This window comes from Runella sp. MFBS21 (assembly GCF_029433105.1).
GTDB lineage: Bacteria > Bacteroidota > Bacteroidia > Cytophagales > Spirosomataceae > Runella.
The window spans coordinates 57,672-115,342 of the sequence record NZ_JARNTW010000003.1; the positions used below are offsets into that span (position 1 = coordinate 57,672).

The window sequence follows — 57,671 nt, forward strand, 5'->3', positions numbered from 1 at the left end:
TCTTTGACGGCACTTTCTCAAGAAATTAAAGTAAGCCACCCACTTGCAGCAAAATTCAAAGCGATTCCAGCAAAGAAAGATTTCAAACAACTTGACCAAACTGCCACCCAAGTGCTTTTTGCAGATTATGACATGGTACAAGCCGAAATCTCTTGGATTCGCAATACCGCTCAGTATAATCCAGTACTTGCCCCTACTGTCGAGCTGTTCAACAACTATTTTGGCGGTGGCATGGCTTCCATTGTATTTCAAACCCTTCGCGAATCCAAAGCTTTGGCTTATTCGACTTATGGGTATTATGGTACTCCTCAGAAAAAAGGCCAAAAATATACTCTCACAGGCTATATTGGCAGCCAAGCCGATAAGCTCAATGAGGCGATCGCGGGCATGAACGAATTGCTCAATCAACTGCCAGAATCAGAGAAATCGCTCGAAACGGCTAAAATAAACATGAAAAAAACCTTGCAAACCGACCGTATTTTGCAAGACGGCATTATCTACAATTATCTCAGTGCGCAAGAAAAAGGGATAAGTAGCGATGAACGAAAACTCATCTATGACCAAATAGATAAGCTCACTTTCAAAGACTTAAAACAATTTGCTGATACAAATTTGGCTAACAAGCCTTATACTTATTGTATAGTAGCCTCTGAAAAAAGAGTCAAAGAAAGCGACTTAGCCAAGTATGGTACCGTCAAAAAACTTTCTTTAGAAGAAATTTTTGGGTATTAAAATCCGACGAAGATAACGCAGGTAGGGTTTTGTTTTTGGGTAACGCAGGCAGGGTTTGAACCCTGCCTGCGTTGTTGCTTGCGTTTATTCATACTCTGTTATCAAATGCTTTATTGCATTTTCATCTACTTGGCTTTGATGAAATAACAGATAAGCTTCTTTTCCGCCAAACCATTCTAATACATACTCTCTCTCCAACTTTGTAGGCGCATTACTCAATACACTTCGATAAGAAGAATGAGGATAAATACTAAAATCGTTCACTAATCTGTGTTTTCTGGGATTGTGATGAATATACCATATCAATCTTGTAAAATACGCTTCTGAATCTACCACAATCCTCCGAAAAGGCTCTTCAAAAAGCCCTCCTCTACGATTATTTATTTTATTTAGGGCTTGTGCATAGCCATTAAAAAGTTTTGAAAACTGATTGCTGATACAAAAAGAAGCGCCTCTGTCATTCATACGTCCAGAAGATTTTGTGCCCAACCTTGATAAGATTTCATCTTCAGAGCGAGTTTTTATCAAAAAATGGAAATGATTTTTCAATAAACAATAGGCATAGGTTTCGCCAATGGGTGCGATATAATACGCGTATTTTTGAAGAAAATAGCTGTAATTATATTCTTGCTTAAAAATAGTTTCTCCATTAATACCTCGATTGTAAATATGATAATAAGTCTCAGTCTCTAACTTTGGTATATTAGCTTTCATGCTTTTTGACGTTAGGACGTAATCTATTTTTTACAAGTCACAATGCAGGGTTCAAACCCTCAAACCCTGCCTGCGTTAATTGCGTTAATTCAAAACCCGTAAACCTACTTCACGATAGGGTGTCAAAATTGTATCTTTGGTTTCGTCGGTCACTAATACTTGAATCAAAGAGATAGAAGCAAATTGTAAATATTTAGTCGTTTCTAACTTTGAAGCGTCACAAAGTAGGTAAGTTGTTTTTGACTGTCGAGACATACCCAAAGTCATTTCTGCCTCTTTTTCACTTACTGCACTCAGACCATTAGCAACACTAATCCCTCCTACCCCCACAAAAGCTTTGTCGGCATGATAACGGTGTAGATGCTCTAATGCCACAGCTCCATGCACCGCTTGCCGTTGTTTATCAACTTCCCCACCTACCAAATTGACTTCTATCTCCGTATTCATTAATTCATAAACTACCGGAAGAGAATTAGTAATGACTTTTATTCTTTTGTGCTTGATAAAATCACAAAGCTTAAAAACTGTACTACCACAATCCATAAAAATGACATCCCCTTCTTGAATTTCGGCTGCCGCCAATCGACATATCTGCTCCTTTTGAGAAGCATTCATGTTTGATTTTTGGACAAAGCTCACGGGCTGATTTACCAAACTCAACTTCATAGCCCCTCCATGCGTGCGAAAAAGAAGCCCATCAGCTGCCATTGTTCCCAAATCGCGTCTTACCGTAATCTCCGAAGTATCAAGCTGTTGAGCCAATTCTTTTACTTCGGCTTCTCCTTTTTCTTCCAGTATTTTTAAAATGATTTGTTTTCTACTTTGATAACTCATCTCATTTGCTTTATTTTGTTCAAAAATAATCAAAAACAATCAAATTCGTTCAAAAATAATAATCATGAATAATTCTTCTGTCAAAATCATTGAAGAAAAGCTACTTTCCGACAACTGGTATATCCTCAAAAAAATCACTTTTGACTATCAAAATCCATCAGGTAAATGGTCGCGCCAATCACGAGAGGCCTACGACCGTGGCAATGGTTCTACTATTTTACTTTACAACAAAGCCCAAAAAACAGTCATCTTAACTCGCCAATTTAGAATGCCGACTTACGTAAATGGCAATCCTACCGGAATGCTTATCGAAACTTGTGCTGGTCTTCTGGACAAAGATAATGCGGAAGATTGTATCAGACGGGAAACGGAAGAAGAAACGGGCTATCGAGTAACTGACGTTCAGAAAGTTTTTGAAGCTTATATGTCGCCTGGTTCGGTGACCGAAATCCTTTATTTTTTTGTAGCCGAATACCACAAAACCATGAAAGTGAACGAAGGCGGTGGCGCCGAACATGAAAACGAGAACATTGAAGTTTTAGAAATTCCTTTTCAAGAAGCTCTTTCGATGATACAAACGGGTGAAATCAAAGATGGTAAAACCATCATGCTACTCCAATATGCCCAGCTTCATCAGTTATTTAATCTTCAACAGGGCGATGATAAAGCGCAAGTCCCGCAATTGGGGTTTCCATAACATGTCCTATCGTTATGCCTTTTTCGGCAGCAGCCCTGCGCAAAATGTCGTTGTAATAAAACGCCACCGAACCCACAAAATGCACTTTATATTGCTGGTGATTAGGGAGCTTACAAACGTACTTGGTTAAAAATTCGAGGAAGGCATCATAAGCCAATTGATAAGTAAAAGGCTGGGAGCGATTATCGAAAACAAATTTTGAGAAACTTGCAAAATAACGATTAGGAAACGGCTTTTGATAGGCATTCTCTAAAACAATCTCGCGAGTAAGACCATAACGTTTGGCAAATTTTTCGGCTAATTCTTCGGGCATTTCTTTTTGTAAAAAAGCCACTACCACTTTTTTCCCAAGATAGCCGCCGCTCCCTTCATCCCCTAGCCAAAAACCAAGCGAAGGGATTTTGTCAGCAATAGAGTGACCGTCGTAAAGGCAATTGTTAGAACCCGTCCCCAAAATACACGCAATGCCCGCTTCATGCCCACACAATCCGCGAGCTGCTCCAAGCATATCGCTATCGACTTCAATCGTGTACGCCGAGGGAAAAACAGCCTGTAAACCTCTACGAACGATATTGCAAGGTTCTTCACCGGCACAACCCGTTCCATAAAAATAGATTTCGTTGACAATATCGCTCACCGACGGCAACAAGTGTTGGGTTAATTCTTGGGCGATAGACTCAGAAGTTTGGTAGTAGGGACTCAGCCCAATCGTTTTGGCCTGTTGGATATTTCCGTCGGTATCAATGATGCGCCAATCAGTCTTAGTAGCGCCGCTGTCTGCAATCAGTATCATAAAAAGGATATTTGGTACTAACTAGGTGGCAAAAATGCTGATTTTTTCGTTGAAAAACGCCATTTTTTAGCATTCTCAATGTTGATTTGTGTCAAATCCCTAAATACCATACGGTTTCGAAAAATCCATTTGCGGGATAGTCGAAGCGCTAGTATATTTTTGAGAATACCTAATACGGGAAATATCCCCCACCGAAAATGTTCTTTTAAGGTTGTCAAAGTCGCAAGAAGTACTTGCTTGCGTCGGTGAGATGATATGCTTTTTTCGTCAAACTCATAAAATAAGAGATACTCAGGTAAATTGGCCACCTTCCAATGTTTGATTACTTGAAAGTAAAAAGCTAAATCCTCCCCTACTCTAAAACGCTCGTCGTATCCTTTTACCTTGTCCAATACTTGTGTTCGAAACATGATAGAGGGATGCATAAAAGGACAGGACCAGTATATTTTTTGGCGAATTTCGGTATCTTTAGTAGGCAGTGTACATACAAAAAGTCCTTCGCCTTTTTTGTCTACATACACTCCCCATGTACCTACCAACCCTATTTTGGGATGTTGTACCAAAAAAGCCCATTGCTTCTCAAATCGCTGTTTTCCGCAAGTATCACCACAATCCAACCTTGCGACAAAAAGGTACCCTTGCTGTCGAATCCAAATGAGGCCATGATTAATAGCTTTACAAATCCCCTGATTAACAGTCAAGTACAAAAAATAAATGTCTCCTCGAAAATTTTTCGATTGTCGGACTAAAGCTTCATTTATCTTTTCATCACTCCCGTCATCTACCACTAGTACATCTACCTTCTCCGTATTTCCAATGCTCGCAATTGATTTTTGAAGGCCCTCTAAATCATTGAAATGTGGAAGTAAAATACAAATTTGGGGTTTCATATTTTTATTCAAATTTTAAGTATATAAAATCTAAAGATTTAGTATATAATTTTAAAACAGTTGATTATCCTCAAGAAAATACAGCGTTGTTTTGCCTTAGATTTATTGCTTTTAGACGCTTAAATCTTAGAAAGGAACTTAATCCCCCAAATAATTGTGCAGAAGAATGTAAGTCGAAAGCTTACCTTTGCATTGTTTTTTTGAACTCCTATGAACATACTTACCGCTCATAAAGTACATTTCGAAGATTTAGGATTGATTGATTACCAGCAAGCTTGGGATTATCAAGAAAAACTATTGGCCGAAAATGTGGCGATTAAAAGCCAAAATCGTCAATTACCTCTTGACTCTCAAAAGAGTACGGCCAATTACCTACTTTTTTGTCAACACCCTCACGTCTATACTTTAGGCAAAAGTGGTCATCTCGAAAATCTGCTTTTGACCGAAACCCAACTCCAGGATGTAGGTGCTACTTTCCACAAAATCAACCGAGGAGGAGATATTACTTATCATGGGCCGGGGCAATTGGTAGGCTATCCTATCTTAGATTTGGAACATTTTTTTACAGATATTCACCGCTACATGCGCACCTTGGAAGAGGCTATCATTTTGACTTGTGCCGACTACGGCCTCTCAGCAGGGCGTATTGAGGGACTCACGGGCGTTTGGCTCGATTTTGAAACCCAACAAAACCCCCGCAAAATATGTGCCTTGGGCGTAAAATGTAGCCGATGGATTACGATGCACGGATTTGCCTTTAATGTCAACACTGATTTAGCTTATTTTGGGCATATTGTACCTTGCGGGATTTCAGACAAGGCCGTTACCTCCCTCCAACAAGAATTGGGGCGCGAACTGCCAATGGATGAAGTAGCCCAACAACTCAAAGGGCATCTCGCGAATTTGTTTGAGATGGAGTGGGCTTAATATATTATTATTCTAATAATGTCATGGCCAATTGTTTCGCAGCACTATACTAACTTTGCGCTCCATTTTGATACGCGTCCATGATTCACGACATTCTCAAGAAATACTGGAATTACGATACTTTTCGGCCTTTACAACAAAACATCATCGAAGCAGTGTTGGCGGGGCAAGATACTTTGGCTTTGCTGCCCACGGGAGGCGGAAAGTCGTTGTGCTTTCAGGTGCCGGCTTTGGCCCAGGAAGGCGTTTGCATCGTAGTAACGCCGCTCATTGCCCTCATGAAAGACCAAGTAGAGCAGCTCCGCCGCCGCCGAATCATGGCAGCCGCCATCTACTCTGGCATGAATTGGCACGAAATCGACATCGTACTCGACAACTGCATCCACGGCACTACCAAGTTTTTGTATGTATCGCCCGAGCGGCTCCGCACCGATATTTTTTTGGCGAGGGTCAAACAAATGAAGGTCTGTCTTCTGGCCATCGACGAAGCCCACTGTATTTCGCAATGGGGCTATGATTTTCGTCCTGCTTACTTGCAGATTGCCGAGTTTCGAAAACTCATTCCCAACGTTCCCCTTATTGCCCTCACGGCTTCGGCCACCGAGCCAGTAAAGATGGATATATGTCAAAAGCTCGAAATGAGCCAACCCGCTATTTTTCAGGCTACTTTTGCGCGTTCTAACTTATCTTATTCTGCTTTTTTTGAAGAAAATAAAGAAGCACGGCTTCTCAAAATCCTCCAAAATGTGCCAGGCAGTGCCATTATCTATGTACGCAATCGCCGCCGTACCAAAGAAGTAGCCGATTGGCTCAATCGACAAGGCATTCGGTCGGAGTTTTATCATGCTGGCCTTCCTACCAAACAGCGCAGCGATAAGCAAGAAGCTTGGATTCGCAACCGCGTGCGGGTGATGGTGGCTACGAATGCTTTTGGGATGGGTATCGACAAACCCGACGTACGCGTAGTGATTCATATCGACCTCCCCGACAACCTCGAAGCTTACTATCAAGAAGCGGGCCGCGCAGGCCGCGACGGTCAAAAAGCCTATGCTGTTGCGCTCTATTCGTCCAAAGATTTGAATGAATTGATTCGGGCCGTTGATCAAAAATACCCACCCATCGAACTTGTCAGACGAGTATACCAGGCATTAGCCAATTATTACCGAATTCCGGTCGGAGGAGGCGAATTTGAAAACTTCGATTTTGATTTACAAGATTTTACCGGAACATTTGGATTACCCATTTCTGAAACACACTTTGCGCTAAAACTCCTTGAAGAAGAAGGATTTATCCAACTAAGCGAAGCCTACAACAGCAGTTCCAAAATCCACATCATCGTCGATAATCGGGCGCTTTATGAGCTTCAACTCAAATACCCTCAGTACGATAGTTTTATCAAACTTCTGCTCCGAATGTACGGGGGTGAAGTATTTACGCAGTTTGTGTATATTTCCGAAACGGCCATCGGACAAAAACACTACAGCATGGAACCCGAAATAATTGCGCTCTTGCAAGGCTTGCACGACAAAGGGATTTTGGTGTATGACAAACAACGCGACAAGCCACAGTTTTCGTTTACAACTCCTCGCTACGATGCCAACCAAATGCCTATCAATGCGTTGGCAATTGAAGAAAAACAAAAAACGGATTATAGTCGCATCGAAGCCGTCAGCAACTACGTGCAGCACACTACCCGCTGCCGTACACAATTGCTCCAACAGTACTTTGGGGAAGAGACCTCTCAAACCTGCGGTATCTGCGACAACTGCCTTGCCAAAAAGAAAAAAGGAATGCCTGCCCCCGAACACCAAAAGCTCCGCAGCGAAATCCTACGTCTTTTAGGGCTGAGTCCGCTTACTCCCCAACAACTCATTGCAACCTTTGGAATCAAAAACGAACAAAGCGCCATCGAAGCCATCAGGGAACTATTGGAAGATGAAGTCGTTATCTATGAAAAGGAAGGAACCTTGCGACTTAAATAAAGACACTCAACGCCCCAATTTTCAAATTTGCACATTTTCAAATTTATTTAATTCTACACGTCACTCATGAATATAGGAGATAAAGTCAGATTGGTTCATTCGAAAGAAGAAGGAATTATCACTCGTTTTTTACAAAACGATGTGGTTGAGATTGAAATTGAAGAAGGTTTCCGTTTGCCAGTCCTCAAAAGAGAGCTTGCGGTGGTGTCGTCGGTAGAAGGACAATTTTTTCGCGGACAAAAAGGCAGTCAAACTGCCGAAAAGTCAGCCGAAAGCAGACCCAGCGGTATCCGCGCCGAAAAAGGCATTTTTATGGCTTTTATTCCGCTCAACGACCGCGAAATCGCCCTGCATCTTGTCAACAACACCGACTGGGATTTGCCGTATGCACTCACGCAGCCTAGCGAACGTCATCAGCGTGGTCTATCGGGTGGGGTACTCAAGGCCAAAAGCAGCGTAAAAGTCCAAGACTTACTTATCAAGGATTTTGACGATTGGGGCACGTTTGTGTTCAACTGCCTGTATTATACGGTAGGGTTTTCGCCCGAACGCGCCCCGCTCAACAAACGTGTGAAATTCAGAGCCAATACTTTTTTCAAAAACAAACGTAAAGCCCCGTTGCACGACAAAGACGCCTACTTGTATCAGCTCGATGCCGACGAAAAAATCGAACAGCCCGTCAATGCCCAAACATTGAAAGAAAAGATGTTTGAAAAAAACGAACCAGAGCCAGCTATACCTGTGAAAGTAGAGCGCCCTGCGGCGGTGATAGACTTACACATCGAAAAGCTCACCCGTGATTTTTTGGCGCTAAACAACGCTCAAATGATTGATATTCAACTCAAAACATTTGAACAGCAACTCGAAAAAGCCATTGCCAGCGGCATGGACGAGATTACGTTTATCCACGGCGTAGGCAACGGCGTATTGCGAACCGAAATCCATCGCCGACTTGGCAAGCACAAAAACGTACAGTTTTATCAAGACGCTCAAAAAGAGAAATTTGGCTACGGCGCTACCAAAGTCAAAATCAAGTGAGAGCAGTTTTTTTTTACATCAATAGACATTCTAAGTGAAGGGAACTTGGAATGTCTCATTTCCCCAACAGCACCGCAATAAGCTGCTTCTTCTGGCGCAACGCTTCTATTTCTTTCTGTTCATTCAAGAGTTTTGCTAAAGTAGCTGTCAGCCGTTTTTTCACGCTGCGGCGTTTGATATTGAGCAGTTTGGGCACGGCTTCTTCATATACCAAAACGTGTTTTTCATTGTAAAATCTGACAAAAGTAGTATCACGTGCGGCGGGGCTTGATTCTGTAGTCCAAAATCCCCGAGTTGGGTAGGTATGTACACGAGTGTGTTGTCCGTATACATTACCTAGCCCTACAATAAACATCACAAAAAATAGAGTTTTCATGGTTGAAAAAGGGTAAAGTCTAACTTCTATGATGTGTTAGTCGCTTTTTGACCGCCTTATGGAAACAGTGATTCGGCATTTTTTTAAAAAAACCATCAAAACTTCATTCTGCCAAATTGTCATTTTTAAGGACAGTTTTTAGAGCTGGCACGTTCGTTGTGTAAAAACAACACGTACAGATTGAGCAAACAACCAAATCACTCAATCATTTATCATTCAATTAATAATTTAAGAAAGACATGGGAAAAATAATTGGAATTGACTTAGGTACTACCAACTCGTGCGTGGCTGTTATGGAAGGTAACGAACCCGTCGTAATCGCCAACAGCGAGGGCGCGCGTACCACCCCCTCTGTAGTGGCGTTTATGGACAATGGTAACGGCGAGCGCAAAGTAGGTGCTCCTGCTAAGCGTCAGGCCATTACCAACCCCTCTAATACTATATCATCGATTAAGCGTTTTATGGGAAAACGCTTCACCGAAGTAGGCAGCGAAATCAAAACCGTGGCTTACAACGTAGAACAAGGCCCTAACAACACCCCACGCGTTCGTATAGGTGACCAACTCTATACTCCCCAACAAATCTCGGCGCACATTTTGACCAAAATGAAGCAAACTGCCGAAGATTATTTGGGACAAACCGTAACAGAAGCCGTTATCACGGTTCCCGCTTACTTCAACGACGCTGAGCGCCAAGCCACCAAAGAAGCGGGTATCATCGCGGGTCTTGACGTAAAACGTATCATCAATGAGCCTACTGCCGCTGCCTTGGCATATGGTCTCGACAAACAAGGTAAAGACGTAAAAATCGCCGTTTTTGACTTAGGTGGTGGTACTTTCGACGTATCTATCCTTGAATTGGGCGACGGCGTATTTGAAGTAAAATCGACCGACGGTGACACACACCTTGGTGGTGATGACTTCGACCAGGTGATTATCGACTGGCTTGCCGATGAGTTCAAAAAAGACGAAGGCATCGACTTGCGTCAGGATGCAATGGCACTCCAACGCTTGAAAGAAGCTGCCGAAAAAGCTAAAATCGAGCTTTCTAGCTCTTCACAATCAGAAATCAACTTGCCATATATCTTCCCCGTCAACGGTATTCCAAAACACTTGGTACGCTCGTTGAGCAAAGCGAAGTTTGAGCAATTGGCCGACCGCCTGTTCCAACGCATGATGGAGCCTTGCAAACGCGCCATGACCAACTCTGGTCTACGTATTTCGGATATCGACGAAGTGATTCTGGTGGGTGGTTCGACTCGTATCCCACGTGTACAAGAAGAAGTGGAGAAATTCTTCAACCGCAAGCCTTCTAAGAGTGTTAACCCTGACGAAGCGGTGGCTATCGGGGCAGCTATCCAAGGAGGTGTATTGACAGGTGAAGTAAAAGACGTACTCTTGCTCGACGTGATTCCGTTGTCGTTGGGTATCGAAACCCTCGGTGGCGTGTTTACCAAACTCATCGAAGCCAACACTACCATTCCTACCAAAAAATCAGAGACTTTCTCAACTGCCTCTGACAATCAACCTTCGGTAGAATTGCACGTATTGCAAGGCGAACGCCCAATGGCTACTCAAAACCGTACCCTTGGTCGTTTCCACCTCGACGGTATTCCACCAGCCCCACGCGGTATTCCACAAATCGAAGTAACTTTTGACGTGGATGCCAACGGTATCTTGAACGTAACCGCTAAAGATAAAGGCACTGGCAAAGAGCAAAAAATCCGCATCGAAGCCTCTAGCGGATTGTCAGATGCCGAAATCCAACGGATGCGCGAAGAAGCCAAAGCCAACGAAGCTGCTGACAAAGCCGCTCGTGAGGAAATCGAAAAAGTAAATGCGGCTGACTCGATGATTTTCAGCACCGAAAAACAACTCAAAGAGTACGGTGACAAACTCTCGGCAGGCAGCAAATCAAGCATCGAAGGAGCTTTGGAAGAGTTGCGCACCGCACATAGCAGCCGCAACGTAGCCGCTATCGACGCCGCCATGAACAAAATCACCGAAGCATGGAACGCCGCTTCACAAGAAATCTACGCTGCCGGCCCTGACGCCGCTGCTGCTGGTGGTGCCCAAGACCCCAACGCAGGCCAAGGCCAAGCCAAATCAGGCGCGAGCAACGAAGGTGAGTTTGTGAATTTTGAAGAAGTGAAGTAACTCTTAGGAGTCTCATCTATAAGTAAAAGTCCCGACGCATGTCGGGACTTTTTTTGTGGCTAAAATCAGGTTTTGACCACTTGATAACTTTTTTATATATAAAATATCATATACTTATAAACCTATTCATTTAAGTAATAAAAAATTTCTTCATTTTTGGTACATCTCTACCATGATGACTTTAATTGTTGGCTAATTTTAGCTATTTTGTGGCCTTTTTATACAAACCTGCATCAACCTCTAACTTAATATAACTTAAAAAATACATTTTAAATTTATGTTTACTCGTATCGTATACTTCATTTGCATTGGGTTTATATCTTCCATTTTTCAACTTCGAGCACAGAAAAAGTACCCAGCATTGGCATCATTTAAAATAATTAAACCTGTATTAGAAGGAGTAACTTTTTATGAAAAAGCGGGTAAACTTGGGGTGGTGGATACAACAGGTAAAGTAATCACCCCTCCAATCTATACCAACGCACTTTATTTTAATTCGGGCTTAGCAGCTGTAACCAAGGATGGAAAAGTTGGCTTCATTAATAAATCTGGATATGAAGTTATTGCTCCTCAATTTGAGGCGGCTCAAAATTTTTGGGAAGGTCTTGCTGTAGTTAAAATTGGCAACAAGTTTGGTTATATTAATACACAGGGAAAGGTTATTATTAAACCTATTTTTGAAAGTGCCTATTTTTTTTCAGAGAAATTAGCCGCAGTACAAAAAGACTCCAAATGGGGATATATTGATCAACAGGCACAAAATATAATTCCTTCAATTTATACAGCTGCTACTTGCTTTGAAGAGGGGTGGACTTGGGTAAAAGATAATAATTATCATTGGGGAGCAATAGAAAAAGACGGTAGCACAATTGGCAATTTTGATAACACTGATGAAATCGTTAGTAGTTCGATGTGTGGAGTCCGACACCAGCGATTTAAATTAAAAAATCAGTTACTTAACTCAAATGGGCAAATAGAAACTCTAGATTTGATAGACACATCAATTCCTCCTTCTGTATCAGAAATATCCAATAATATCAGTCAGATAGTAGCTGAAACTCAAAATGGGAAGGAGGGAGTTGTAAAAATAACTACTGGGCCTAATTCAGCAGTCGTAAAAAAGGTTATCATACCATACAAATATAGTAGAGTTAATATTATTGATGGGCAAAATCTTGTATTAGTTGAATTAGATAAAAAATTCGGCATTTTCGACAAAAATGGAGTAGAAATATTACCTGTTTCTTTAGAAAGCTTACCTATTATAGATAAAATTATTATAGGAAAAATAGGAGGGAAAAGCTTGTTTTTCAACTTACAAGGAAAAAGAATAAATAATAACGAATATGATTTTGTTGGGCATTTTTTAGATGGGTTAAGTGAAGTAAGTTTGAATGGCAAATGGGGTTTTGTAGATACGCTAGGAAAAGAAATAATTCCTGTGATACATGACAAAAATTTTTTTTACAGTAAATTCCCGAGTCTTATAAAAGCCAAGAAAAACAATAAAGTTGGTTACTATGACTTAAAAGGAAACCTTGTTATACCCTTTAATTATGGATTATACTCTAAAGATTTTTCTGAAGGGCTAGCTTCTGTAGAAAACAGTGACGGATTATATGGATACATAAATGAGAAAGGTGAAACAATTATTCCTTTTAAGTATTCGAGCGGTGAAAAATTTGAACAAGGCAGAGCGATAGTCTATGATACTGAAGCGGATTATAACAAAGTAATTGATAAAACAGGTAAGCATATTACTAATGTTAAATATGAAGAAATAAGAAAAATTTATGATTGGGGAATGTTAGCCGTAAAAGTAAATGGAAAATGGGGATTCATCGATAGGCAAGGAAAATTATTAATTGTCCCTAAATTTGATAGCGTTGATGATTTCTTCCAAGGAAAAGCAGAAGTAGAAATAGGAGGGAAGAAAATTTTTATATCAAAGTGGGGAAACATCTTAAAAGGATGTCAATCAAATTAGGGCTTTCAAGTTTGATTATATAGCTTGAATAGCTAGATCAGAGCTTTTTCTTAAAAAGAATAAAGTCCTTGTCGCCTAAGATAACATGAGCCTTGCTAGGAATTACTATGGTCCAAACCTAGATTTTGTTACTCCTTTAATGACTTCAATAATATACCACCTTAAACCTAATGCCAAAATCTTGATTTATAGGAATTTAATCTTCATAAGAAGTCATATTTAGTCAAGTCTAGGGTATTATAAATTAGAGAACTTAACTTAAAAAAATCTGCAAATATGTCATTTTGGAAAAACCTCTTTGGGGGAGGTGATAAAAACCCGCTTTCGCCATTAACAAGTCAGCTTGATGCGTTAGGCAACAAACAGACAATCATGCCAGTCGAAATGTTTCAATTGGCTAACAGCTTTGTTGAATACCCTGACAATCAGGCTGTGATTGACACATTGGTTAACGAAAAGTATGCCAATCACAAAAGCCTTTATGTACGGCGTGTGGTTATCATTGCACTCAGAAGAAAGCAAATTTTTGACGTGCCAAAAGTCAATCAGATGATGTATGAGAAATTAAGTGACCCCGTAGGCTGGGTAGCCTACGACGCTGCTTGGTTCTTCAAAGAAGCCAAAGTCTATGATGAAAAAATTATCAAAAAATTAACTGAATTGGCAAGCGACAAAGTAGGGCTTTCAGCCGATGAGTTAAAAAAGATTTCTGATGATAATCTATCAGATGCCCAAGTCAGGGCGCAAATAGAAGCCGCAGAAGCTTTGCAAGCTATTCAGGTTTAGCCCGCATCGTGTGGGAGGGTTTCTGAAGACAAATTATTCACCTAAGTTCTAGTCTAGCAGGCGGGGAAAAGATTCAAGCACGTCAGTTTAGCAGCTTGTGCTAATTCGAGGTCTATAAAACCATAGCCTCGTGTCTCACCGGCCACTATGTTCAAGTTTTTGCTTTCAAAAATACCGACTCTATGTGGTTTTGCTATATGAAGCAACACAAAAGCCAATCAATAAGACACAATCTTCAAAGAGAATATAGTAGCCCTAATATCAAGTATCATTCAAAATGTACTACGTATTACGGCTGTTTCTTTGGAAGAACTATCCGATGATGTGCAGCACACCAAAGAGCGTAAACCCGATGTACTAAAAAAGCGATTAATAATCCAGCAAGACCTTTGTGCTTCAAATAGAGTTTCAAGTAGTTTTTGAACCTGAAATGGTTTATCATATGGCTAAATATAAGGTAATGTTTTTAAGAAAATACAGGTTATCGATTCATCAAATACCTCCAAACCAATGCTAAATACCAGAGATTACTCAAAAATGACATTAGAAGAACTAAAGTCAGAAGAGCACAAATTGAAATCCCAAAAAATCACTATGGCCGTGATAATCGGCTTTCTTGTGGGTCTTGCGGTGTGGTCGGCTACGCATAAGGGCGGTATTCTTACCTTTGTTTTCTTGATTGCGGCCCTGCTTATTGCTTCCAACTATTCAAAAAAACAAAAAGGCATTCAAGCGGAAATAAATCGTAGAGAGGGAAATCGTTAATTGGGGTAAAAACTCTTACTCAATACATACACGATTTCGTATAAAGATAGAGGGCACATTCCATAAATCCGGTGGTAGGAGTAGTCCATAAAATTTTCCTGTGTGATGTCCAGAATCGTTATATTTGCTAAAAAACTACATACCATGAACACTTTATTAGAACGTATCACCCTCAACCCCAATATTTGCCACGGCAAGCCCACCATTCGCAACAAACGTTATCCCGTCGAGCTTATTTTGGACTTGCTCTCGGCAGGAAGCACTCATCAAGAAATTTTAGAAGATTATCCCACCCTCGAAAACGACGACATTTTGGCCTGTTTAGCCTACGCAGCAAGGCTTTCTAAAGTAAAAAGCATCCAAAAAGTACTTGTATGAAGTTTTTAGTAGATGCTCAATTACCGTTTTTATTAGCCACTTGGATAAAAGAAAAAGGCTTTGATACAATTCATACCGAAGATTTGCCTTTTAAAGATGAAACAGGTGATACCGAAATTAGAAAAGTAGCCGACCAACAAGGCCGAATAGTAATTACCAAAGATTCAGATTTTTACGATAGTTTTTTAATTCACCAATCCCCCAAACAACTCCTTCTCATTTCTACGGGCAACATAAAGAATAGGCAATTATTAGATTTATTCCGCAAAAACTTTCAACAAATATTATAAATGTTTAGCTATTGTAACTTTGTTGAAATGAGCAATACCGAACTTATCGCCCATGAATAAACTATCTTTACTCAAAAAAGGCATTCAAGCGGAGATAAATCGTAGGAGTACTAGCCTTAATTTAAACCATTGACACAATTTAAGATGTACAAAAAGGCTTTAGTTGATATTTATATTATTTTAAGTAGTATTCTTTGTCTCATCATTTATTTTGTTCTTTTTAACTGGGTGATAGAAACTAATTCGACAAATGAGTTTATTATTTCTATTTTATTAATTTTTCTTTTTCCAAATCTTATCTTATCTATTATTCCATTATTAATTTATTATAAAATTAGCAAAAATTGGACAATATTTAAACAAATATTTTTAAAGCTTGTATTGTTACAAGGGATGTTTATAATATTTATCTGTTTAATTATTTAGAGATTGACATTTTTAAAGCAAAATGGCAACTACTAAAATTGTTCAATTCTTTTAAATATAACTGACAAATGAACAAATATATTAATATACTCTGCGATTCTTTTTATATGATTTTCATATCGATCAGTGGAGCATTTATATGTTTTTGGTCTAGTGTATTTTTTCTCGGCTCTCACGAATCCATACAAAATCTAATTAAAGCAGAGGGTATTATCGTCCTAGCATTTAAACGATTTGTAGGTTTTGCACTTTTGAGAATATCACTTTCATTAGGTATAGCTTTGATTAGCCTTTTAGTACAATTACTAAGCACGAAAAAGGATTTCATAGAACCTTTGTATGTTTTTGCAGTTTCCTCAGTTTTCCAAATATTTTGTTCATTTATTGGTAGTTTTATTTTTTTATATAACTTTTCATGAATAAAAAATACTAAAAAAATATCTATAATTATTCGAAAAAATAGACATTTCAAAGTATAAAAAAATTTGCCCTATAAAAACATCAATACTAAATGGATAATTATCCTCCGCATTTTAAAAAGCTTTTTAGTATTATAGCTATGTTTATGTTGGTGTATACTTTTATTGAAATTTATTTAGCTAGAAATATATGGACAATCAAAAACTTAGCCTATTTCATCCCTTTGATTGTATTTTGCTTGTTATACAGACAAGGCTTTTTTTATAAACCCATCCGTTTTGATGCTCAATTTTTCTATCCACCTAAGAATAAGCCTGCTGTTCTACTTTCTTCTATTCAGTCAATCAAGCTAACTTCTCTGGCCAATAAAAACATTCATTATTGGGAAATAACTTACCTATCCGACAAGCCTATGTCTGTTCGAGTTCTTCCACCTACAATGGAAGATAGCTTTGCTAGATTTATAGAAGCCGTAAAAGAGGCCAATCCTACGGTTGATGCCGACATTTTTGAGTTTAAATTGTATTTTGGATTTTTTCCTTTTGTTTATTGGAAGCCGAAGAAGACCTGAATTTACCCTGTCAAGGAAATACTACGTTTTTCAAAATTAATAGTTCAAAGCACCATTCGAACCCATCTTAAGCCTTTCGGAGCCTTTGGGAAAATTATTTTTGTAGTATTTCGACAAAAACTATAATTTGTCGCCGTATCCTTATTTCCCTAAACCCTATGCGAAACCACTATCTTCTAACTTGCTTGTTCATACTGAGCCACTGTTTTGGTACTATGGCGCAGACCAAAACCCAAACCGTACGTGGACGAGTGATTGACCGCGTCAATCGGCAACCGATGGTGGGTGTATCGGTGGTGGTAGTAGGGACGACGCAGGGAACCCAAACCAACACCTTGGGGGAATTTGTACTGTCTAATGTGCGCATCGGCCGTACGTCGGTGAAGTGTTCGATGGTTGGTTATGAGGATTTTACAACGGAAGAGTTTATTCTCAACTCAGTACGGGAGGTGGTACTGAACATCGAATTGAAAGAAAATCTGTACAATTTACAAGAGGTAAAAGTTGTGTCGGCGCAAAACCTCAGTCGGCCCGTCAACGACCTTGCGTATGTCAGTGCGCGTTCGTTTACGGTGGAAGAAACCGAGCGGATTCCCGCATCGGTCAATGACCCTGGTCGGATGGCCTTGGCGTACCCAGGCGTAAAAGCAGGGCGTGACGAAAACGAGAATAAAATCATTGTACGGGGCAATTCTCCTTTTGGCATTTTGTGGCGTTTGGAAGGTATCGACATTCCCAATCCCAATCACTTTGCCCAGCCTGGTTCGGGAGGCGGGGGGATTTCGGTCTTTAGTGCCCAACTTCTCGGGCGTTCTGACTTCTTTACGGGCGGAATGCCCGCCGAATACGGCAATGCCTTGTCGGGGGCTTTTGATATTCGTTTTCGGGAAGGAAACCTACAAAAACGAGAATATCGCGCCAAAATAGGGGTGCTAGGACTCGATTTCTCGACCGAAGGAGCCATTAAAAAAGGACGTTCGTCGTACCTTATTAATTACCGTTATTCGACATTGGGGCTGTTGAGCCAAATGGGTTTTTATTTAGTGGGCGAACGTGTCACTAACCTTTTTCAAGATTTATCCTTCAATTTGGCTTTTCATAGTAAAGATGGTAAACGCACCACGACAGTTTTCGGGTTGGGAGGGCTCAGTGAAGAACATTATATGCCCGTAGAGCCCGCCGAAAAACGCACAGTGGGCAAAGCCGATAATTGGGAAGACCGCGTACGACCTGCCAACATGGGAGCGTTGGGCGTGACGCATACGGCCAATCTCAGCGAGAAATCGTCGATAAAATACGTAGTAGCGGTGATTGGAAGTGGCATTAAGCGCAACTCAGATACGCTCAATTTGCAAGATGTACGGTTTCGGTACGATACCCAACAGTACGATGAGTTTCGGCTGGCCGCCACTGCCGCTTACAATTATAAATTTGATGCCAAAACGCGCCTAAAGGCAGGACTGATTGCGAATCATATTCAGTTTTCGTTTTTTAAAGAAACCGCTCCACGCGCTTCTGTGACCGATATTAATGTCATCAACGCGGGGCGTCAGCAGTCGGTCAATGGCAAAGGAACGACCCAAACAGTGCAAGCGTATGCGCAAATTGTACGAAACCTGACCGACCGATTGGTGATGAATGCTGGCTTACATTCGATGTACTTGGCATTAAATAATACAACTTCTTTGGAGCCACGCTTGTCGTTTCAATACCGTTCGCCCAAGGCCCACACGGTGAGTTTGGCGTATGGGCTTCACAGCCAATTGTTGCCAATGAGTACCTATTTTTACCTCAAAAAAGACACTATTTCTGGTAAAATTGTGGAGTCCTATCCCAACCAAAACGCGGCTTTCCCAAGGTCACATCACCTGATTTTGAGCTACAACTACATCACCCCAAGCTTGTGGAAGTTTTCGACCGAAGTGTATCTACAACTATTGCGCAAAGTCCTTGTAGAGCCTAGAGCAGGGGCGGCTTATTGGATGCTTAATGGCTCCGATGGCTTTCCTGAGTTTACAACCGTGGCGAAAGGCAAAGGAAAAAACTACGGTATAGATATGTCGGTTGAGCGCTTTTTCTCCAAAAAATACTACTTACTTATCACAGGTTCGTTGTTTAACTCAACGTACCAAACCGCCGACGGGAAAACCTATAATTCGGCTTTCAACGACCGATTTAGCACTGCGCTGACTTTTGGACGGGAGTTTACGTTTAAAAACGGTTCGGTTTTCCAACTAGGCGCTCGTTCGATGTACAATGGCGGGTACCGATATACCCCGATTGATGCGGTGGCCTCGGCCAAAGAGAAGCGTTTTGTCCCACTTGCAGGGGCAGATTATGCCGCCCAAGCACCTGCTTATTTCCGCGTTGACGGGCGGGTGTCGTACCGTTCCAATCGCAAGAAGTACGCAACGGTGCTTTCGCTCGACGTGCAGAATGCGGCGAATTACATCAATTATACCAGCACCAGCTACAACGTCGCAACCAATACCCTCGAAGCTCGCCGCGCAGGAAACGGTTTTGTGCCAGTGTTGAGTTATCAAATTGATTTTTAAGTAGCCCCCTCTAAATCTCCCCCGATAGGGGAGACTTTATGTCGATTGATGATACTGTAGAGACTTTTCTATGCACTCGGAAGTTGATTTTATTACGTATTTAGAAGCATTTATTCCGCTGTCGGTGGAGGCAAAAATGGCTTTGTCGGGCGCTTTGAAAGTGCGACAATACGCTAAACGTGAACATATTGTACCGTTGAATGGCGTCAACGATGTGATTTCTTTTGTGGTAAAAGGATGCGTTCGAGAATATTATCTCAATGAACAAACCGAGGAAGTAGTGGTGTGGTTTGGGCTCGAAAAAGACATTGCAGTGTCGTTGCCAAGTTTCATTTCCCAACAACCGAGTCACACGGCGATTCAGGCCATTGAACCTACCAAAGTGATACAAATAAGTCGCGAAAATTTGTACCAATTGTACGACCAATTTCACGAGATTGAACGTTTGGGGCGTATCATCGCGGAACATTATTTGATGAACAGCGATGCCTACATTAAAGAGCTACAAACACAAAATGCCGCCGAACGCTATCAGCACCTGATGGAACAAAAACCCCAAATTTTGCAGCGAGTGCCGCTGTCGATGATTGCTTCTTTCTTGGGAATCAGTGGCGAAACTTTGAGTCGAATCCGTTCTAAACGAGCAAATTATTGATTTTTAGTTGCTTAGGTTTTGCGTCAGAGACGCAGTGCCATTGTGACCCAAATGATAGTTTGGGTCAAGCTCGTCCACGCTCGTCCCGACATTGTGTCGGGACGCAAACGGAATAAAGTCTCTGACTTCAATTTTTATAAATAAGTCGTTGATTTTTTGACAAATGTCAAGGAACAGTCTGCCAATAAGAAGGTACTTTTGCCCAATAACCATAAACCTCATTCCTGTACATGAAATTACTAACAACCCTCGCCGGGGCCGTTATGATAGCCGTCTTAATGACCGCCTGCGGTTCCAAAGAAACAAAAAAAAGTAAGCTAGACATTGCCTCTTTGCCAAAGGCTACACCCGAACAAATGGAGGCGTTGGTTGCGAAGTTTATTGAAGCAAAAGAAGGCGAAACGATTGAAATTCCTGAAGGTTTTTACGAAATGAATACACAGTTGATTTTGGATAAAGTCAACAAAGTAACCATCAAAGGCGCGGGAATCTATAATACCGTATTGTCTTTTAAAAACATCAAAACGGGAGGCGAAGGGGTGAAAATTGCGGGTGATGGCATTACGCTGCAAGATTTTACCGTCATGGACGCGCCTGGGGATTGCATCAAAACGCAACATTGCAACAGCATCACGTTCCGCGCGGTGAACACCACGTGGACCAACGATAAAAACTCTAAAAATGGTACTTACGGCATTTATCCCGTCCAGTGCAAAAATGTATTGGTAGAAAAATGCGAAGTTTCTCACTCGCGCGACGCAGGGATTTACGTGGGGCAATCGGAAAATATCATTGTTCGTGACAATTACGTATTTGAAAACGTAGCGGGTATCGAAATCGAAAACTCGGACAATGCCGAAGTGTATAACAACCTCGCCGAAAACAACACAGGAGGAATTTTGATTTTCAATTTGCCAGGTTTGCCCAAGGCTTTTGGCTCGCGTACGAAAGTGTATAACAATACGCTCAAAGAAAACAACCACGACAACTTTGCCGAAGTGAGCAACGGTCAAAATGGAAATGCCGTAACGATGATTCCTCCAGGCAGTGGCATTATCGTGTTGGCAGGAAATGAGGTGGAGATTTTTAACAACAAAATCTTGAACCACAAGACTTACTCAATCGCCATTGCAAGTTATCACATCACCGAGTTACCCATTCCAAATCACCCTGGCTGGTCGCCGTTTACCACCAACGTTTCGGTGCATGACAATACGTTTGAGCGGACGTTTGGAGTGCCTGACTTGACAAAAGAAATGGGGAAATTAGTAGCAGCTAAGTGCTTCAAATCGCAGGATGTGATTTATGACGGAATCATCGATGAGAAAAAGGGCAAATCGGCAGAGCAAAATCCCATGAATATTTGCATCAAGGAAAATCAAAAGGATTTTCGGTTTTCGCGCTTCTTAATTCCTGCCAGCGGTGCAGTCACCGAAATTGAGGTCTTTAATGATGTCAAGCCGTTTGCGGCGTGTAATGTAGAGGTAAAAACGGACGTGAAAAATCTAAACCTGTAAGGTTTTCAAAACTTGTAATAACTGTTTTCAAATTTTATGTTTAAATCAAAACTCATCTGGTTATCGCTCGTAATGATAACAGTAGGTTGGTTATACAGTTGTAGGGTTCAAAATAGCTTAACGGCGCACCCTTCCCAACTGAATTTTAGCGAATTTCCCCTTAAAAAACTCTCAGAATACGGTTTTTATAAAGGAGAATTAAAACAATTGTCCCCCAACGACAACGTACTCGAATACGAACCCTCCGCAACGTTGTTTACCGATTATGCCTTTAAAAAACGCTTTGTTTGGATGCCCGAGGGTACATCGGCGACATTTGACGTGAGTCAGCCCAACGAACCGCTGGATTTTCCTGATAAAACAATTTTGGTCAAAAATTTCTACTATCCTCAAGATTTCTCTAAACCGACGGGCGAACGTCGTATTCTTGAAACGCGTCTGTTGGTAAAAGACCAAGGAACGTGGAAAGCCTATCCCTACCGCTGGAAGGACGACCAAACCGAAGCCGATTATAAAATAACGGGTGAAACGATTCCCGTAAACTGGAAAGACGAAGCAGGGCAAACACACCAGATAAATTATGCCATTCCCAACAAAAATCAGTGCAAAAGCTGCCACAATCGGAAGGACGTTTTTATGCCTATTGGGCCAAAAATCAAGCAGTTGAACCACGAACTTGCCTACCAAGACGGAAAAGAAAACCAGTTGGCACGTTGGCAAAAAGTGGGGTATCTGAAAGCCAAAGCCGAAGACATTGCGAAAGTAGTACCGTTGGTAAGCATGAATGATGCGAAGGCGTCACTCAATGACCGTGCGAGATCGTATTTGGATGTCAACTGCGGGCATTGCCACCATGCCAATGGTCCCGCTTCTACGTCGGGTTTGTACCTAAATTACGAAGAAAAAGACCCGTTTCATTGGGGGGTGTTGAAATCGCCTGTGGCAGCGGGGATGGGGGCAGGGCCTTACCGATTTGACATAAACCCAGGCAAAGGAAAAGAATCCATTCTTACCTACCGCATGAATTCGGTGCATCCGGGGGTAATGATGCCCGAAATTGGCCGAGTGAGCATCCATAAAGAAGGCTTAGCGCTGATTGAGCAGTGGATTGATGGGTTGGAGAAGGGGAAGTAGAGAAGGAATATTATTTCTCTTATTGTGCTTCCTGTTGGCGTCGGAGACACAACACCATTTTTGACCCAAATTAAGATTTGGGTCAAGTCACCGCTCGTCCCGACATGATGTCGGGACGAAAAAGGCATAAAGTCTCCGACTTTATGATAGATTAGAAAAAAAACAACAATAAGAAGACACCGAATCTTGACCCAAAAGTCTGATTTTTAAACAGTTAAATGAAGCCTTTTTTCGGACTGTAAAGATAGAAGTTCAACGAGTTATGGAAGAATAAAGACAATTTTTGTGCTTGGCGTTGGAGACGCAGCACCATTTTTGACCCAAATCATAGTTTGCGTCAAGCCTTACCCATTTCGTTCCGACATGATGTCGGGACGAAATGGGTAAGGCTTGCTTACAATTACAGGGAAGGCTACAGTTGTTTTGAGTTTATTAGATTTTTGGCTTTGAAAGCTTGTACATGTATATGAAAAAGGTATATTTTCGTATACTCAACACACAACGCTACCTCCATGAAAATTCATACCGTCATTTCCGCGCTAATACTGTCATGTTGTTTAGCATGTCAACAAACCCGTTTGCCCTCTTTTCAAGAAGAGCAAATGAAAATGATTGAGGAGTTTAGGGAGCAATTTTCAGGAACTTGGCAGATTAAACAAGTCCAAATCAAACACAGTGAGCTTGTTGATATAAACTACCCTACGGGAATTACCACTGATACCTTGCTTCAAAATCTAGCGACGTTACATATCCAACCCGCTACTCAGCAATCAGATGACCGCCTCTTGACTCTTGAAGGTACACTACTATTTCGAAATCAAACCATTCCCCTTCATATCCAATTCTATCCATACACTTCCAAAGAAGCACTTTCGCAAGGGGTGGTCTCCATTAATTTAGGGCTTTCAAAAACAAATTCTGCCCTACCACAAGCCGAAATGAGCTACCTGACTACCATAGGATTTTTGGGCGAGAATTTTTCTATTAATACTATTCCAAAACAACCTACCATGACTTGGCAAGGCCTCAATCGAGCTATAATAGATGCTAAACTTCTTAAAATATAAGAATGACCATCACAGCCCATGAAACCAACGGCTTAAAAATCGCCGAACTCATCTCTGACAAATTACTCATCCAAACCCACGAAGACGGTCTAAATCTATTAGGTGATTTGTACTACCAAGGATTTGACAAAATCATCTTGTATGAGCATAACATCACGCCTGATTTTTTCGACCTCAAAAACGGATTGGCGGGAGAAATCCTCCAAAAATTTTCTAATTATCGAATGAAATTGGCTATCGTCGGAACCTTCTCCAACTACACCAGCAAAAGTATCCGTGATTTTATGTATGAAAGCAATCAGAGCCAACTTGTGCATTTTGTAGGAACCTTATCCGAAGCTTTGAGTAAGACTTCCTGACTACTATTTTCATCCTCACTCTCATGACGGCCTACATTGCTATCAGTTTTGGACAAAGACATCAGCTCGACCACCAACTCGCTACAATTGTTGAAGTACTGCGCAAATTCAATATCCAAGCTCATGTTTTTGTTGACCGCTACCACTTCGATTCTACGCAAGAACAAGAAATGATGCAGCAAGTGATGACCGACATCAACAACTGCGATATATTATTGGCCGAAACTACCCACAAAGGCATCGGAATTGGGATAGAAGCAGGATACGCCAAAGCCCAAAACAAACCTGTCGTTTATTTACGGCAACACACAGCCGAGCATTCTACTACATTATCAGGTATCAGTGATTATCAAATTATTTATGAAAGTACTGACGCCTTAATCACGCAGCTCTCCCTCGTACTTAGTAAAATCATAGATAGACAAAATGATGATTTTACACAAAAACCGTCTTGATAAGCAATTGAAAATCACCTACCAAGACGGTTTTATTTCATTTCAGAAGCTTACTTCAACTTAGCCAAAGCAGTGCTTTCAGTCTTTGTTTTAGTTGCTTTTTTGTTTTTGGCTGCAGTTTTAGTGCAAGATGTCTGACAATCTTTGTCTTCTGCTTTAGCCACTTTAGCTGAAGCCTCTGTTTTGTCACAAGTAGACTTGCAGCATTTTTTGTCGCAGTTAGGATTAGATTGAGCATAGATTTCGGTAGCTACAACTCCTGCCAAAAGCAAAACTGAAAAGAGGACTTTTTTCATGATTGATAATAGTTAATTAGTAAAACATTGATTTATTTGACATTACAAAGGTACAAACCATACCCTCAGCAAGGTGTCATCTGAATGTTACTCACTTGTTATAGAGTTGTTATTGTAGTGCAAGATTCGTGCTAGAGATGTTATTTTTGTATAACTACTTAGCCCTAAGCAATAAGCTGTAAGCAGTAGGTATTTTTTATGAGGTTTTTAGACAAATCAAAACCCTTTTTAATAAAAAGCTTATGGCTTACGGCCTAAAGCATATTGCTAAGTAATGTATTATGAAGATTCAGCGAAATAATCTATCAATCATTCTGATTGCATCGGCACTGGGTGTAGCGGCACTGGCAGTGGTACAAGTCATCTGGATGCGACATTCATGGCAATTGTCAGAAGAGATTTTTAGTCAACGCGTATCGATGGCACTTTGCTCTACCATCAAAACCTACAAAGGAGGAACCTTGTGCGCTGGCGGCAAATGCGCTGTTACGGGCACCTCGGGCAATCTAGCCCTTAAAAATGTATCTCATCTTCCCGTTGGATTGGTTGACAAGCCCGACTTCCGAGCCGAGCTTGACAAAACGCTGCTTTTTTATCAAATTGATGCAGGCTATCAATTAAGTCTTTCTCGTACAAAAAAATGCCAACCTGACGTATACCAAACCGCCGTTTTGCTCCCTTCACTGGGAGACAACGAAGCTTACTTGAGTATGCGTTTTCCAAATAAAAAAACATTCATCCTCAAAAGTATGAATGTCATGATGCTAGCCACGGCCCTTATTCTGTTTTTCATTACGGCAGTGCTTTTGTTTGTAAATTGGTCATTGATGAAACAAAAACGGCTTCTGCAAACCAACGTAGATTTTTTCAATAACATGGCGCATGAGTTTCGGACCCCCCTTAGCAACATAGGCTTGGCAGTAAATATGTTAACAAAAAAACACAACGAACTCAAAGACAGCCGCTTAGTAGACGTGATACGCCAAGAAAACAAACTACTGTTGCAGGAAGTAGAGCGCGTTTTACATTTAGCCAAAGTCGAAAATGGAGATTATGTACTAGAAAAGGAACTCCTTTCGATTGAAACCATTCTACAAACAGCCGTAAACGGAATGTCCATGCCTCTCACTACTCATCAAGCAAAGATTACTTTAGAAGGAATCCCGCAGCATACCAATGTTTTAGGAGACAAACAACACCTTGTAAATGTATTTAGAAATTTGATTGATAATGCCCTCAAATACTCTAAAGAGCGACCGGTCATTCATATTTCGGCCAAAACTGAGACTAAAGGAATCGTAGTGACTGTGCAAGACAATGGAATCGGTATCCCTGCCGAGCATCGAGCACTAATCTTTGAAAAATTTCAACGAATACCCCAAGGCAATCAACATACCCAAAAAGGCTTTGGGCTGGGTCTAGCTTACGTTAAAAGTATGATTGAATTACACAAGGGATTTGTCTGCGTAGGCAGCGAAGAAAATCGCGGTAGTCGATTCGAGATTTTTCTCCCAACGGTCTGATTCTCCCAATTTAAAACAAAAATGACAGCCATTCCTAAAATACTACTCGTTGAAGATGACTTAAGTATGGGTTTTCTACTGAGCGAATTCCTAGAAGACAACGGTTTTGAAGTTAAATTGTGCCGTGATGGTGAAAGTGGCTTAGCAGCCCTGCAAAGAAATAACTTTGACTTATGTATACTAGATGTGATGATGCCCAAAATGGACGGTTTTGCACTTGCACAACAATGCCAAGCTCATACTCCCTCTCCTCCTTTTTTGTTTTTGACGGCACGGTCACTTAAAGATGACAAACTCAAAGGTTTCGAACTTGGAGCCGAAGATTATATCACCAAACCTTTTGACGAAGACGAACTACTCTGTCGCATCAAGGTTTTATTGCGTCGTCAAATTGCAAGGTCTGCCATACCTACCCAACAGTATTTTACACTCGGAGCATATACGTTCAACTATGCAAGACAAGAACTTTCTTTTGGTACTGAAACTTGGCGACTCACCGAAACCGAAAATGAAGTATTGAAATTGCTATGCCAACACCAAAATCAAATCCTACGCCGTGACGAAGCCGTCGAACAAATCTACGGTAAGAAAGATTATTTCTTAGGCCGTAGTTTCGATGTCTTTATTTCTAAACTCCGCAAAATGCTCCAACACGACTCGCGTATAAGCATCGACAATGTGTTTCGGGTAGGGTTTATTCTCAACATTACAGCCGAATCGCCTGTTTCAGACTCATAACGCCATTTTTTTATCACCAACCAAAGTATTTTTATTATCTTGTGGTAAAAAATACAATGACAGAAATAGACAAATTGCAATACGCTTTACAGCAATTTGCAGGTATCACTCCCGAAGAATTCGCATTATCAACGCCTTATTGGAAATACAAAACCTACAAAAAAGGCGAATTTTATAACCTTCACCGCAACATCTGCAAAGATTTGGGGTTTGTCACTTCGGGCGTGTTTCGTTCTTATACCGTCAATGAAGAAACAGGCGAAGAAAAAAACGTCTTTCTTTATTCTTCTAATGGCTTTGTGGTAAGCTTCAAGAGCTTTGTAAACCAAATCCCCTGCGACTATCATACCCAAGCCCTGACCGACGCCAGTATTATTTACATCAATATCCTTGACCTGATTTCTTTATATCAACAATCCCACCAATGGGAAACCTTTGGGAGGCTCCTAGCTCAAGAAGCCTTCAATGTCACGATGACCCGCCTAGAAGGATTCTTGTTCAAATCGCCCGAAGAACGCTATCTTGATTTGGTACGCCAACATCCCGATATTTTCAACAATGTGCCACTCTATCATATTTCTTCCTATTTAGGGATTCAAGGGCCTTCATTGAGCCGCATCCGAAAAAGAATTTCTCGTCAATAATTCGATTTTAACTTGGGTTAAAATTATTGACAGTAGTAGGTGTGACCTTTGTATCATCAAAACACAAAAACACTTACTATCATGAAATCTTCAAACACAATCGTACTTATTCACGGACTATTTGTTAACAACACAAGCTGGGCACAATGGAAAGCTTATTTTGAAGCACAAGGCTACAAAGTATATACGCCAGCCAACCCCGGACATGAAGGCATCCCCGCCCAACTCCGCACCAACATCCACCCTGACCTTACCAAAACAAGCTTTGAAGATGTGGTGATGAATATCGTCAAATTGATTGATACTTTACCCGAAAAACCTATCGTCGTGGGGCATTCTTTGGCAGGTTTGGTAGTTCAGAAACTCATCGAAATGGACAAAGCCGTAGCGGGAGTAAGTATCGACGGTGCGCCTCCAAAAAATATACTAGCTCCTTGGGCTACCATCAAAATGGTACTGCCAGTGGTTAATATTTTCAAAGGTAGTACGCCTTATTTAGGCACTAGAGAATGGTACCACCGCGCTTTCTTCAACAATTACTCACGCGAAGAAAGTGACCTTTTATATGACAAAATTGCAGTACCCGAAAGTAGAAAAATTGCATGGGGTACACTTCTTGATTCATTTGCTAATATCAACTTCAAAAAACCGCACAATCCACTCCTGTTTATTGGAGGCTCAAAAGACAACATCTTTCATTCGACCTTTACCAAACGCATCGCAGCTTCCTATAAAGACCCCAATAGTATCGTGGACTTCAAGGAATTTGAAGGCAAAAGTCACTTTATCGCAGGCGAAAAAGGTTGGGAAGAAGTAGCCGAGTATGTATTAAACTGGATAAAAAAATAATTATTTAAAAACCCAGCGCTCCCCCTTCTGTTAGATTTATCTACGGAAGGGGGCTTATTTTTATATCCCTTCCCCTATGGCCTTTTCCAATGCCTCTACTGAAGTAGGCTCTACAAAATAATTGAGGTGATGACAAGCCAGCTCATAGGTAGGACTGTTACGGACTTTAAAGATATTTTCTAAACTAACCGCAATATCATTGTCCTCATCCTTATACACCCATTCGCCCACTTGTGCTAGTACTTTTTCCATAAATGTATTACTATCATTTGTCACTAAATAAGCCTCTAAATTTCCCCCAAATACTACGTAAGGAATCGTTGGAGGATGACCTTCGTTCAAATCTTGAATAAAACTATCTTCAGCGCTCATTTGGCTCAATGCCTTAAGTAATACATCATTGGTTCCTTTCAGAAAACCCGACAAAAAGCCCGTCACTGCCCCTACTTGGGGTGGAAAAAAGCGAGTTCCGAAGCCCAATACTATCGCCGCCCAATTGATATAACCTGGCACATCGCCAAACTTGCTACCTCCGTTGGGCGTACCTGCCATGATGAGTTTGTCCACAAAATCGTCACCTGCCAAGCGTTCTATCATGTACCTCGCCACTAGTCCTCCCATCGAATGAACGACTAAAACCAGCTTCTTGTCGTCTTCTTTACCAAACCCTACTGCTTGGAGTTTTTTCTTCAAAATACGCGCATTTTCTTCAATGGGCGTGTTCAGGTTTTCGTAGTCGTAAGTCAGTACCAAATCGTAGCCTTTGGTGGTAGCCATGCGGAAAGTTTCCGCCATTTCTTCGGTATCGCCAATGATACCATGAATCAGAAGTAAAATTTTATCGGCTTTTTCGATTTTCTCCTTCAAATCCTCAGAAACTCGTTTGGCTTTGTCGGCATCACTATAATCTACCCAACGTAGCAGCTGCGTCTCCCCTTTAAAACCTATCTTTTTGGCAAACTTTACTACTACCATTCTAAGCGCCGAGCCCAAACTACGGGTTTTAGCGGCTTCTATTTCATCAGGAATATGCGTGATTTCCAACCTAAGATTACCTTGTTGGTCGATAGTGGTTTTCCCCAAAGGCAAAAAATCCTCCCCGTCAAAAAACATAGGCAAACTTACTTCCTCTTCTTCCGTGGTTTGTACCGTTACTACCAACGGATTCTCAATCAGCGTTTCTTGATTTTGGATATCACTAATTTCCAAAATAGTTTTATCTTCAATTCCTTTTGCGCCTTCTTCCAAACTCACAATTTGGTAGTAAGGATTCGTACGAAAATAGTCGTCTCGAATCGCTAACTCACTCACAGTCCGAGTACTAGTACTAAGTGGCGCCCAATTTGTATTTCCTCTAAACGAAGGATGCGGTTGGATTTCGATACCTTTACCCATAGCAATTGGCTCTTGCCCGGCTATTTCTTTACCTTTTCGCACCACACGCACCGTAGTGGTTTTGGTAAACCAATCAGATTTTTTGTTTCCGCCAATCCCTTTTCCTAAACTACGTGAAGCATCAATGAGGCCGCCCATTTCTAACCCTTCTTGCTCAAACAAAAAAGTATCAATCGGCTCGCTCGACAATAGGACTTTGAAAGTATCTATTTCTTCGTCGTTTCCATCTGTTAGCGTAAAAGTATTCTCTATCAAAGTGAGTTGTTGGCCTGCGCCAATCGTTTGAAAGTCTAAGGCGAACACCTGAATCCCATAGTCTGGCGACAGGTATAGCAGCGCGGTATACCATTTTTGTTTGGTATTATTGACAAGTTTTATTTCAAACGGAATATCTTCATCTTCAAAATCAAGGGTAATCGTCGAGGCGTTGAGGGAATTGATTTGATTGTTTTGTTGAATCTCAAAAGTCAAATCAAAACTTTCTTCTGTTAACTTAGTTTTGGGATTTTTTAAAGCTAACAACCGATGCCAACGCGCCAAAGGCTGCAACGCATTCCAGACTAGAACTGCCGCATTACTCCCCAAAGCGTATTGAATGAGTTTTCCTGTGGAGGGCTGATAAATCCCCCATTGCACCTCTTCCATTTTTACTTCTACCGAAGCAGCGGCGGGCGTTTCTACCCATACGATGCCCGACTCAAGGGTACTCACGCTCTCCATCAAGGTTTTGGTTTCGGCCTCTGCATATACATAAAATGGACTTAACGCCAGTGCGTTTGTAGGCTCTCCCCAGTAGACTTTCTCCTTATCTAAAGTTTTAGGTTCGGCTTCAAGAGCACTATTAGTAAGACCTAACTCCTTCACTTTCGCTGTTCCAAGGGCGTTTTCTTCGGCAGCATTTTCAAAGATTTTAATCTCCATTTCTTGTCCCAATGTAGGTTCTAGTCCCCTATCTGCTCCTAATTCAACTTTCCATTGAAAACTGACTTTATCAAAAACCACTTGATACCTTCCCAATATCCTGTCTGTTGTGGGTTGTCCCAAAAATCCCTGACGCGCACTACTATTGCCAAGGGTTTCCAACTGAGGCGTTTGATTTCTTAGCTGACTTTTGATAGCCGCTCGCACTTGCACAAACAAATCGGCGTATTGGATTCGGCCTGCATTCTTATTCAAAACTTTCAATAAAGCCTTCGTAAATTGTCCTTCACCTTGGGCTTCCCAGGCCCGTTCGGTGCGCTCACAAGCTGCCAACAATAAGTGACTGGAGGCAGGCACTACCAACGAGTCGCGCTTTAGGTAAGCTCCTTCCAAATAACTCTCCAAGGGGCGAGGCTCGTTACTCCCACTCGTAAAACGTGGTTGTAATTGCATAAACTCTTCGATTTCACGCGTGACAGAACCAGCATGACACGAATCCGAAATCACCACCAAGTGAGGCTGATTTTGCGCGATTTCTTCCAGCAAAAGCGCAATTTCCTTGTCGGCCAAATCATATTTCCCCGCTTCACGACTATCGTATAGCACCCATGTTTGTTCTTTTGCATCGGCAGTAAACTTCTGAAAATCAGGAGCAGTTATCCCTTCAGAGCCATGACCAGAGTAATACACCAAGGCCACATCTCCCGTTTTAGCTTGCGTAAGGTGATTTTTGAAGCCTACAATCACATTTTCACGCGTGGCTTGGGCGTTGGTCAATGTCATTATTTGGGTTTCGTCGCGCAGCAAATCTTTGTAATAAGTCGTTAAGAAAGTCTGCATTTGCGCCACATCATGGAGGCAAGCCTGAAGAGGGCGAATAGAAGCGACCGAGGCAGGGCTGTAATCGTTGATACCAATGAGAAGCGCAAAGAGTTTCATTTTAATTTTTGAATTAATACGCACAAGTGACAAGTTTTCCGAATTTGACTACGGATTATTTCTTTTAAACCAAAGTAAGATTTGACTACGTTAAAAACAAACATCCTTTGACTTTATTATCAAGCGGCAAACCGCCCTCAATGCTTTGGTCACCCCCTCACCCAAAAATCTTATGAAAGCCTTCTTTTTATTCCTTTTTTTGACAACCCATCTGGCTTTTTCACAAGTTTCCAACGACATCCGCCTCATCGTTCGCTCCGACGACATTGGGTTTTGTCATACTGCCAACGACGCCTGTATCAAAGTATATACCGACGGTATCAGCCGTTCGGTGGAGATTCTGGCTACCGCACCTTGGTTTATGGAAGCCGTCAAGCTTCTAAAAAATCATCCACAATACGATGTAGGCGTGCATCTTTGCCTTACTAGTGAATGGGAAAACCTGAAATGGCGTCCTCTCACTCATGCCCCAAGCCTAACGGATGCCGACGGCTATTTCCCGCAGTTTATTTGGGAAAACAAAAATCTCAAAAACAGTGCTTATTTACTCCAAAAAACCATCAATATCGCCGAAGTTGAGCGTGAATTTCGTGCCCAAATTGAACACGTTAAAAAATACATTCCTTGGGCTAGCCACCTGACGGCTCACATGGGCTGCACCAATGCCAATGCCGAAGTAAAAGCCCTGACCGAAAGACTCGCGGCAGAATATCATCTGCCTATTCAACTCCCTAAAGGGGCCATCGGCGTAAAAGGGTTTGGCGGAGCCACCAAATCACCCGAACAAAAAGAACAAGACCTTGTCAATATTCTTAAAAACCTCGGCCCCGGTACTCACTATCTGGTAGAGCATCCCGGCTACGATAGCGGCGATATGAAGGGCGTCGGCCATGTAGGTTATGAAAATGTCGCCTATGACCGCGAAGGCGTAACAAGAGCCTTCACGAGTGCCGCCGTCAAAAAAGTGATTGCCGAACGCAATATCAAATTAGTAAGTATCAAAGAAGCTTTACAGCCTTAAGCGTATACACACCTTGTACTTGTGAAGAGTATGTATGAAATAAGCCTGAAAAGTACCGACGTTAACCATTCATTAATCTCTTTTTGTATTCATGATTCACTCATTCTCAAAATTCCACCCATCCAAACTTCTTTTTTTACTCAGCCTTTTACTTTGTTGTAAAACGAGCATAGGTCAAAAAACAGCCTCGCCTGTTCCCTATGGCGTCACTCCTAGCGAACGCCTACTTGCGTGGCATGAATTAGAATTTTATGGCTTTATTCACTTCACTATCAATACCTTTACGGATAAAGAATGGGGCTACGGCGACGAGTCACCTACTTTATTTAATCCTACTCATTTTGATGCCGACCAAATCGTCTTGAGCATGAAAGCGGCAGGGATGAAAGCCATCATTCTCACCGCCAAGCACCACGACGGTTTTTGCCTTTGGCCTACCAAAACTACGGAGCACAACATCACCAAAAGTCCTTGGAAAAATGGGAAAGGCGACGTAGTACGCGAAATCTCCGACGCGTGCCGCCGCCACGGTCTCAAATTTGGGGTATATCTTTCGCCTTGGGATCGCAACAACGAACACTACGCTACGCCTCACTATGTCAACACCATTTTTCAGAATCAGCTACGCGAGTTGCTGACCAATTACGGCCCCGTATTTGAAGTATGGTTTGACGGTGCCAACGGTGGCGATGGGTATTATGGTGGCAAACGCGAAGAGCGCAAGATTGACCGCATTACGTACTATAACCTCGACGAACTTTGGAACGTCATCCGCCCTCTTCAGCCAATGGCTTGTATTTTTAGCGATTTGGGGCCAGAAATACGGTGGGTAGGCAACGAATCGGGCGTAGCTGGCGAAACTTGTTGGCCTACCTATACCCCCAAAGGCCGCGAAGACATCAATAAGCCCGGCCTTGGCCAAACGCGCTATGAAGAAGGGCAATTTGGCACCCGCGACGGCAAATACTGGATTCCTGCCGAGTGTGACGTTTCGATTCGTCCGGGCTGGTTTTATCACGAATCCGAAAACAATCGCGTGCGATCGGTCGAAAATCTGGTCAATCTCTACTTCAAAAGCGTAGGACATGGCGCAAGTATGTTGCTCAATATCCCTCCCTCGCGCAAAGGCACCGTTTACCCCACCGACTCTATCACTTTAGCGCAAATGGGCAATTATCTCCAACGCTTATACGCTGTCAACTATGCCACAACTGCCAAAGTAAAAGCAAGCGCCGTCCGTAGTAGCGATAAAGCATTTGCCCCCGAAAATGTAAGAGACGCCGACCGATACAGCTATTGGGGTACACCAGACGGGGTCACCACGGGAGAAATCACCCTACAATTTTCCAAACCTACCACCTTCGATGTTGTTCGCCTCCGCGAAAACATCAAACTCGGCGTCAGAAGTGATGACTGGGAAGTATGGGCGCAAGTAAAAGGCCAATGGCAATTGTTTGGCAAAGGAACAGCGATTGGCGCAAGTCGACTAGTAAAAGGTCCCAAAGTAACAGCCGAAGCCATCAAAGTGAGCATTACAAAAGGCAAAGCTAGCATTTGTATCAGCGACATCGGGGTTTTTAATTCTCCCGAACTACCCAAAGAAAACCTGCCTGTCATTAGTCGCGACGAAAAAGGTCAGGTACATATTGTGGGCGAAAGTAAAAATGCGTCGATTGTTTATGAAAAAAATCGTAATGCCATTTCAGCCACTTCTACTCCTTACCAAGCACCTTTTTTAATGTCTGAAAGCGGAAGTGTGAGCGCTGCCTTCTTAAATAAAGACGGTAGTACAAGTCGTATCAGTACGGTCACTTTTGGTATTTTGCCCCAAAACTGGACACTCTACAAAAATCAAGCAACCCAAACAACGACCGATAATAAACAGTTGGCTTTGGATAACAATCCCAAAACGGTTTGGCTGGTAGACATCACCTCCCAAGGCACGGATGCTCTCATTTTGGATACCCAAAAAAACCAACTTGTCAAGGGGATTTCATACGTACCTGATCCCGCCAATGGGCAAGGGAATATCACCCACTACGCGCTCTATGGCAGCCAAAATGGTAATGATTGGCAACTTATCCAAGAAGGCGAATTTTCTAACATAGAAGCCAATCCACGCCCCCAACGCATCAATATTCCCAAGGACAAAGGCCAACTGCGCTATTTAAAATTAGTCCCCAAACGCTGGGTAGGCACTGGTCATCAAGTCAGAATCGCCGATTTACTATTGTTGTAATCTCCTCATTTTTAAGACACAAGACTTTCTAAGTAGAAGCTTAGAAAGTCTTTCTTATTTCTCTAGCGCCACCACATACGCTACAGTCAGAGGTTTAATTACGTGCCAAAAGCACACATGGTTTTTCATAACAAGAAGGATTTTAAATGAGTCTCAAAAAGGAAAAAGCCTAATGACTTACTACAAATGTTTTTTTGCCAAAGCGAGCATTAATCCACTGACGGGCTGGCACTTCTACAAAATTATAAGTAAACCACGACACCAATAGCGTAATCCCTATAAATACCAAACATATCACCCATCCTGTAAGCATATCGTAAGAAGGAGGTGGCCCTGCAGATGCGTTGGGCGTTGGCGGATTTAGATAAGCCATGATTGTGTAAATGGTATAGAGCAGCGGCTGATGCACCAAATAAATCGAAAACGACCAGTCGCCGATTCGCTGTAAAGGTACCGTACCAAAGAATTTGTCCATATTAGCACTTCCATAAGCCGCTGACAGAAGCATTAAAGGAAAAAATAAAACCGTAAATACATCGGGAACGGCAAAATGCAAACACATGCCTAAGCCCAACGCAAGGGCTAAGAAAGTATATCCATTTCCAAACAAACGCTTACCCTTATCTTCCAAATAGTATTGATAAACCACCATCCCCAATACAAATCCAAATAAGCAACGTAAAAATCCGTATTGATACGACACATTGATAGTTAAATCGGCAGGATTGACTTTGGTAAAAGCGATAGACTCTGGAACCGTCACTATAGGCACAATCACAAAGGTAATCAGTAAATAGCCACCAACGCAGCCTGCAATCATCAACAAACGCCCCCAAGAAGATAACTTTGAAAAGGGTTTTACCAAAAACGGAAATAGCATATACATCCACCATTCGGTACTGATAGACCATGAGGCGTTGTTCCAAGTAAACCACTCATTGACATTCATACTATGCAGCAGCAACAAGTGACTTGGAATCGTGGCCCAATCGTTGCTAATGGCATTCATAGGGTTCAAATCTATCCCCCCAGCCGCAATAAACACCAACTGCAACAAGACACAGTAAAGAAGTGTCACAAAATGTAAGGGATAGACTCGCGCAAAACGAGCAATTGTGAAACGTTTGAAGTCTTTTTTGTGTACCGATTCGGCAAACCATTGTCCATATACGTGATACATGATAAATCCACTCAGTACAAAGAAAAAATCGACCATCAAATACATACGCGTAAAAAGCAGGGAGTCCTTAAATTTTAGGAGCATATTGCCCCCACCGCCCACCATCAAATCTACATGAAACATGACTGTTAATAGGGCTGCGATACCCCGAAGCGGAGTCAAATTGGACAGATAGGGAGTTGAGTTATTCATTATGAGAAAGGGTAAAAAGTTGTTATACAGAACTAGGTAACTTTGAGAATATCAAACCATTACCCACCCTTTCTTTCTAAAAATAACATCCCCTATACAAGCGCAGGTAACCAATCAAATGTAGCAAATAAATACTAACACTTAATTGAATATTGAGCAAGCGGTTGGTTTTTGTTTAAATCAGTACATACCAAACCACTTTCAAGCCAAACTATCTCTATATCAAACCATTAATTTATTCACTAGTAGAAAGTATAGCAGCAAAAAGTTGGTAGGGCAATAATTATTGAAGCCTCAATTGACATAAACCTAAGTTGATAAAAGGAGTACTGTGAATGCGCTCTTCGTCCAAAGATTGCAGTTTTACAAAAACAACCTTATGTGCTGTCTTTAGCTTCTATTCATTCAAATTTAGCAATCTAACTTTTATCAATTATCATACGTTTCTAAACAAGGATTCCCCTCAATTGGGTAAAATTCTCACTCCCAAACGCGCCGGTTCTACAGTAGTTTGGGTGTATTGTGTTTTCCAAACGGGGTTCTTACCTACTCCTTGCACTGTAGTATTGCTTCGGATGGTATCGCCTGTGTCAAAAATATAATAAGCAATTTGCATTAAAACTTCCGCGATTTCGCCAGGATCATAACCCGAAAAAATACATTCAAAATCAGGAAGCCCGTAGATATGCAAACCAATCGAATCCATTAAAATTTCGTTTTTAGAGCCACTTATATTAAACATCCTAATATTCAAAACTCCCTCTAAAATAGCAGGATGCGTATCCGAAAGTGCACTTAAATAATCATTGGCTGCTAGTAATTTATCACTGCCCTTAAAATAAATTGCGGCAGGAGTAGTGGCTTTTACTACTGCCCTGATAAATTTTTGGAAATACTCCAATCTTGCTTGATGAGGAAGTGTCCTCGACATCAAATCGGTCAAATTAATTTCAAATTTGCATTTTCCTACTACTTCTTCCGCCTCTGACCAATGCCACGACTGCATAAACGCTGAATGAAAGCGACTAATTTCCAAATCTTTGTTAACCTCAATAATCACCCCTTGCGCCGGAACAGTCGCATCCGTGAGCTGGAGCGTATAATCTGGAAAAAAGAACACCAGCGAATCATCTTCATTGGTAGTATCTACATTTTCAAATAGTAGTTTTAATTCTTCTAAAATACGACCTTTATCAAGGATTGGTTTAGTTTCAAAAAGCAAACTAACAAACTGAATTTGAGGCTCATTGGCTACCAATTCATTATTTGGTGTGTCTTCTTTTTCGGTTTTTTTACTTTTTAAAAATTCAAACAATCCCATATATTTATCTAGTTAATACCGTTATGACTAAAAATCAACAATTAGGTAAATTTACTACCTTACAGAAAATCTACCTTTTCAAGGTTCATAATAAAAAATCTCTGGATAGTTTTCTAAAGTTGATTCAAGGTCTGAGTCGGCGTACTCAAAGGAAAGCCACTCAATGTTTTCTAAACCTATAATTTCGGCAAATATGTAGTCCCCTCCATCAGCCTCATCTGGATTATCGACCTCAAAAAGTTCTTTTAAAACTTCTTTTTTATCGTCATCTAATTGCAACTCAACACTAAACTCCTCAAAATTAAGCCTTTCGTTGCTAATTTTAAATCCTTCAAAATAGTCTTGTATGTCATAATGTGATATTAAATTTGCATCCCTATACAAATCAAATCCCCAAAATAGGGCATCATTTGTTCGGATAAATTCTAAAAGCAAACCTTTATTAAACTGCGTCAATATCTCTCTTTCTGCCACCAATATTGTAATCCACCCATTCACAGGCGGAATAAGATAACCCTTCAAGTTAGCATTTTTTAATAATATTTTTGCGTCTTCTATATTATCAGATTTAAGATGAAATTGATTGCTAAAATCGCTCATGTTACAATATGTTTAAAGATTTATTTTTGCAGGAATTTTATTTAATTTTCACTTTGCAATGATAGTGCTTTAGTATCTAAATCACAAAGAACAATTGATAATTCCCCCCTCAATTATCTATATCTTTTACAAGCGGTCTATCGTCTGATACGCGTTTTTCGTAGGATATTTGAAATCGACTTAAATCAGGCTTGAATTTACGCGTCCGTTTTAATTCATGCTCATAAATTACTTTTCCCAATTGGTACAAAAAGGGATGTCCTACGGTTTGGTATTCGTATTTATTGTCGTTCAGAATACCATCGCTATTGACATAAATAGTGGCAGCTAACATGTATTCTATTTTGTTTTTAAAATCTGCTACATAAGAGGCATCCGTCAAAAAACCATACGACCAGCCCACTTTATTGAAAACCCTTACGCCATCGGGCAGTTGCCGCTGTAGGCTATCTCGAAAAAAGAATTTGACATAACTATCATAATATTCCTTTCCGTCGTATTTGGGATAATTGGTCTCACCCGGAAATTGAGAAAGGTATTGATACAAAAAAAGATAGTCATCTTCGGTCAAATCAAAACGTTGTTTGGCTTTCATCGACTCCGGAAACATCACCGACTTTAGGATTTGTTGAAAAGCTTCCAGGGGAAGTTTGTTGCGAGTCGTAAAATCAATAGGCGCATTGATGAGGCTATCTTTGGCATCCCAATGCCCCTGCCCTACTTTGGCGATACGTCTAAAATCAAAAGCATCGTTATTGTAAGCGGCAGGTTGGGCATAAATCACCGAGCTATCTCCTCTCAAAAATCGTACAGGATTGGTATGACGATTTTCGTCGGGAGTCATTCTTACAAAACGGTGCGTAATGCGGGTGTCAAGATATCCTTTGGCATGAAGCGCGCGATTGGTGGTTTGTTGACCCACAAACTCATACATCCGATTATAGGCATCGTTGTCGCTTACTAGCAACGCCTTTTTGATAAAATGCGCAATCGACGGTAGGCCGTTAGGCGAGGTAGCATCTTTCCAAAGTTTGGTTTGCCCACCAAAAGCACTGTCAAATTGCATGGAGGTAAATTTGTTTATCTGCGGGAGTCGCAATTGATTGAGTTTTTCCAAAGACAACAACGCCAAGGGCAGCTTGACCGTAGAGGCAGGATTGAAATACAAAGTGCTATCGACATTGAAATAGTAGTTTTTGAAGGAAGGCACATTGTTTTTATCACGGTCGATTTGGGTATAAATAATTTGGAGGCGGTAGGTTTCGGGCTGCCGGATTACTTCCTGAAAAACAGGATGAGGGTTGTGAGCAAAGAGCTGTGACAAAAAAGCATCGGTTCGAGCTTGGGCTTTTGTTTCGGACAATCCACTAACAGTAAGCAAGAAAAGTATAATTTTTCGCATAGTTTGTTGAAGATAAAGTGCTACCAAACAAAATCAGAGCTGATGATTGGGTATCACCAGCTCTGATTGATTATACTGAATATTATAAAGGATTAAACCACAATGGTCTTACCAGGTACGGCTACGGGATAGTATCCATCCGAGCCTGGAAGAAGCTTAGGAAGAGCATCCCAAGCTAATTTTTCGGGGAATAAGCTAATATTAGAATTAAGTGCTTCGTCCCATTTCACGACTTTGCCCGAGTAAGTAGCCATACGTCCCATAATGGAGGTCAGAGTACTTTTGGCGCCATTTTCGGCATCGGCAAATTTATATTCCCCTTTGGCGATTGCTTCAAAAAGCTCATCGTGTTCTACTTGATAAGGGTTACGATCGCCTTTGCCTTCGTGGGCATACAATACTTTTCCGCCTTTATAAGCTTTAAGGACAGTATTGTTTCCGTTGAAACTATCGATACGGCCTTTGGTTCCCAAAAACTGCTCATCTACTTTGCTGTAAGTACCTTCGTAGTGGCGGCATTGGCTATTGATAAGGGTACCGTCAGCATAGGTAAAGTCAACGATATGGTGGTCAAAAATCTCACCAAATTCTTTGCCATTACGTACTTGGCGGCCACCTGTTCCTTGAGCTGATACGGGGTATCCTTGCTTCGCCCAGTTGGCTACGTCGATATTGTGAACGTGTTGCTCAGTGATATGATCTCCGCAAAGCCAGTTGAAATAGTACCAGTTACGCATTTGGTATTCCATTTCGGTTTGGCCTGGTTTGCGGGGGTTGTTCCACACGCCGCCAGAAACCCAGTATACGCTACCACCCACGATATCGCCGATTTTACCGTCATGAATACGGTTCATAGCTTCGCGGTAGTTGCGCTGATAGTGGCGCTGAAGCCCTACCACTACGTTAAGTTTTTTGCGTTTTGCTTCTTCTGCCGCCGCCAATACTTGGCGAATACCCGGCGCATCAGTAGCTACGGGTTTTTCCATGAAGATGTGTTTATTTTGACGAACAGCCTCTTCAAAGTGCCCGGGACGGAAGCCTGGAGGCGTTGCCAAAATCACTACATCAGCTAGAGCAATCGCTTGTTTGTAAGCATCAAAACCCACAAACATACGATCTTTAGGGACATCTACTTTTGAGTTGATATCGATTTCGGCACCTGCGCCGTCTTTGTATTTACGTTTGGTAAGGGCATTGTAAGCACCTTCTACACGATCAGCAAAGGCATCTGCCATTGCTACCAATTTCACATTTTGGGTAGTACTCAAAGCCTGAGCAGCAGCGCCTGTTCCACGACCACCACAACCCACAAGAGCTATTTTGATAGTGTCATTGACGGAATTGTGATACCCGTAAGAAGAAAAAGGAAGACTACTCAACAAAGCTCCTCCCGTGAGAAGGCTTGAAGTTTTGAGGAACTCTCGGCGATTGGTTTCCATGTTTACAAAAAAGGTTTATGGATTTATACTGTGGATTAATGAATATGTTGAAAATGTAGAAATCGTTAGAGACTTTCCAAGTTTATAAATCTACACTTGGAAAGTCTATTATCACAAAGGCAAAAAGCCCTAGAGTCTAATCATCTGACTACTTCAATTTAATACAAAAAAAATTGACAATCAACTCTTTAACGCCCCCTCCGATTAATAATCTTCGATAAGTGGTGGATTGTAGTAAGCCGCGATTTCTTCTTTAGAAGGAGGTGTAGCGGGGCGCACAATCCTGAATCCCACAAAAGAAGCACTCGTCATCCACCATTCGCTCTTGGGGCTTTGGGGATCAATGATTTTCCACTCAGCTGCTGAAGGTACACGTGCTGCACTACGGGCTACGGTAGCATCATCATCCCATGAACCTCCCCTAACCGAGTTGGGATACAGTTCTTTCACTTTGGGATAAGCTTCATTTACTTCTCCTTTGGCTTTTTTGGTGTAATAATCCTTGTAATATTGGTCTATTGTCCATTCCATGACGTTTCCGTGCATATCATAGAGTCCCCAAGGATTAGGTTTTTTGGTACCTATTTTTTTATAACCTCCTCCACTATTGCTTTTATACCAAGCATACTCACCGAGTTGCTTTGGATCATCTCCAAACGAATAAGCAGTGGTAGTACCTGCACGGCAGGCATATTCCCACTCAGCTTCGGTAGGAAGGCGATAAAAAACGCCCGTTTTTTCATAAAGCCATTTGCAGAAATAAATAGCGGCGTATTGTGTCATATTGATAGCAGGATAACCCGAGCGGCCCATCCCAAACGACATATCGACATAAGCCGCGCTTGGGCGTGTACTTCCGTCGGTTTTGGCAAGGCTATTTTCAGGATCTGGAAAACGCTTGGCCATTTCGATTTCAATATTTTTGGTGGTAAACAAATCGTAAAAATCCCACGTGATTTCGTATTTTCCCATCCAAAACGGCTCAATTTTCACTTTGTGCTGTGGCCCTTCGTCATCTTTACGCCCTTTTTCTTTCTCAGGGCTTCCCATCATAAACTCCCCTCCTTTGATAGCGACCATGTCGTATTTTATGTCACTTCCCGAAATAGCTTGCGTATAGTTTTCAAATTTCGTTTGAGCCATTGCTGACCCACAGATGGCCCAGAATAGTAGTGATTTTTTTAAAAATTGCATTTTTTGTGAATAGTGAAATAACTGAAAAAGAATTTAGAACCTGAAATATACCGCAAAACAACGAATTTCTTCGGTTCAAACGACAATAATCTAAGTTTTACTATTCAAAATGCCATTTTTATTTGACAAGTAGCAACTAATTTTGCAAGACAAACCATATAAAATCTTCAAATAAGTATATTTCATCAATAGGCCGCCGCAATAGTAATGATTATAACTTCTTTGGCACCAGCATCCAATACCGTCGCAGCTGCAGATTCCAGTGTAGAACCCGTCGTCAATACATCATCAATGAGAGCGATGGATTTATTCTGCACTAAATCAGGCTTTATCACTTCAAAAATACCTGATACATTCTCAAAACGTTGGAGTCGGGTTTTATGGGTTTGGGTTTCGGTAAACTTCCCTCTTAAAAGTACTTCTGCTGACCACGCTATTTTGGAAGTAGACGATAGTCCTTCGGCCAATAAATCGCTCTGGTTGTACCCTCTTTGCTTTTTCTTTCGCTCATGCAAAGGTACTGGCACCAACAAATCCAAACCCTGACTCACGCCCGATTCAAACAGTTCCTGCCCGTACAATTGCCCCAAAGTAAGCCCCACTTCTGACCGATTGCGGTATTTGAGCTGATGAAGGAGACGTTGGACGCGCCCAGCTTTTTCAAACTTCAAAAAAGAATACACAGCCCTCACGGGTACTTTGCCCACAAATTTATTTTCTAGCGTCTTAATCGAAGTGAGATGAGAGTTGGTGCGGGGCAAGTTGGCTCGGCATTTTGTACAGATAACACCCTCATTTCCTACCAATTGACTTTGACAGGATGCACATGGGTTTGGATAAAACAAATCCAGTAAATCATGCCAATAGAGGGTCAATTTGGTAGCAAAAGCCATAAGATTGGTTTTTACAAGAGGTGGCAAGTTTTAAAAAACTTGCCACCTCTAAATGAGGTTTAACGACTATACAATATTGGATTTAATGGGCTATCAGGCACACTTCCAACCGGCGAGGAAGCCAGCCATGTTTCCCAATCAGCCTGTTGAAAGCTGTTTTTAGGCTGAGTAATGCGCTGGTCTTTATCCATATAAATCATCGTCATCACTTTGCGGGGTTTAGTAGAGAGATTGGCACCTGCCCGGTGAAACAACCACCCTGCATGGTAACTTACCTCACCCAACTCAAAAGGTGTTTCGTTCAGATTAAACTGTGTCAATGATTGAGACATCAAAGCTTCACTTTCGTCACTAATTTCCAAGTCACGGCCAATCTCTACGGCTTGGCTTTTTTCGGCAAAAGCCAAAGGCCCCATATCCATTGGTGTCGCTTGCAATGGAATCCAAATGGTGACGGTTTTGGGAGATGCCAAAGGCCAATAAAACTGATCGGCATGCCATGGAGTAATACCTCCACTCGGTTCTTTGTAAAGCGCTTGGTCGTGATAAAGTCGTACCCCCTCTGCGCCCATGAGGTCGGCGGCGATTTGCGCCAAACGTTTAGAAAATACAAACTCTTTGGCGGTTTCGTCTTCTCGCCAGAGATTCATGATTTGCAAAAACGCCCGCTCATAAGTTGTGCGTTCTTCCATAGGTTTGGTGAGTTTGTTGAGCTTAAACACCAAATCCGTAATTACATCTCCATAGTAAGCCAACACCTCCGCACTAAGTACGTTTTTGAGTTTTACATATCCGTATTCTTGATAAAAAGCAATGGCTTCGGGCGAAACTACATAAGGAGTATTGAGTTCCTCTTTCAAAATAGTTGTATCAATTGTTGCTGGCATGATTAGTTGATTTTTTGCTTGAATGTTGATACAAAATAAGCTTATTTACCAAATCCAAAAATTCTCATTATTGATTAAAAAATGTGGTATTTTAGCTTAATTATTACAAGAGATAAATCTATCAAGCAAAAATTCTTCATTTTATGAAACCGCAGCTCGAAAAGCTCGCTCTCGAAGGACGTTTTTCTTATTTAGCACGCCATTTCAAACGTCCCAATTTCGACGCGCCTTGGCATTATCATCCTGAGTGGGAACTTACCTATATTATTGACAGCAGCGGACAGCGGTTTGTGGGCGATAGCATCGAGCCTTTTTTTGAAAATGATTTGGTATTATTGGCGAGTAATCTCCCCCATTTTTGGCGCAATAGTGATGACTACTATCAGTTTCCTTTCCAAAAATCGGCCGAAGCCATCGTGGTGCAGTTTCCTCAAAGTTTGGTAGACGATTTTTTTGAAAAAGTACCCGAATTTAGCGGTATTAGGCGGCTCTTGAATGAAGCAGCAAGAGGTATCAAATTTAGCAGTCAGGTCGCTACTATGGTCAGAGATGACCTTCTTCGCCTTCCTACTCTTCCAGATGGTGAGCGTTTTGTAGCTTTTATGCACATTTTACTAATGCTCAGCCATGATAGCAGCGGCCAATTGCTAGCAAGTCAAGGTTACCAAATCACCCCTGATGAAGCCGATACAGAGCGGATGAAGCGTATTCTAGAATTTACATTAGCCCATTTTCAAGAAGATATCAAGTTGGAAGTCATTGCCGAAACCGCCCATTTGACTGTTCCGGCCTTCTGTCGATATTTTAAAAAGCGAACTCAAAAAACCTACGTTGATTTTTTGCAAGGCTTGCGAACAAGCCATGCCCGCCAATTACTCACTAGCTCAGAAATGAGCGTGGCGCAGATAGGTTTGGAATGTGGTTTTCAGAATCTATCCCATTTTCACCAAGTTTTCAAACGACACACAGGCGATTCGCCTCTTCAGTATCGTTTAAAAGTCCAACGCTAAGTTCCAGTTTTCATCTTGGTTTTTTATTTATTTGTGGTGTTCTGACCTCAGTGTGGCACAAAATTATATTTTCTTTTAAAGGTCATTGGAAGATTTTATAGGAATATTGTATCACTGTTTTTACTTAACGACAGCCTTTCTCTCCTAAAAACTGAGCAATATTCACCCCTTTTTCCTTAAGTATGTTTCTTCAAAATAGATTTGATAATCAATCATTTATATACCATTATGTGTCAAACATATACAAAGTATAAATACTTACCCCTACTCAATCTCTTCTTTCAAGTATCTTCAGAGAAAGCAATGTTAAAGTATTTAACACATTCAATTAATAGACTTATAAATCAAAATCAAGACTTGCTTTTTTTGCAAAAATTTTGCAGTTTTGTTAGCAAATACCCTAAATAATCAATGTTTTTTTGAAAAATTCTAAAGCAATCTTCTTGTGGATTAATAAATTGTAAAATTCCAAGATAATTTAAAATATTCTCAATAGAACAAAAATAAAGCTACATTATTTGGCAAAAACGTTGTTATACCAAATAAATTTTTGTTTAACTTGCGTGAGTTTATGATTAGGTAAAGCTACTGATGAGCGTGTTGTTACCGAGCTATTAACCAACCCCCCCAATATACATTTAAAACCATGCTAGAACCTGCCCAACAGGGGCTTTATCGCCCCGAGTTTGAACACGACGCATGCGGTATCGGTTTCCGAGCCAACATGAAGGGTCGTAAATCTCACCAAATGGTCGCCGATGCCATCACGATGCTCGAACGCATGGACCACCGTGGTGCCTGTGGCTCTGACCCTAATACTGGTGATGGCGCGGGAATCTTAATCCAAATTCCCCACGAGTTTTTTGTGGAAGAGTGTACGAAGCTAGGCTTCTCGCTTCCTGCCGCTGGTGAGTACGGTGTAGGGATGATTTTCTTTCCCAAAGACGCCAAACTCCGTGCCGAATGCCGTGACATTTTGAATCGTAAAATCAAAAAACTGGGTCTAGGTTTGCTAGGATATCGCACAGTACCTACCCTCAACGACATTCTAGGCGAAGGATCTCTTTCGGTAGAGCCCGAAGTAGAACAACTCTTCATCAAACGCCCTGACTCAATTACGGATGAACTCGGCTTTGAGCGTAAGTTATTTGTACTTCGTCAATACGTGACTCGCATTATCTACGATTCGGTCATTGGCTCCAAATCTCACTTTTACTTTTCCTCTTTGTCGTCCCGTACAATTTCCTACAAAGGACAATTGACGACAGGACAATTAAAATATTATTTCCCCGATTTGCACCATGAGTCGGTAGTGTCGGCGTTTGCAATTATTCACTCACGCTTCTCGACCAATACCTTCCCTTCTTGGAAATTGGCGCAACCTTTCCGTTATGTAGCCCACAATGGCGAAATCAACACCGTAAGAGGCAACGTAAACTGGATTAGAGCTGGAGAAAAATCATTTTGGTCTGACAAGTTTACCAAAGAAGAAATGGATATGTTGCTTCCTATTTGCGACATCACCAACTCCGATACGGCCAACTTAGACAACGCCATTGAACTACTTTATCTCTCAGGCCGCTCACTACCTCACGTGATGATGATGGTCGTGCCTGAAGCTTGGGATGGCAACAACGACATGGACCCTCAGCGTAAAGCATTTTATGAGTACCATGCCGCTATTCAAGAACCTTGGGATGGTCCCGCGTCGATTTCATTTACCGATGGAAAAATCATCGGTGCTACCCTAGATCGTAATGGACTTCGTCCTTCGCGCTATTGGGTACTCGACGACGACACCGTCATCATGGCTTCCGAAGCAGGGGTATTGGACGTTGACCCAGCCAAAGTAGTGTCAAAAGGGCGTCTTCAATCGGGCAAAATGTTTGTGGTGGATATGGAGCAAGGCCGTATCATCCCTGATGAAGAACTCAAAGCTGATATTTGTTCACGTCAACCTTATCAACAATGGTTGGACGAAAACAAAATCAAAATTTCTGATCTCGAACCCTCTCAACGCCCCTTTGCGCCCTACGATGACAAACTTCTCCTAAAACGTCAAATTGCTTTTGGATTTAGTTCAGAAGATCTTCGGATGGTGCTCGGGCCAATGGCAGAGACCGGTATGGAAGCCATTGGGTCGATGGGTACAGATGTACCGTTGGCAGTGCTTTCAGAGCAAAGCCAACACTTATCAAATTACTTTAAGCAACTCTTTGCCCAAGTCACCAACCCTCCGATAGACTCTATTCGTGAGCGTTCGATTATGTCGCTTATCTCGTTTGTAGGCGCTACCGAAAACTTACTAACTGAATCGCCTCAGCATTGTCGGCAAATCGAATTAGAGCAACCTGTATTGACTATTGAAGAGTTTGATAAGCTTCGTTGGGTAGATAAAGCGCATTTTCAAGCCAAAACCATCAATACTTATTTCCGCGCCGACCAAGGTGGAAAAGGATTGGAAAGAGCTTTGGAGCGTATTTGTCGCTATGCGGAAGATGCGATTGAAGACGGTTTTGAAATCATCATTCTCTCTGATCGTGCTATTGATTCCGACCACGCACCTATTCCGTCGTTATTGGCTATGGCGGCAGTTCATCACCACTTGATTCGCCAAGGCTTACGTGGCAAAGTAGGTATCTTGGTAGAAGCAGGAGATGTATTTGAGACACACCACGTAGCTACTTTGATTGGCTATGGTGCAGCAGGTGTATGTCCTTACATGGCTTTCCAAACCCTTGCTTATATGAACAAGCATGGCATGATCAATGGAGAGTTTAAAAACGAAAAACTGTATTATCATTACATCAAGGCCATCGACAAAGAATTGCTCAAAATCTTCTCGAAGATGGGTATTTCTACCTTGCAATCTTATCAAGGCGCACAAATTTTTGAGTGCTTAGGTCTCAATAAAGATGTCATTGATAAATATTTTACGGGTACTATCTCACGGATTGGTGGAATGGGTATCGACGAAATCGCTCGTGAGGTATTGATTCGTCACAAAGTGGCTTACCCTGAGGTGCCAATGATTAGCCCGCGCCTTGGAGTGGGTGGATTCTATCAATGGAAACAACGTGGTGAAGCTCACATTTTCAATCCTCAAACCATTCACTTACTCCAACAATCGACCCGCAAAGGTGGAGAAGAAGGCTATCAAATTTTCAAGAAGTTTTCGAAACTCATTGATGACCAAACCCAAAAAGCACTCACGCTTCGCGGCTTGATGAAATTCAAAAAAGGAACACCCATCCCTTTAGAAGAAGTAGAATCGGTCGAAAGCATTTTCAAACGCTTTGCTACGGGTGCAATGTCTTTTGGGTCTATTTCCTGGGAAGCCCACACTACACTCGCCATCGCCATGAACCGCATCGGCGGTAAGTCAAACTCTGGTGAAGGTGGAGAAGACGAGCTTCGCTATACCCCCCTACCAAATGGTGACTTTATGTCATCGGCGATTAAGCAAGTAGCTTCTGGCCGTTTTGGGGTAACGAGTCATTATCTTTCAAATGCGCAAGAATTACAAATTAAAATGGCCCAAGGAGCCAAGCCAGGTGAAGGTGGACAGCTTCCGGGTCATAAAGTAGATGACTGGATTGGCCGTACTCGTCATTCTACGCCTGGCGTAGGTTTGATTTCGCCTCCTCCTCACCACGATATTTATTCGATTGAGGATTTGGCACAGCTCATCTATGACCTCAAAAATGCCAACCGTGCTGCTCGTATCAGTGTCAAACTTGTATCAGAAGCAGGCGTAGGTACCGTAGCCACTGGAGTAGCCAAAGCCCACTCTGACCATATCCTCATCTCAGGACATGACGGTGGAACGGGCGCTTCACCACTTAGTTCGATTCGCCATGCAGGTCTTCCTTGGGAACTTGGCTTGGCCGAAACCCACCAAACTTTGGTGAAAAACAAACTCCGTGGCCGTGTGACAATTCAGGCCGACGGACAAATGCGTACTGGCCGCGACTTAGCAATTGCTGCTTTGCTAGGAGCCGAAGAATTTGGCGTAGCTACCGCTGCTTTGGTGACAGCCGGCTGTATCATGATGCGCAAATGCCACCTCAATACTTGCCCCGTAGGTGTCGCTACTCAACGCAAAGAATTGCGTGCGCTCTTTACCGGAAAGCCTGAGTATGTGGTAAATATGTTTACATACATGGCCCAAGAACTACGCGAAATCATGGCACAACTTGGCTTCCGTACCATCAACGAAATGGTAGGCCAAGTGCAGTTCTTAGAAATGCGTAACGACATCAAACATTGGAAATATAAAGCGTTGGATTTCAATGCAATGCTTTATAAAGAACCTGTAAGCCTTGATGTAGCCCAATTCAAACAAGAAGAACAAGACCACGGTATAGATAGCGTAATTGACTGGCAATTGATTGAAGCTGCTCAGCCTGCGCTTCAAAATCAAGAAGAGGTATATGGAGAATATCCTATCAACAACCTCAACCGCTCAGTGGGTAATATGCTTTCAAACGAAATCTCCAAAACATACGGAGGAGTCGGCTTGCCCAAAGGGACGATTCACTTCAAGTTTAGAGGTACGGCAGGTCAAAGCTTCGGTGCTTTCAATACAAACGGAATTCGTTTAGAACTTGAAGGCGATGCCAACGATTATTTTGGCAAAGGTCTTTGCGGAGCAGAATTGGTAGTATACCCTGACCGCGAAGCTACTTTCAAACCCGAAGAAAACATCATCATCGGAAACGTGGCGTTTTATGGGGCTACCTCAGGCGAAGCTTATATTCGTGGTACGGCAGGTGAGCGTTTCTGCGTTCGTAACTCAGGAGCCAAAGTAGTAGTAGAAGGAGTAGGTGACCACGGTCTTGAGTACATGACAGGAGGTTTAGCCATCATTTTGGGTGAAGTAGGGCGTAACTTCGCCGCAGGTATGTCGGGAGGAGTGGCCTATGTATGGGATAAAAATGGAGACTTTGCTTCTAAAGTCAATACCGAAATGGTAACTACCGAGCCTCTCTCAGAAGAAGACGAGAACATTATCAAAGGTTTCATTGAGAAGCATTTCCAATATACCACAAGTAACGTTGCCTTTATGATGACCCAAGATTGGGGTAATTATTTAGGTCAGTTTGTGAAAGTAATGCCTACCGATTTCAAAAAGGCTTTGGCCGGGCGTGGTATCAGTCTTTCACAACAGATTGCTGACAAAAATGTAGTTTATCAAGATATTGTAGTTGACGTAGCCCACAATTAACCCATCCCTTAATATAGACCTTGCAGGTATTCTACCTGTAAGGTCCCTTTTAAAAAGGCAATAAAGGTATTTTTGTAGTTGCTCAATCTTGATAATAAGCATTTTACACATTCACTCAATCACCGCCTCGGCGGAACGTAACTCACTCATTCACTGATTATTTAAAATGGGAAAACCCACTGGATTCATAGAATTTGGCCGCGAATTGCCCGCCAAACGTAGCGTTGAAGAACGCCGTTTAGACTATAAAGAAATCGAACCCCTTGGCACCGAAGATAGCTCCAAAAACCAAGCAGCTCGCTGTATGGATTGCGGCATTCCTTTTTGCCATAATGGCTGCCCTCTAGGCAACATCATTCCCGAATTTAACGATGCCGTATATGAAGGCAATTGGGAATATGCCTACCAAATTTTGAGCAGTACCAACAACTTCCCCGAATTTACGGGCCGAATTTGCCCTGCTCCTTGCGAAGCGTCGTGCGTATTGGGTATCAACAAACCTCCCGTTGCTATTGAATTTATTGAAAAATCAATCATCGAAACGGCTTACGAAAAAGGATTGGTACAACCCCGCATTCCTAACGTAAGAACAGGTAAAAAAGTAGCCGTAGTGGGCTCAGGCCCTGCTGGAATGGCCGCCGCTGCGCAGCTCAATTATGCAGGTCACACCGTTACGTTGTTCGAACGTGCCGACCAAATTGGCGGTCTTTTGCGCTACGGTATTCCTGATTTTAAATTGGACAAATACGTCATAGACCGTCGTATCAAAGTTATGGAGGAAGAAGGCGTTACATTCAAAACCAATACCCATATTGGTGTAGATATATCGGCCGACGAACTTCTCAAAGAGTTTGATGCGATTGTGCTTACGATTGGTTCTACCGAGCCTCGTTCTATTCAAATCCCAGGTTGGTTGACTTACCTTGGCAAAGGAATTTACCCTGCTATGGAGTTTTTGAGCCAACAAAATAAACGCGTAGCGGGCATCGACCGTATAGCTGACCATCGGGGTGATAAATACCAAAACGGTGAAATTTTGGCAACCGATAAAAATGTGGTAGTCATTGGTGGGGGCGATACTGGTTCGGACTGCGTCGGTACTTCCAACCGTCACAAAGCCACGACAGTCACTCAAGTAGAGGTAATGCCTTCCCCTAAATATGACGACAAAAAACAACCTTTCTACACAGTTCGCGACGAATCTACGCCTTGGCCACTTTGGCCTTTGACCAAGCGCACTTCTACTTCTCACGAAGAAGGGTGTGAGCGTTTTTGGAGTATTGCGGTGCAAGAATTTGTAGGAGATGGTCAAAAACTAACTGGCTTGCGCATCGCCGACATTACAGGAGAACGCATCACCGACGACGGACGTAAAGTTTCTATCACGGAAAACGAGCGCGTAGTTCCTTGCGACTTAGCACTGATCGCGGCAGGTTTCTTGCATCCTCAGCAAGGCTTGATTGAGCAGTTTGGCCTCGAAACCGATTTCCGCAAAAACATCAAGGCTACTGAAAGCAGCTACAAAACATCTCTCGATAAAGTGTTTGCAGCGGGTGACTGCCGCCGTGGACAATCGCTCGTGGTATGGGCGATTTCGGAAGGCCGCGAAGCTGCTCGCAAAGTGGACGAATTCCTAATGGGCGAGTCGTTTTTGGAAGCCAAAGAAGTAGGTATTTTCAATCCTGCTTTTGCACAGGCATAAAGCAAAACAAAGCTAATAAAGCATAAAAGAGGTCCTTTCAGACCTCTTTTATGCTTTATTAGCCCGCAAATGCCGCTCTATAGGCCATAGGGTTTTGATTTTTGAGCATACGAAAAGACCGATTGAAATTGGAAAGATTATGGAAGCCACATTCATAAGCAATCTGCTGAATACTCTTTTTGTTTTCAATCAACATCCTACATGCATATCCTATACGCACTTCAGTCAGAAATTGAATATACGTCTTCTGAGTACGGTTTTTGAAATAACGGCAAAAATTAGGCACCGACATATTGGCGACAGAAGCTGCTTCATCAATCAAGATACGTCGATTAAACTGCGACAACGTAAATTCATATACGCGATTGATGGCATCGGTATCAAATCGGTGGTAAGAATCCAGAAAACCTTCGCTACTCAAAAGAACAAGTTCGTCAGACTCGGCGATAGTTTCAAAAATTTGTAAAAACAAAGCGATTCGCTGCACTCCGCTCGCATTTTCTAGAAGTCGAGTGATTAATGTCAGAATTCTTTCACGCGTTTTTCCCAAAATTCTGATTCCTCTTTTAGCCTTCTCAAAAAGACGTTTTAAACCTTCCATTTCTTTGACTTCGAAAAAATCTTTGCCAAAACAATCTGGCAAAAATTGTATTACGTGCGATTCTACCTGTAATCCAGACTGCGGCGCAAAATAAACAGCATCGTTTTTCCAAACATGAGGTAAATTGCTACCCAACAAAATCAAATCCCCTTCCTCAAATTCTTCAATACTATCACCTACAAACCTCGTACCGCGGCTTTGCACAATATGGGTTAGTTCAATTTCGGGATGAAAATGCCAATTTTCATACAAATAAGGTAGTTTATCGACTCTAGCCACAAAGGAGTAGTTGGCCGACGGGTTGATTTTCCGAAATACTGCTTGCATACTATCTATGATATAATACTATTATTGTCTTTTCTTTAAACAAAAAAAGATAATATTTCATCAAAACTCTATAATATTTCACAAAAAACATATCAATTTTAAGCGTTGTTTTGTAAAGTCATATACTCTGGTGAATAAAGGTTTATTTTATACTCAGGAGATACAGTTAAAATCAGCATTCCAAGTCTTTTATATATAGATTATTCAAACAATTCTTAACTACCAAAATTTGCCTCTTTCATGAAACTGTACCATACCCGCCAAGGCATTATCATTGAGTCTGAAGGGCTTTTATACCTTTCTTCCTCCACCAACTGGGACGTTTACGTTAATCGTGATGATTTGTATGATGCCATCAGCGCCGAAATCGCCACGCTTTCAGCCGATGCTTCCCTAGCCGAAATTATCAAAACCGATTTGTTGGCTCCTATCAGTCAGCAAGAAGTGTGGGCATCGGGAGTAACCTATCTCAAAAGCCGCGAAGCTCGTATGGAAGAGTCAAAAGACGCTGGAGGGGGTGATTTTTATGCACGAGTTTATGATGCCGACCGCCCCGAGCTTTTTTTCAAAGCTACGGCTTCTCGCACAGTAGGTTCGGGAGCAGAAGTACTGATTCGTAGAGATTCCCAATGGAATGTCCCAGAGCCTGAACTTACCTTGTTTGCGACTTCCAGTGGAAAAATTGTAGGCTATACCTGCGGCAATGATATGAGCTCAAGAGACATCGAAGGCGAAAATCCATTGTACCTCCCCCAAGCCAAAAGTTATGATGCTTCAGCGGCTATTGGTCCATGTTTGTACGTTCCGGGCGCGCCGATTCATCCCGATAGTATGATTCAATTAGAAATTGTACGTGAAGGCAATACCGTATTTTCGGGAAGTATTTCTATCAATCGTATGAAACGTAAGCACGACGAATTGATTGGATTTTTATTCAGAGAAACCTCTTTCATCAATGGTGTGTTCTTAATGACAGGTACGGGTGTGGTTCCTCCCAATGAGTTTACATTGGCCATAGGCGACGAAGTACGCATCAGCATCGAAGGTATCGGAACTCTAATCAATACAGTGGCTCAAAAACCTACTAATTAATGTCTTTACAAGGAAAACAAATCATCGGATTCGCACTTTCAGCCGAAGGTGAAGGTACATTTCAAGCTTTTAATCCAACGACAGGAGAAAAGCTTCCGACGCGATTTTACCGCGCCACTCGCAACGAACTCGAACAAGCTGCCCAAAAAGCCCAAGACGCTTTTCAGATTTATCGTAAAAAATCGGGAATCGAAAAAGCAGCGTTTTTAGAAAAAATCGCGGAAGAAATCGAAAATATAGGAGACGAACTCGTCCAAATGGCCACTGCCGAAACAGGATTGCCTGCGGGTCGCATACAAGGCGAGCGCGGTCGTACTACAGGGCAATTACGGTTGTTTGCCCAACTTTTAAGAGAAGGCTCTTGGGTCAATGCTCGCATCGAAGGTGCCCTCCCCGACCGTCAGCCACTACCTAGAGTTGATATTCGTATGATGCAGCGCTCACTTGGCCCTGTAGGGGTATTTGGCGCAAGCAATTTCCCCCTGGCTTTTTCAGTAGCGGGAGGCGATACGGCTTCTGCATTAGCAGCGGGCTGCCCTGTGATTGTCAAAGCTCACTCAGCCCATCCCGGTACTTCTGAGTTGGTAGGGCAAGCCATTCAGCAAGCCGCTCAAAAATCTGAAATGCCCGATGGCGTTTTTTCATTGTTGCATGGAAGTGGCACTGAAATAGGTGCAGGGCTTGTTCAGCATCCTTACATTAAAGCCATTGGATTTACAGGTTCTTACCAAGGTGGAATGGCCTTGTTTCATCTAGCAGCCAACCGTCCAGAACCTATTCCAGTATATGCCGAAATGGGAAGTACCAATCCCGTTTTTGTATTACCTCAAATCATGAAAGAAAAAGGCGAAGCGATTGCTCAACAATTTGCCGCCTCTGTCACACTCGGAGTAGGTCAGTTTTGTACCAATCCGGGTATGTTGATTGCCAATAAAACCGAAGATTATTCTCAGTTTCTAGGAAATCTAGAAACCCAATTCCAAAATGCGGCGGGGGGCGTAATGCTTACCCAAGGGATTCAGACGGCTTATCTTAATGGCATAGCTAAGCATTCAGAAGATGAAAAAGTATCGATTGTAGCAGAAGGGAATGAAGCCACAGGCTTTACGGCGGTAAAACCTGTTTTATTCAAAACTGACGCTCAAGCTATCGCCGAAAATCACAATTTATCAGAAGAAATATTCGGTCCTACTAGTGTATTGGTTGAAGCCAATAGCAAGGAAGAATTATTGAAAATTGCCCAAAATCTAGAAGGTCACCTTACCGCTACGATTCATGGAACACCCGAAGAACTTCTCGAATACGCAGATTTGGTAGATTTACTAGAACAAAAAGTAGGTCGCTTGCTCATCAATGGCTTCCCTACGGGCGTAGAAGTTTGTCACGCCATGACACACGGCGGGCCTTTCCCTGCTTCTTCGGATTCGAGAAGCACCTCGGTAGGTACTGCTGCCATTTATCGTTTTACTCGTCCTGTAAGCTATCAAAACTTCCCAGAAGGGCTTCTACCCGACGAGCTCAAAGATGCTAATCCACTCAATATCTGGAGATTAGTAAATGGAGAATTTCAAAAATAATAGAAAAGATTTATCATAGGTTAATAAAGTGAGTAAAGGTCTCTTGCTCTGTGAGAGACCTTCTTTTTAACACCTCTAAACATGCAACACAAAGTTTTAAAAGTAAACTCATCTGATAATGTAATCGTTGCCCTTCGTAATCTTGAAGCAGGCGAAACTATAGAATTTGAAGGCGAAAGCTACGTATTACCTAGGGCTATTGCCGCTAAGCATAAATTTGTCACCCATGATTTAGCCATTGGAGACCACGTCACTATGTACGGGGTGCTAGTAGGCAAAGCCACTCAACCTATCGCCAAAGGAGAGCAAATCACTACTTTCAACCTCAAGCACGAATCAGACGAATTTTCGGTAACAAAACGCAAACCCCAAACCAATTGGGTAGCGCCCGATGTTTCAAAATGGGCAGACCGTACTTTCATGGGTTTTCCTCGTTCTGACGGACAAGTAGGAATTGCAAATTATTGGCTGGTGATTCCGCTGGTTTTTTGTGAAAACCGTAACATTCTCAAGCTCAAAGATGCTTTCGACAAAGCACTGGGGTATGCTTTTCCAGATATTTATTTAAAGCAAGTCAACGACCTCGTAAAACTATACGAAAAAGCCGATAATGCTGCCCTCAAAAGCTATAATACCACTACCCAAAGCCTGAACTTAGGCCCCGAACCTTTGTTTAAAAACCTTGATGGTATCAAGTTTTTGACCCATGAATCGGGCTGTGGCGAGAGCAACCAAGAATCGGCGGTATTAGCGGCTTTGTTTGGGGCTTATGCCAACAACGCCAACGTCACGGGTATCACTGTCTTGAGTCTTGGGTGCCAAAAAACCCAATTCGATGATTTGATGAAGGAAATCAAAAGTCGTAATCCGAATTTTGATAAGCCTATTTTGTTTTTTGAACAACAAGCCTACGGTACAGAATTTGAGATGATGTCGGCTGCGATCAAAGAAACCTTTGAAGGGTTGATTGAAGCCAACAAACTTGAGCGTCAACCCACTCCGCTATCAAAACTTAACATCGGCCTCAAATGTGGTGGTTCGGATGGTTTTTCGGGAATTTCGGCCAACCCTGTTTTAGGTCATTTGTCGGATTTAGTGGTGGGCTTAGGGGGCAATACTTACCTTGCCGAATTTCCTGAACTATGTGGTGTAGAACAAGAGCTTATCGACCGCTGTACAAGCGAAGCAAAAGCCCAAAAATTCGAGACCCTCATGCGGGACTATGCCGCCAAAGCAGAGGCAGTAGGAGCCGGCTTTGACATGAACCCTTCGGCTGGTAACATCAAAGATGGTCTCATCACAGATGCTATCAAATCAGCAGGAGCAGCCAAAAAAGGCGGTACAGCTCCTATTGCGGATGTACTAAACTATACCGAAGTAGCCAAAGAATCAGGTCTGCACTTAGTATGTACCCCTGGCAACGACGTATTGGCCACGACAGGACAAGCTGCTTCTGGGGCAACAATCACCTTGTTTACCACGGGCCTAGGCACGCCTACCGGCAACCCCATCTGTCCCATTGTCAAAGTCTCTACCAACACCAAGTTGGCACAGAAAATGCCGGATATCATTGACTTTGATTGCGGAGCTATCATTGACGGAGAAAAAACCATCGAACAAACCGCTGAAGAACTACTTGAATATTGTATCCAACTCGCAAACGGCACCATAAAAACCAAAGCACAATTGCTTGGCCAAGACGATTTTATGCCTTGGAAACGTGGCGTGAGTTTGTAAAAATTTTGTTTTTTTTATATTCTAGCAGTGGTTTATAATTTATAACCACTGCTTTTTTTTAATATTTCAAATACCTTTTTAAAAAATGGATTTAAAAATAAATTTTTAGACTATTATTTTTTATCTTAATTATTTCCAAAAGTTTTTTTTATAATTGTGTTTTCATCCATTCACAAACGAATTTCTATTATTCAATTCTTTTTATGAAGAAACAAATACTT

At 41.9% G+C, this 57,671-nt stretch carries 48 protein-coding genes (2 of these 48 cut by a window edge); 32 read left to right on the plus strand and 16 right to left on the minus strand.

From position 1 onward, the window contains the following. Window positions 1–732, plus strand: the final stretch of a protein-coding gene (locus P1X15_RS07580) for a pitrilysin family protein (protein ID WP_277337544.1). Its footprint begins 2,211 nt before the window's first position; only the last 732 of its 2,943 coding nucleotides appear in the window; its start codon lies beyond the left edge, outside the window; it ends in the stop codon at window positions 730–732. 84 nt (window positions 733–816) lie between these two features. Here the strand turns inward: P1X15_RS07580 and P1X15_RS07585 are convergent, their stop codons facing one another. Both P1X15_RS07585 and P1X15_RS07590 read right to left on the minus strand, forming a co-directional pair. Next, complete coding sequence (locus P1X15_RS07585) at window positions 817–1,446, minus strand: hypothetical protein (RefSeq protein WP_277337545.1); 630 nt, start codon at window positions 1,444–1,446, stop codon at window positions 817–819. Between the two features lie 84 nt (window positions 1,447–1,530). Then, window positions 1,531–2,280 (minus strand): DeoR/GlpR family DNA-binding transcription regulator, encoded by a 750-nt coding sequence (locus P1X15_RS07590; protein WP_277337546.1) that lies wholly within the window; start codon window positions 2,278–2,280, stop codon window positions 1,531–1,533. A gap of 64 nt (window positions 2,281–2,344) precedes the next feature. Between P1X15_RS07590 and nudK the strand changes: the two genes are divergently transcribed. Beyond that, window positions 2,345–2,977 carry a GDP-mannose pyrophosphatase NudK gene (gene nudK, locus P1X15_RS07595; protein ID WP_277337547.1) on the plus strand — a complete coding sequence of 211 codons (633 nt, stop codon included), beginning with the start codon at window positions 2,345–2,347 and terminating at the stop codon, window positions 2,975–2,977. Here the strand turns inward: nudK and P1X15_RS07600 are convergent. Both P1X15_RS07600 and P1X15_RS07605 read right to left on the minus strand, forming a co-directional pair. Beyond that, complete coding sequence (locus P1X15_RS07600; protein WP_277337548.1) at window positions 2,922–3,770, minus strand: N-acetylglucosamine kinase; 849 nt, start codon at window positions 3,768–3,770, stop codon at window positions 2,922–2,924. The genes nudK and P1X15_RS07600 overlap by 56 nt on opposite strands. A 17-nt stretch (window positions 3,771–3,787) precedes the next feature. Beyond that, window positions 3,788–4,660: a glycosyltransferase gene (locus P1X15_RS07605; RefSeq protein WP_277337549.1), complete on the minus strand. Its 873-nt coding sequence runs from the start codon at window positions 4,658–4,660 to the stop codon at window positions 3,788–3,790. A gap of 210 nt (window positions 4,661–4,870) precedes the next feature. On the opposite strand from P1X15_RS07605, the gene lipB reads away from it, so the two are divergent. The 3 genes from lipB to P1X15_RS07620 all read left to right on the plus strand — a co-directional run bounded on the left by lipB (window position 4,871) and on the right by P1X15_RS07620 (window position 8,607). Beyond that, entirely contained in the window at window positions 4,871–5,587 is a 717-nt protein-coding gene (gene lipB / locus P1X15_RS07610) for a lipoyl(octanoyl) transferase LipB (protein ID WP_277337550.1), read from the plus strand. 80 nt (window positions 5,588–5,667) lie between these two features. After that, complete coding sequence (locus P1X15_RS07615) at window positions 5,668–7,569, plus strand: ATP-dependent DNA helicase RecQ (protein ID WP_277337551.1); 1,902 nt, start codon at window positions 5,668–5,670, stop codon at window positions 7,567–7,569. 66 nt (window positions 7,570–7,635) lie between these two features. Beyond that, window positions 7,636–8,607: a Smr/MutS family protein gene (locus P1X15_RS07620; protein WP_277337552.1), complete on the plus strand. Its 972-nt coding sequence runs from the start codon at window positions 7,636–7,638 to the stop codon at window positions 8,605–8,607. Window positions 8,608–8,662: 55 nt separating this feature from the next. Here the strand turns inward: P1X15_RS07620 and P1X15_RS07625 are convergent, their stop codons facing one another. Continuing rightward, entirely contained in the window at window positions 8,663–8,983 is a 321-nt protein-coding gene (locus P1X15_RS07625; RefSeq protein WP_277337553.1) for a hypothetical protein, read from the minus strand. A gap of 239 nt (window positions 8,984–9,222) precedes the next feature. Between P1X15_RS07625 and dnaK the strand changes: the two genes are divergently transcribed. From dnaK to P1X15_RS07695, 14 genes are all read left to right on the plus strand, one after another. After that, the gene (dnaK, locus tag P1X15_RS07630; RefSeq protein WP_277337554.1) at window positions 9,223–11,139 is read left to right on the plus strand and encodes a molecular chaperone DnaK; all 1,917 of its coding nucleotides are present in this window, start codon (window positions 9,223–9,225) and stop codon (window positions 11,137–11,139) included. A gap of 277 nt (window positions 11,140–11,416) precedes the next feature. Next, entirely contained in the window at window positions 11,417–13,126 is a 1,710-nt protein-coding gene (locus P1X15_RS07635) for a WG repeat-containing protein (protein WP_277337555.1), read from the plus strand. 276 nt (window positions 13,127–13,402) lie between these two features. Further along, on the plus strand, window positions 13,403–13,912 hold the full coding sequence (locus P1X15_RS07640) for a hypothetical protein (protein WP_277337556.1): 510 nt from the start codon (window positions 13,403–13,405) through the stop codon (window positions 13,910–13,912). Window positions 13,913–14,422: 510 nt separating this feature from the next. Next, the gene (locus P1X15_RS07645; protein ID WP_277337557.1) at window positions 14,423–14,677 is read left to right on the plus strand and encodes a hypothetical protein; all 255 of its coding nucleotides are present in this window, start codon (window positions 14,423–14,425) and stop codon (window positions 14,675–14,677) included. A 144-nt stretch (window positions 14,678–14,821) separates the two neighbouring features. Next, window positions 14,822–15,055, plus strand: a complete 234-nt coding sequence (locus P1X15_RS07650; protein WP_277337558.1) for a DUF433 domain-containing protein — start codon at window positions 14,822–14,824, stop codon at window positions 15,053–15,055. Continuing rightward, on the plus strand, window positions 15,052–15,345 hold the full coding sequence (locus P1X15_RS07655) for a DUF5615 family PIN-like protein (protein ID WP_277337559.1): 294 nt from the start codon (window positions 15,052–15,054) through the stop codon (window positions 15,343–15,345). Before P1X15_RS07650 ends, P1X15_RS07655 begins: the two co-directional genes overlap by 4 nt. A 937-nt stretch (window positions 15,346–16,282) precedes the next feature. Beyond that, window positions 16,283–16,762, plus strand: a complete 480-nt coding sequence (locus P1X15_RS07660) for a hypothetical protein (RefSeq protein WP_277337560.1) — start codon at window positions 16,283–16,285, stop codon at window positions 16,760–16,762. A 215-nt stretch (window positions 16,763–16,977) separates the two neighbouring features. Then, entirely contained in the window at window positions 16,978–19,317 is a 2,340-nt protein-coding gene (locus P1X15_RS07665; RefSeq protein ID WP_277337561.1) for a TonB-dependent receptor, read from the plus strand. A gap of 70 nt (window positions 19,318–19,387) precedes the next feature. Next, window positions 19,388–19,972 (plus strand): Crp/Fnr family transcriptional regulator, encoded by a 585-nt coding sequence (locus P1X15_RS07670; protein ID WP_277337562.1) that lies wholly within the window; start codon window positions 19,388–19,390, stop codon window positions 19,970–19,972. Between the two features lie 230 nt (window positions 19,973–20,202). Beyond that, entirely contained in the window at window positions 20,203–21,489 is a 1,287-nt protein-coding gene (locus P1X15_RS07675; protein ID WP_277337563.1) for a parallel beta-helix domain-containing protein, read from the plus strand. Between the two features lie 36 nt (window positions 21,490–21,525). Further along, the gene (locus P1X15_RS07680) at window positions 21,526–22,623 is read left to right on the plus strand and encodes an SO2930 family diheme c-type cytochrome (protein WP_277337564.1); all 1,098 of its coding nucleotides are present in this window, start codon (window positions 21,526–21,528) and stop codon (window positions 22,621–22,623) included. A 578-nt stretch (window positions 22,624–23,201) separates the two neighbouring features. Further along, the gene (locus tag P1X15_RS07685) at window positions 23,202–23,690 is read left to right on the plus strand and encodes a hypothetical protein (protein ID WP_277337565.1); all 489 of its coding nucleotides are present in this window, start codon (window positions 23,202–23,204) and stop codon (window positions 23,688–23,690) included. Window positions 23,691–23,692: 2 nt separating this feature from the next. Then, window positions 23,693–24,049 carry a DUF4180 domain-containing protein gene (locus tag P1X15_RS07690; RefSeq protein WP_277337566.1) on the plus strand — a complete coding sequence of 119 codons (357 nt, stop codon included), beginning with the start codon at window positions 23,693–23,695 and terminating at the stop codon, window positions 24,047–24,049. Between the two features lie 23 nt (window positions 24,050–24,072). Beyond that, a complete protein-coding gene (locus tag P1X15_RS07695; protein ID WP_277337567.1) occupies window positions 24,073–24,504 on the plus strand; it encodes a nucleoside 2-deoxyribosyltransferase in 432 nt (143 codons plus the stop codon). A gap of 50 nt (window positions 24,505–24,554) precedes the next feature. On the opposite strand, the gene P1X15_RS07700 is transcribed toward P1X15_RS07695, so the two are convergent. Beyond that, window positions 24,555–24,800 (minus strand): hypothetical protein, encoded by a 246-nt coding sequence (locus tag P1X15_RS07700; protein ID WP_277337568.1) that lies wholly within the window; start codon window positions 24,798–24,800, stop codon window positions 24,555–24,557. Window positions 24,801–25,081: 281 nt separating this feature from the next. Between P1X15_RS07700 and P1X15_RS07705 the strand changes: the two genes are divergently transcribed. The 4 genes from P1X15_RS07705 (at window position 25,082) to P1X15_RS07720 (ending at window position 28,554) form a co-directional block, all read left to right on the plus strand. Further along, window positions 25,082–26,323, plus strand: coding sequence for a sensor histidine kinase KdpD (locus tag P1X15_RS07705; RefSeq protein ID WP_277337569.1), 1,242 nt, complete (start codon window positions 25,082–25,084; stop codon window positions 26,321–26,323). A gap of 21 nt (window positions 26,324–26,344) precedes the next feature. After that, entirely contained in the window at window positions 26,345–27,061 is a 717-nt protein-coding gene (locus P1X15_RS07710; protein ID WP_277337570.1) for a response regulator transcription factor, read from the plus strand. Between the two features lie 56 nt (window positions 27,062–27,117). Continuing rightward, the gene (locus tag P1X15_RS07715; RefSeq protein ID WP_277337571.1) at window positions 27,118–27,705 is read left to right on the plus strand and encodes a Crp/Fnr family transcriptional regulator; all 588 of its coding nucleotides are present in this window, start codon (window positions 27,118–27,120) and stop codon (window positions 27,703–27,705) included. Window positions 27,706–27,786: 81 nt separating this feature from the next. Further along, a complete protein-coding gene (locus tag P1X15_RS07720) occupies window positions 27,787–28,554 on the plus strand; it encodes a carboxylesterase (RefSeq protein WP_277337572.1) in 768 nt (255 codons plus the stop codon). A gap of 60 nt (window positions 28,555–28,614) precedes the next feature. On the opposite strand, the gene P1X15_RS07725 is transcribed toward P1X15_RS07720, so the two are convergent. Next, window positions 28,615–31,809, minus strand: a complete 3,195-nt coding sequence (locus P1X15_RS07725; protein WP_277337573.1) for a caspase family protein — start codon at window positions 31,807–31,809, stop codon at window positions 28,615–28,617. 172 nt (window positions 31,810–31,981) lie between these two features. Here P1X15_RS07725 and P1X15_RS07730 point away from each other — a divergent pair, with 172 nt between their 5' ends. Beyond that, window positions 31,982–32,830 (plus strand): ChbG/HpnK family deacetylase, encoded by an 849-nt coding sequence (locus tag P1X15_RS07730; protein WP_277337574.1) that lies wholly within the window; start codon window positions 31,982–31,984, stop codon window positions 32,828–32,830. Between the two features lie 91 nt (window positions 32,831–32,921). Then, window positions 32,922–35,069 carry an alpha-L-fucosidase gene (locus tag P1X15_RS07735; protein ID WP_277337575.1) on the plus strand — a complete coding sequence of 716 codons (2,148 nt, stop codon included), beginning with the start codon at window positions 32,922–32,924 and terminating at the stop codon, window positions 35,067–35,069. 169 nt (window positions 35,070–35,238) lie between these two features. Here the strand turns inward: P1X15_RS07735 and P1X15_RS07740 are convergent, their stop codons facing one another. The 8 genes from P1X15_RS07740 to P1X15_RS07775 all read right to left on the minus strand — a co-directional run bounded on the left by P1X15_RS07740 (window position 35,239) and on the right by P1X15_RS07775 (window position 44,177). Continuing rightward, window positions 35,239–36,441 carry an acyltransferase gene (locus tag P1X15_RS07740; RefSeq protein WP_277337576.1) on the minus strand — a complete coding sequence of 401 codons (1,203 nt, stop codon included), beginning with the start codon at window positions 36,439–36,441 and terminating at the stop codon, window positions 35,239–35,241. A gap of 463 nt (window positions 36,442–36,904) precedes the next feature. Further along, window positions 36,905–37,762 (minus strand): DUF4261 domain-containing protein, encoded by an 858-nt coding sequence (locus tag P1X15_RS07745; RefSeq protein ID WP_277337577.1) that lies wholly within the window; start codon window positions 37,760–37,762, stop codon window positions 36,905–36,907. A 78-nt stretch (window positions 37,763–37,840) separates the two neighbouring features. Further along, entirely contained in the window at window positions 37,841–38,362 is a 522-nt protein-coding gene (locus P1X15_RS07750; protein WP_277337578.1) for a hypothetical protein, read from the minus strand. Window positions 38,363–38,471: 109 nt separating this feature from the next. Further along, entirely contained in the window at window positions 38,472–39,764 is a 1,293-nt protein-coding gene (locus tag P1X15_RS07755) for a serine hydrolase (protein WP_277337579.1), read from the minus strand. A gap of 92 nt (window positions 39,765–39,856) precedes the next feature. Then, window positions 39,857–41,203, minus strand: a complete 1,347-nt coding sequence (locus P1X15_RS07760) for a Gfo/Idh/MocA family protein (RefSeq protein WP_028666593.1) — start codon at window positions 41,201–41,203, stop codon at window positions 39,857–39,859. Between the two features lie 204 nt (window positions 41,204–41,407). After that, window positions 41,408–42,346: a formylglycine-generating enzyme family protein gene (locus P1X15_RS07765; RefSeq protein WP_277337580.1), complete on the minus strand. Its 939-nt coding sequence runs from the start codon at window positions 42,344–42,346 to the stop codon at window positions 41,408–41,410. Between the two features lie 236 nt (window positions 42,347–42,582). Continuing rightward, the gene (locus tag P1X15_RS07770; protein WP_277337581.1) at window positions 42,583–43,317 is read right to left on the minus strand and encodes a ComF family protein; all 735 of its coding nucleotides are present in this window, start codon (window positions 43,315–43,317) and stop codon (window positions 42,583–42,585) included. 32 nt (window positions 43,318–43,349) lie between these two features. Further along, complete coding sequence (locus tag P1X15_RS07775; RefSeq protein WP_277337582.1) at window positions 43,350–44,177, minus strand: phytanoyl-CoA dioxygenase family protein; 828 nt, start codon at window positions 44,175–44,177, stop codon at window positions 43,350–43,352. Window positions 44,178–44,320: 143 nt separating this feature from the next. Between P1X15_RS07775 and P1X15_RS07780 the strand changes: the two genes are divergently transcribed. The 3 genes from P1X15_RS07780 to P1X15_RS07790 all read left to right on the plus strand — a co-directional run bounded on the left by P1X15_RS07780 (window position 44,321) and on the right by P1X15_RS07790 (window position 52,116). Continuing rightward, a complete protein-coding gene (locus P1X15_RS07780) occupies window positions 44,321–45,187 on the plus strand; it encodes an AraC family transcriptional regulator (protein WP_277337583.1) in 867 nt (288 codons plus the stop codon). Window positions 45,188–45,833: 646 nt separating this feature from the next. Next, on the plus strand, window positions 45,834–50,414 hold the full coding sequence (gene gltB, locus P1X15_RS07785) for a glutamate synthase large subunit (protein ID WP_277337584.1): 4,581 nt from the start codon (window positions 45,834–45,836) through the stop codon (window positions 50,412–50,414). A gap of 166 nt (window positions 50,415–50,580) precedes the next feature. Next, a complete protein-coding gene (locus P1X15_RS07790) occupies window positions 50,581–52,116 on the plus strand; it encodes a glutamate synthase subunit beta (protein WP_277337585.1) in 1,536 nt (511 codons plus the stop codon). A 58-nt stretch (window positions 52,117–52,174) separates the two neighbouring features. Here the strand turns inward: P1X15_RS07790 and P1X15_RS07795 are convergent, their stop codons facing one another. After that, window positions 52,175–53,044 (minus strand): AraC family transcriptional regulator, encoded by an 870-nt coding sequence (locus tag P1X15_RS07795; protein ID WP_277337586.1) that lies wholly within the window; start codon window positions 53,042–53,044, stop codon window positions 52,175–52,177. Between the two features lie 240 nt (window positions 53,045–53,284). On the opposite strand from P1X15_RS07795, the gene P1X15_RS07800 reads away from it, so the two are divergent. The 4 genes from P1X15_RS07800 to P1X15_RS07815 form a co-directional block, all read left to right on the plus strand. Further along, complete coding sequence (locus tag P1X15_RS07800) at window positions 53,285–54,136, plus strand: fumarylacetoacetate hydrolase family protein (RefSeq protein WP_277337587.1); 852 nt, start codon at window positions 53,285–53,287, stop codon at window positions 54,134–54,136. After that, the gene (locus P1X15_RS07805) at window positions 54,136–55,713 is read left to right on the plus strand and encodes an aldehyde dehydrogenase (NADP(+)) (RefSeq protein WP_277337588.1); all 1,578 of its coding nucleotides are present in this window, start codon (window positions 54,136–54,138) and stop codon (window positions 55,711–55,713) included. Before P1X15_RS07800 ends, P1X15_RS07805 begins: the two co-directional genes overlap by 1 nt. 81 nt (window positions 55,714–55,794) lie before the next feature. Beyond that, on the plus strand, window positions 55,795–57,450 hold the full coding sequence (locus tag P1X15_RS07810) for a UxaA family hydrolase (RefSeq protein ID WP_277337589.1): 1,656 nt from the start codon (window positions 55,795–55,797) through the stop codon (window positions 57,448–57,450). A 203-nt stretch (window positions 57,451–57,653) separates the two neighbouring features. Next, on the plus strand, window positions 57,654–57,671 hold the 5' end (the start) of the coding sequence (locus P1X15_RS07815) for a hypothetical protein (protein WP_277337590.1). The gene runs 4,164 nt beyond the window's last position; 18 of the gene's 4,182 nt are visible here — the first part of the coding sequence; its start codon is at window positions 57,654–57,656; its stop codon lies off the right edge, out of view.

Excerpts from the sequence above, each read along its gene's own strand:
- P1X15_RS07585 (WP_277337545.1), bottom strand. The coding sequence starts at position 1,446 with ATGAAAGCTAATATACCAAAGTTAGAGACTGAGACTTATTATCATATT.
- P1X15_RS07590 (WP_277337546.1), bottom strand. The coding sequence starts at position 2,280 with ATGAGTTATCAAAGTAGAAAACAAATCATTTTAAAAATACTGGAAGAA.
- nudK (WP_277337547.1), top strand. The coding sequence starts at position 2,345 with ATGAATAATTCTTCTGTCAAAATCATTGAAGAAAAGCTACTTTCCGAC.
- P1X15_RS07600 (WP_277337548.1), bottom strand. The coding sequence starts at position 3,770 with ATGATACTGATTGCAGACAGCGGCGCTACTAAGACTGATTGGCGCATC.
- P1X15_RS07605 (WP_277337549.1), bottom strand. The coding sequence starts at position 4,660 with ATGAAACCCCAAATTTGTATTTTACTTCCACATTTCAATGATTTAGAG.
- lipB (WP_277337550.1), top strand. The coding sequence starts at position 4,871 with ATGAACATACTTACCGCTCATAAAGTACATTTCGAAGATTTAGGATTG.
- P1X15_RS07615 (WP_277337551.1), top strand. The coding sequence starts at position 5,668 with ATGATTCACGACATTCTCAAGAAATACTGGAATTACGATACTTTTCGG.
- P1X15_RS07620 (WP_277337552.1), top strand. The coding sequence starts at position 7,636 with ATGAATATAGGAGATAAAGTCAGATTGGTTCATTCGAAAGAAGAAGGA.
- P1X15_RS07625 (WP_277337553.1), bottom strand. The coding sequence starts at position 8,983 with ATGAAAACTCTATTTTTTGTGATGTTTATTGTAGGGCTAGGTAATGTA.
- dnaK (WP_277337554.1), top strand. The coding sequence starts at position 9,223 with ATGGGAAAAATAATTGGAATTGACTTAGGTACTACCAACTCGTGCGTG.
- P1X15_RS07635 (WP_277337555.1), top strand. The coding sequence starts at position 11,417 with ATGTTTACTCGTATCGTATACTTCATTTGCATTGGGTTTATATCTTCC.
- P1X15_RS07640 (WP_277337556.1), top strand. The coding sequence starts at position 13,403 with ATGTCATTTTGGAAAAACCTCTTTGGGGGAGGTGATAAAAACCCGCTT.
- P1X15_RS07645 (WP_277337557.1), top strand. The coding sequence starts at position 14,423 with ATGCTAAATACCAGAGATTACTCAAAAATGACATTAGAAGAACTAAAG.
- P1X15_RS07650 (WP_277337558.1), top strand. The coding sequence starts at position 14,822 with ATGAACACTTTATTAGAACGTATCACCCTCAACCCCAATATTTGCCAC.
- P1X15_RS07655 (WP_277337559.1), top strand. The coding sequence starts at position 15,052 with ATGAAGTTTTTAGTAGATGCTCAATTACCGTTTTTATTAGCCACTTGG.
- P1X15_RS07660 (WP_277337560.1), top strand. The coding sequence starts at position 16,283 with ATGGATAATTATCCTCCGCATTTTAAAAAGCTTTTTAGTATTATAGCT.
- P1X15_RS07665 (WP_277337561.1), top strand. The coding sequence starts at position 16,978 with ATGGCGCAGACCAAAACCCAAACCGTACGTGGACGAGTGATTGACCGC.
- P1X15_RS07670 (WP_277337562.1), top strand. The coding sequence starts at position 19,388 with ATGCACTCGGAAGTTGATTTTATTACGTATTTAGAAGCATTTATTCCG.
- P1X15_RS07675 (WP_277337563.1), top strand. The coding sequence starts at position 20,203 with ATGAAATTACTAACAACCCTCGCCGGGGCCGTTATGATAGCCGTCTTA.
- P1X15_RS07680 (WP_277337564.1), top strand. The coding sequence starts at position 21,526 with ATGTTTAAATCAAAACTCATCTGGTTATCGCTCGTAATGATAACAGTA.
- P1X15_RS07690 (WP_277337566.1), top strand. The coding sequence starts at position 23,693 with ATGACCATCACAGCCCATGAAACCAACGGCTTAAAAATCGCCGAACTC.
- P1X15_RS07695 (WP_277337567.1), top strand. The coding sequence starts at position 24,073 with ATGACGGCCTACATTGCTATCAGTTTTGGACAAAGACATCAGCTCGAC.
- P1X15_RS07700 (WP_277337568.1), bottom strand. The coding sequence starts at position 24,800 with ATGAAAAAAGTCCTCTTTTCAGTTTTGCTTTTGGCAGGAGTTGTAGCT.
- P1X15_RS07705 (WP_277337569.1), top strand. The coding sequence starts at position 25,082 with ATGAAGATTCAGCGAAATAATCTATCAATCATTCTGATTGCATCGGCA.
- P1X15_RS07710 (WP_277337570.1), top strand. The coding sequence starts at position 26,345 with ATGACAGCCATTCCTAAAATACTACTCGTTGAAGATGACTTAAGTATG.
- P1X15_RS07715 (WP_277337571.1), top strand. The coding sequence starts at position 27,118 with ATGACAGAAATAGACAAATTGCAATACGCTTTACAGCAATTTGCAGGT.
- P1X15_RS07720 (WP_277337572.1), top strand. The coding sequence starts at position 27,787 with ATGAAATCTTCAAACACAATCGTACTTATTCACGGACTATTTGTTAAC.
- P1X15_RS07725 (WP_277337573.1), bottom strand. The coding sequence starts at position 31,809 with ATGAAACTCTTTGCGCTTCTCATTGGTATCAACGATTACAGCCCTGCC.
- P1X15_RS07730 (WP_277337574.1), top strand. The coding sequence starts at position 31,982 with ATGAAAGCCTTCTTTTTATTCCTTTTTTTGACAACCCATCTGGCTTTT.
- P1X15_RS07735 (WP_277337575.1), top strand. The coding sequence starts at position 32,922 with ATGATTCACTCATTCTCAAAATTCCACCCATCCAAACTTCTTTTTTTA.
- P1X15_RS07740 (WP_277337576.1), bottom strand. The coding sequence starts at position 36,441 with ATGAATAACTCAACTCCCTATCTGTCCAATTTGACTCCGCTTCGGGGT.
- P1X15_RS07745 (WP_277337577.1), bottom strand. The coding sequence starts at position 37,762 with ATGGGATTGTTTGAATTTTTAAAAAGTAAAAAAACCGAAAAAGAAGAC.
- P1X15_RS07750 (WP_277337578.1), bottom strand. The coding sequence starts at position 38,362 with ATGAGCGATTTTAGCAATCAATTTCATCTTAAATCTGATAATATAGAA.
- P1X15_RS07755 (WP_277337579.1), bottom strand. The coding sequence starts at position 39,764 with ATGCGAAAAATTATACTTTTCTTGCTTACTGTTAGTGGATTGTCCGAA.
- P1X15_RS07760 (WP_028666593.1), bottom strand. The coding sequence starts at position 41,203 with ATGGAAACCAATCGCCGAGAGTTCCTCAAAACTTCAAGCCTTCTCACG.
- P1X15_RS07765 (WP_277337580.1), bottom strand. The coding sequence starts at position 42,346 with ATGGCTCAAACGAAATTTGAAAACTATACGCAAGCTATTTCGGGAAGT.
- P1X15_RS07775 (WP_277337582.1), bottom strand. The coding sequence starts at position 44,177 with ATGCCAGCAACAATTGATACAACTATTTTGAAAGAGGAACTCAATACT.
- P1X15_RS07780 (WP_277337583.1), top strand. The coding sequence starts at position 44,321 with ATGAAACCGCAGCTCGAAAAGCTCGCTCTCGAAGGACGTTTTTCTTAT.
- gltB (WP_277337584.1), top strand. The coding sequence starts at position 45,834 with ATGCTAGAACCTGCCCAACAGGGGCTTTATCGCCCCGAGTTTGAACAC.
- P1X15_RS07790 (WP_277337585.1), top strand. The coding sequence starts at position 50,581 with ATGGGAAAACCCACTGGATTCATAGAATTTGGCCGCGAATTGCCCGCC.
- P1X15_RS07795 (WP_277337586.1), bottom strand. The coding sequence starts at position 53,044 with ATGCAAGCAGTATTTCGGAAAATCAACCCGTCGGCCAACTACTCCTTT.
- P1X15_RS07800 (WP_277337587.1), top strand. The coding sequence starts at position 53,285 with ATGAAACTGTACCATACCCGCCAAGGCATTATCATTGAGTCTGAAGGG.
- P1X15_RS07805 (WP_277337588.1), top strand. The coding sequence starts at position 54,136 with ATGTCTTTACAAGGAAAACAAATCATCGGATTCGCACTTTCAGCCGAA.
- P1X15_RS07810 (WP_277337589.1), top strand. The coding sequence starts at position 55,795 with ATGCAACACAAAGTTTTAAAAGTAAACTCATCTGATAATGTAATCGTT.